The organism is Sphingobacteruim zhuxiongii, from assembly GCF_009557615.1.
GTDB lineage: Bacteria > Bacteroidota > Bacteroidia > Sphingobacteriales > Sphingobacteriaceae > Sphingobacterium > Sphingobacterium zhuxiongii.
The window spans coordinates 2,018,506-2,076,176 of the sequence record NZ_CP045652.1; the positions used below are offsets into that span (position 1 = coordinate 2,018,506).

Genomic DNA, 57,671 nt, shown 5'->3' on the forward strand with positions numbered 1-57,671 from the left:
ACAAGCAGATAAAAATACAGTAGAAACGGAGATTAAATTAGCCGAAATGATGAGAGATCATCTTCGTGCTGGTGAAAGTAGTAAGGAGTTAATCCCAAACAATACTGGCTTAGTCGATGGTAATGTTGAATCGCAAATCGCTGAGTACAATGCAGCATTATTGCGTAAGAACAGATTGGAAGAGGGTAGTAGTTCTGAAAACCCTGTTGTACAAGAGTTGAACCGTACCTTAGGTTCAATGCGTTCTAATATCAATAGAGCAATTGACAATACAGTACAGGGTTTATCTATCAAGCGTAATAATATTGATCGCGAATATAGAAAATTGACGGGTAAAGTGATGCAGACGCCAAGCAAAGAGCGCGTTATGTTATCCGTTGAACGCCAGCAAAAAGTAAAAGAGGAGTTATATCTCTTCTTGCTAAACAAACGCGAGGAGAACGCCTTGAATCAAGCGATGACAGAGAATAACATTAAGATTATTGATCCTGCAACTGGAGGAAATAGCCCAATTGCCCCTAGTAAAGTCCGTAAAGTCGGCGTAGGGATGGGAATTGGCCTTTTGTTGCCAACTGTTATCTTATTATTAATGCTGACTTTCGATAATAAGGTTAGAAGTCGTGGAGATATTGAAAATACCGTTTCTGTACCTTTCCTTGCTGAAATCCCATTGGCGGTGAATAAGAGATCAAGTTCTGATGTAAAGGTTCAAGAACACGGTCGTGATCCTATTACTGAATCATTCCGAATATTAAGGACAAACATCAGCTTTATGAACCCTGATGTTGCCGACTCCAAGGTGATTATGTTTTCTTCTGTTCGCATTGGCGCTGGTAAGACATTTTCGGCATTGAACTTAGCAGCTACTTTATCTTTCTTGAATAAACGTGTTGCTGTCGTTGACTTAGATATTCGTAAAGGGACTTTAAGTTCGAAGTTTGATCTTCCGGTAACGAAAGGGGTAACGCATTTCTTAGCGAACTCTACGCTACCTATCGACGATATCATTTACAAGACCACCTTGACAGATGGATTTGAAGTCGATTTGGTTCCAATTGGAGTACCCGCTCCGAATCCTGTGGAGCTATTGTTAACGAAACGACTAGATGAACTTATTGATACCCTAAAAGGGCGATATGATTACTTAGTAGTGGATAGTGTACCGGTAGAAATTATTGCGGATGCGTATATTTCTAACCGTGTAGCTGATATGACAATATTCGTTATTCGTGCAGGTACAATCGATCGTCGTCAGTTACCGGCGATTGAGAAGATCTATACCAATAATAAATTGAAGAATATGGCTATTGTCTTAAACGGTATCAAGCAAGATCCAAGAAGTTATGGTTACGGCTATGGTTATGGCTATGGATACGGATATGGTTATGATAACAAGAAAAATAAAGGCTTTTTTGATCGGTTTCGCAAAAAGTCATAAAACAAGATAATTCATTGCAAAAGGCAGCTTTTTAAGCTGCCTTTTTTTATTTGCGCTAAGTTCATCGGGAGGATGTGGTATTTTGTTTTGTTGGTTGTCAAATATATTCTACAAGTTAAAATCACTTCTCATTAATATTGTTTAGTCTAATGTTATATTGTTAATATTGCATGTGAAGAAATATAATTGACATTTAAATATATAATAGCAGTATCTTATAAGCTTTTGTTTTTAATTTGTTCGTAATAGTAAATATCCTGATGCTTCATTAATACGAAGATCATCAAGACAATTTGATACCCTGTAGTTAGCATAAGCTGCTACAATCAATAGAGCTATTCATATCGTATGAAATATTTATTCCTATTCTTACTCGCGTCGATTCCGTTTCAAAATGAACTGCTAGGGAAGGAGCCTGATGACAATCCGCCAAGAGTATTGCGGAAGTCCAGTTTAATCCAACGTGGATATATTGAACACCATTGGTTTTATGGTATCCATGTTGGTCCAGTGATCTATTTTGGTGATCACGATCGTCAATTAAGTTTAGGAAAGCGGTTTACACCTAAATTTGAAGTATTCGGAGGAAAGTGGTTCAACAACAGCTTCGGCGGACGTTTAAGTGTTGGAGGTGTCGAATTCAAAGGGGTTACACAGGATAGTAAACTTTCTAACGGATTAGTCTACGATCCTAGTCAATCCTTAAAACACCAAACATTTAATTACCTCAATATTAATGCTGACTTCCTTGTCAATTGGAGCAATGACTTAGTTGGTGATAATCCCAACCGGGTTTATAGCTTAGTTCCTTATGCTAGTGTTGGACTGATTATGGGATTAAATCATCAGAAAGCGGTACGTATAACTCCTGGACTAGGATTTCTTCATGTATTCCGTGTCAATAATACGGTTGATTTGCAATTTGATATTCGTGGGACGCTCCATGGCGACGGGTTCGACGGGGAAGATGGCGGAAGAAATCTCGATGGTACGCTCTCTACATTAGTGGGCATAAGTTTTAGAATAAAATAGTCAGTGCAATAACAATATAATTTCGTCAATGCTGTGTTAGTCTTGGTTCCTTTTGGGGCCAAGACTATTTTTATATATTTACAGTAGAATTAGTACAGAATTATATCAATTTAATTGCTCCTATATGAGAAAAACCATTGTAATTGTCATGGCAAACGCGCTTTGTTTAGCATTACTGTTTAGTGCTTGTAATCAAAAGAAGAAGCAAGCTAGCGATGCTGGTACTGTGAATACAACGGAAACGGTGTATACCGCACCAAAACCACCAGAAAAGTTGACAGCTAAGGAGGATCAATTGAATTATGTATTTGAGCATTATTGGGATAACTTTAATTTTAGTGATACAACGAAGATCTTGAATCCAGATTATGGAGAGCAAGCTTTGGTGAACTATGTGGCTATGTTCCCAGCGATGCCTGTTGAGAAAGTAAACGAAGGAATGGAAGATTTTCTTGATCAAGCGAAACAAGAGCAAAAAGGATTCGACTATTTTAAGCAGAAACTTGATAGTTATTTGTTTGATCCGAATTCCCCGATGCGTAGCGACTTATTCTATGAGCCTGTATTAGTTTACTATACGAGTAGCGATAAGGTCTCAGCGGACGAGAAAATGCGTTATAGAATACTCTTAGATTTAGTTCGTAAGAATAAGGTGAATAGTATAGCGACCAACTTTCAGTTTAAGACCAAAATTAAACCAGTTAACTCGCTTACAGATTTCCAGTCTCCGTTAACCTTGCTTTTCTTCTACGAGCCAGGTTGTTCGAATTGTGAAGAAGTCATTGGGCAGTTGAAACAGCAAGAGTCTATTAATAAGATGATTGCCGATAAGAAATTCCAAATTCTTGCTATATATCCGGAAGGAAGTCTAGAGATTTGGGAAGACTATGCTGCGCAAATTCCTTCTAATTGGATCAATGGCGTGGATGAGAATCAAGTCGTATTGAATACAGGGCTATATGATCTAAAAGCATCTCCGACAATTTATCTCTTAGACAAGGATAAGCGAGTGATTTTAAAAGACACTGATTTAGCAGGTCTTGGTCAATATTTAATGGATAACGGCTTATAAAATAACCTTTGCTATATATACATGATAGTTTGGGCAATCTCTCGGGTGCTCAAACTATCATGCTTTATGGATGCTGCGATTCTTTGCTATTCGACCACCAGTGCAGTTTCCTTGAATTCCTTCTCCTGACTAATCAGATGATGCAATACTTCTGTCGACAATCCATGTAAGACGAGTCGAAAACCGGCTCCATAAGTAGGTAGCGGAATCATCGGGTGTTTATTGTTCAACGCAACAAGCTTCTCGGGACAACGCATTATCGTAGCGGCGTAGACTCCGATAACTTCATCTAACTGTAAAGAGTTGGATGCTCGCCAGAAATCGTTATCCGTCAGAAAGAACTGATATACCGGAGTGAAGATCTCAATTGCAGACGATAAGTCTAAGACATTTGTCCATTTGTCTCTAAATTCTTCAAATGGGAGTGGACCAACCGTAATTGCGGAGAAGTTTGGATGCTCCACGGGCCGAATAGATAGTCCTTGCTCTTGAATTGCTTTATTTAAATTGATAATGAAATTATAGAGATTTAAGTCATGCTCTAAAAATAGGTTATCTTTAACAGCTTCAATTGACTCAGGTTTTAGAGGGTTCATGGGAATATCTTCCGCACCTTTGACATTATCCTTAATAAACCGAAGGACTTCTGAGCCCAAGTAAAAGTGGCGTAAAATCAAGAAGTTCGCCTCTGGTGAAACCCAATATTTCATACCCCAGTATAAGAAGCGATGTAGGGTTTTCGGTGCATTGATTAAGTTGGGCGCAACCGCCTTGAAGATCTGTAAGATAATAATCGTCAGACGCCCAATTACCCGTAAGAAGGGTAGTAAAAATTGTTTGCTTTTCCGTGTTGAATCAAATAAGAAAGCCGCTTTTGCATCCTTGTTAAACGGAACGCTATTATCTAAAAACAAGGCGTGCCAATGACTTGGATCACGAGGATTGTTCTCTAGTTTTTCAAAATATGAACTGTTATGTATCATAGCCAATTAATAATTTCCTAATTCAGCCAACTGCATTTGATAAAGTCTAGCGACCACTTTTGCGGTCTTTGCAACTCTATTCGCCATCTCTGCAGTTAACAAGTCTGAATTTAATGCATTCTCGAATCGTTCAAAATGGTTATCGTTACTATCGCTTGTCTCATGGTAAGTGAAAAATGAAACTTGATCTTCATTTAAATCAAGCTGCTCTTGTATTGCGCGTCCCCACTTTCCTGCCAATCGGTTTCCAAGGCCTTCTATGATAAACATACCTCCCAGTAAATCAAATGGATTTGGCTGGCTGGCTTTATGAAACATGTAGGCGCTTAAAGCCTCACTACCGATGTTCTTTTGCCCGCTATAGAGATCTTCTCGATTTCCACCGCAATTGATGTAATTTTTCTCTAGGATCTGATAATCCTTATGCTCATCCCTAGAGTGGGAAATAAAAGAAGAACGAATATCAAAATACTCCATGCTGACATTCGAAGCCGCACGTGCAATCCATTGAGAACCATCAATAACCTGTTGTCGCAGATTCAGTAGGAGCAAGCGATAATCTGCAAGGCTAATCGTACCATTGTAGATTCGATCGATAATATCGGTATTTCGTAGGGAAAGCTCAAAATCAACCCATGTATCTGTCAATGAACGAACAAGACGCTCTTGAATTGGTTTATGATCAATATTAACAGTAGGTGCTAATATCTCATCACTCTTGGCAATGCTAGGTTTCTTTCGATCGGATTGTGCGGCAACAACTTTCAATTTTACAAAACTTGTAATAAAGCGACCGCTTTCTGGAACCATACAAACGATATGATCACCAGCCTTTAATTGTTTTCCATTAAATAGTTCTTCGAGCATGATGTAAATTGATGCCGAACCTGTATTACCTTTCTGATGTAGGTTGGTAAACCATTTCTCCTCATCAATATGCACACCGCCTTTTGCTAGTAAATCGACAATCGGCTGTTTAAAATACTCGGATGAGTAATGGCATACCAACCAGTCAATATCTTTCACATCGAGCTTTCCATCCTCAATAAGATGGAAAAAATGCTGAACCCCAAGATTTACGGTTTCATTGACCAGCTTGATGTCTTGCTTTAAATTAATTGCCGAATCTTGATCTGCACGTGTAAACGAAGAATAATCCAGCCAGCTTTGAGTCATCTTGCCGTCGCGTGTTTTATTTGCTCCCGCAAACATACAGGGCTCGAATTTATTCGCATACGATTTAACGTCAATCCATTCAATCTGTAGCGATAGTCCCTTCGGATTAGGTGCATCGGAAAGCAACATTGCGCCGGCTCCATCAGAGAGCATCCAGCGTAAAAAATCCGTATCCAAAGGCAATCCTTTCTCCTGGATACTCGGCTGATTTTCAAATCGCGAAGCTTTAAACATTCGACTTGGCATATCCGCAGCACAAATAATAGCATGTTGGTGCTCATTCGCTTGAATATGTAAGAACGCACTTTTCAATGCCATTATGCCAGCTGAGCAAACGCTCTGATGCGATGTAATATCACATATTGGAAGCTTGGAGGCCCCATGAACCATACTTGCGAAGCCCGGAACAGGCAAATCAGACTGTGTGGTGCCTGCCGCAATAAACTGAACTGCAGATTTCTGAAAACTACCTTTCGCGAGACAGTCCTCAATTGCTTTCGCTGCCATCCCGGAAACCGAGTCTGTTGAGTTTTGCGCTTTATCCAAGGCGTAGTAACGCGTCTTAATACCATTTTGCTGAAGCATACGTGGCTTCGTTCGCGAGCTCTTGCCCGCAATAAGACCTAAGTAATCTTCAATCTCATCGTTGGAAACTGGAGAATTAGGTAAATGAGCGCCAATGGCGTTAATATATACTTGCTTAAATTCTTTCTTCATTGTTATTTATTTTAGGTAATTGGGTACCAAATAATCGGTCTATCCAAGGCAACATAAATCCGAAGTTGCCCTTCCCATATTTATGATGCATACTATGTCTAAATGTATATTTGGAGAAGGAACGAGGGTCTGTTTCTTCACTTAATTCATGGTTACAATGCCCAAGTAGATTCACGATTAAACTCATCAGTGGTAAGCTCAATAGCGAGTAAATCTGGAAATCATGTACTAAGAGCGGGAAGAAGATTACGCTTCCGAGCATAAAGGCTTCTAGCCAATGAAAGCTATAGATAGAGTATGCGGTAGGCTCGACGGACCAGTGATGTACTTTATGGACATGTCGAATCATCCAACGTCGATGCAAAAGCCAATGCATGATATAGAAGTGAATCTCATTCCAAAGAAACAATAACGGGATTTCCCAAAGACAGCGCAATGGATTATCGAACTCAACATGGAAAATACCCATTGCAAACAGCTGTTGGAATAAAATAGCTTGTATACTGAAAACAAAGATGGACACGAGTGAGTTCTTAATCTCCTGCGCGCGTTGTGCTTGCTTGGGCGCATTGACAATCTTCTTCAGGTCAGGTTCTTGAATTCGCACGAGGTAATCTGTGATGGCAGCCCCAACAAAATAGAGCAGCGAGAAGAACAAGAAAAAGAATAGACTTGTCCAATACCAGGCAGACAAAACAAACTGAAAACTCTCTTCTAATAATGCTGTCATTATTTAATGTAAGGGCTTAATTGTATGTGTTTTAGTTGGTGTTGTCATAAATATAAAACAAAATCAGAAGAATCCTAACATGCCTTTTAATTATCACTGGAATCAGGGAGAGCGCCATTAAGCTGTGTTTTACGCTTATTTGATTTAGATTAATCGTTGAATTTCAGCGTTATACACTTTATGCTTTACATGGCTATCTCGAAAAACAGCTCGAATTGTAAAATCTTCGTCTAAATCATTAAGCTTTGGGCAAAAGCCGACGAAGGGATTCGTTTAATAGAAATTAACTTCTACATTTGTTCGTATCGATTTAAATCTTGGAAATCTCCTTGGAGAAAATAAAATTCAAAGAAGAACATGTTTAAAACTACTGCCGCTTACGATCCAAATAAAACATCTTATCCTATTTTAATTGCCATCTGTTTGGCCCATCTATCGAACGATTTAATACAAGCAGTGATCCCTGCGTCATATCCTTTATTAAAAGATAATTTTCATTTGAATTTTGCACAGATTGGGATGATTACTTTTTGTTTTCAATTGGCTTCCTCTTTACTACAGCCAATTGTGGGTATGTATACAGATAAGCACCCTAAGCCTTATTCTCAAATTATTGCCATGATGTTTTCCTTTGTTGGAATCATCGCCTTATCGGTAGCCGATAGCTATTATGCGGTGTTATTTGCTGTAACGATGGTAGGCATAGGCTCTTCGATATTTCATCCAGAATCTTCGCGTGTAGCTTATTTATCCTCAGGGGGTAAACGTAGCTTAGCTCAATCGATATTTCAAATTGGTGGAAACACTGGGACGGCGCTAGCACCTTTACTACTAGCCTGGTTTGTGATACCAGCAGGCCAGAAGAATATCATGTGGTTTATTGTAGTGGTGTTAATTGCGCAGCTTATCCTGAGCTATATTGCAAGGTGGTATGTTAAAGTTTTAGAATATGCGCGAACACAGGCAAAAAAGCAAATAATGCTGCCTGATTTATCGCAAACTAGAATTGTTGTCGCTATTACGGTTTTGTTGATTTTGATCTTCTCAAAGTATGTTTACGTCGCTAGTATTACTAGTTATCTGCAATTCTATATGATGCATAAGTTTGGAATTACCGAGGTAGCCGCTCAAGTTTATCTATTCTATTTTCTAATAGCAATTGCTCTAGGGACGCTATTTGGAGGCTTCTTAGGAGATATTATGGGGAGAAAATATATAATTTGGTTATCCGTATTAGGTTGCGCACCATTTACCTTGGCATTACCTTATGCCAATGAAATGTGGACAGGAATTCTGGTATCCATTATCGGACTAATAATGGCTTCTGCATTCCCATCAATCCTAGTCTATGCCCAAGAACTATTACCAAAAAAGATAGGGATGGTATCCGGCTTATTCTATGGCTTTGCGTTTGGAATGGGGGGATTAGGAGCTGCAATATTAGGTTGGTTTGCAGATAAGACTTCCTTGGAAAGCATTTACATCGTATGTTCTTACCTTCCCTTATTGGGGGTGATTGCTTATTTTCTTCCCAATATGAAGAAAATCAAATACAAAGCCCTCTAAGGTATTTTGTATTGACAGAGCCATACAGTAGCACCGCCGCAATTTAAATCGTTCTGGCGATGTAATAGTACTTCGAAACCCTGTTCATCTAAGCGTTGTCTATATTCCTTTTCACCTAGGGAGGCATGGTAAAGATTCTCGCCATGGTACATGCCCCAGGCTTCACCTTCTTCTGGGCCACTGGTAAACAGCAGCACTCCAGCAGGTTTCAAATGCTCCTTAAAGCGCGGGAACATCGCGCGTTGCTCATCCATATTCAAGTGAAAAAAGCTATGCCATGCAATAATTGCATCAAATTGCTCTTCGAGATGAAGCTCGCGCATATCCTGCTCGAGGAAGTCGCCATCAGGGAAATTTCTCTGCGCAATAGCCAACATCGCCGTGCTCGCATCAACGCCCTTCAGCCGATAGCCTTTGTCGCGTAGATAAGCGTAAATTGGAATACCAGTACCGCAGCCTAGATCCAAAATAGAAGCAGGAAAGGGGATGTGCGCTGCAAGCAAATCCAAGTACGGTTTTTCGATAAGTGTCGTTCGCTGCTCAGCGAACCAGTCCGCTATCTTGTCATAACTCTTGAATACATCCCGCTTCATTGTGGATTAACTTTTATTGTTATAAATTATTGATATCCAATACTGTATTTCTTATACCCTAAACCTTCCATTAAAGGCTTGAAGATGTCCATTGCATTCTTTTTTGTCTGCTCTAGTATATCCGACTTCTTCACCTGCTTGGTGATTTCATTCTCCGCAGCTTTGAAAGCGTCGTCTACTAAATTCGCCTCTCGAAAGAACGCCATCTTTGTGTCGTAAACCTTCGAATCATTGTGATCAATCTTCACATAGCAGATCTCTGGATTAGGTAAAGTAATATGCACTGAATCGCCTAGCACCTCCACATCCTCCGATTTTAACTTACTTAAATCAACACATCCTACAGCATCCGCTTTAATAATCAGCAATACACTCGCATCCGGTAGAAATTGAGAAATAACCTTATGCTCAACTACATCGGACATCCTGTATTTTACTAATTCTAATTTACCCATGGACTCAATGCGTTCCAAGAGCACTTGATGGTTGCTAACAGTATTGGTCTTTGGCTTAGTAAATTGCCAGACAAACCAACCCAATCCTGCGATAACCATCAACAAGATTATAACTTTTAATAGTTTCGTCATCATGTTTTCTTTAATTCAAATAATAGACCATATTCGGCATTTCGTGTAATTAGACGGTAAACAATGGATTAAGATTATTTTAGTAACTAAGTATTTACAGTTTTGGTTTGCAAACTGACAGAATTGCAGATTTCCTTCGCAAATGTTAATTTCTTATCGCCTTTCTTCAATATTTGCGTAATTATCGTTAAGTTTAGTAAAGATATTTAATCCCTATATGACACGATCAAGGACCGTAAATCAATTTCTTTATCTGCTATTTTGCTTGTTTTTATCTGCTCCATCACTTGTTTTAGGGCAATTAGTCACCGATCCAGGGATTGCGATGCAGGAGTCTCCAACATATGCAGAACCTTATACGGTTGATAATTTGCCGAGTCCAAAGTCCAGAGGTCAAGATTACTTTGTGTCCAATCCAAACGGCATCCTGTCTGGTTCGACGGTAGCTGAACTCGATCGGCTCTCTGTGCAAATTGACTCGCTGACAGGTGCTGAATTTGCGATCGTTGTGGTCAACGACTATGTCGGCGATAGTGATTTTCAATTTGCGCTTGATCTGTTTAATAAATGGGGAATTGGAAAGAAGGAAGCGAATAACGGTTTACTGCTATTTGTAGCAGTAAATAGACATGAATACCGATTTATATCGGGCTATGGGATGGAGGCATCCATGCCGGACGCGTATTTGAAACGCATTGGCGAGAAATATCTAGTACCTAAATTCCAATCCGATGAATATGATCAAGGGATATTGGATGCTGCGAATTTTATATCGGAAGTGCTGTTATCGCCCGACATCCGTGCGGAGCTTGAAGCGCGATTACCTGAAGCGACCCCATTCTGGAGTCTACGGAATGTTTATTTAAAGAATTCCCTCTTGATCTTAGGGATGTTTGCCCTGTTTTATATCTATGTGCATTTTGTTGCTTCAAGTCTGATCCGCTCACCAAACAAAAAGAATCCATTTTTACCCATCTTTGCCGGCATGGGCTGTATGGGAATATTGATGTTTCTGACCGTATTCTTATTTGCCTTCTTACTTCATAACTTAGAGTATATCTACCAAGTAAAACATACACCATATTTTGCCTTTATACTCGCCGGTATTATTTTGGCCATGAAGGTGAATTACTCGCGTACCAACATCAATAAAAGCTATACCGACACCGAAGAACGCGCGAAAGCAGTTAATAAGTTCCTTGGCTTTACATTTATCCCCATGTTGCTATCGCCATTGGCTTGGTTTGATTTAATAGCGATCTTCAGAAGGAAAGTTAAAGATCGTAAACGATTTGTTCCACCTGATAATTCCGGTAATTGGAAGCGACTTAATCGCGATCAACTGACCCTAGGAATTGCATCTTACTTGAGTAAGGGGAATATCAAAGAGGAAAGTATCAAGGCTAGAAATTACGAGATTTGGGAAAATACCAGTAGCAAACAGATTCAGTTGATTCCTTGGGATATTGATAGGCACTTTAGTGAATGTCCAGAATGCCATTTCTATACTTTGGAGAAGAGTAAATCGCATACCATTACTGCGGCAACTTATAGTTCCAGTGGACAGGGGGAAAATGTCGATGATTGTAGAAATTGTAAATATCGTGTTGTAAACAGTACTTTTACGATTCCAAAACTAACACGAAGCTCGAGCAGCAGCAGTGGCTCTTCTGGAGGAGGTTCTTCTGGCGGGGGCTCTTCGAGTGGTAGTTTCGGCGGAGGTTCCTCTGGTGGTGGTGGTGCTGGAGGTAGATGGTAATAGGATTAGTGAACAATGAATTTTAAAATAAAGATACCCGTTGTTGTCTTAGGTTTATCTATCATAATTGCCTGCAACAACAATCAGACGAAACAGACGGTAGCAACTAGCAAAGACGCTGATACCCTGACCCTCGTATCGGAAGGGAAAATTGTTTATGAGAATGATACTTTGGTGATGTCAACAATCGACTCGCTGCCATTCTTTCAAGCAAAAGCTGAATCGACGCTACCGAATCCGAAGGATACGCTAGTTTATATTAGCGATTTTGCGAAGGCCAAGGAAATGCTGAAAGGTGAGGTGACCTTTGGAGGTTGGAACGATGCCTATAAGGTTGATTCCACCTTGGAAGGCGAATTTATTGCCTTTATACGTTTCCAAAACGGAGATACCATCAATCCGAACTATGCGAAATATACCTGGGATGCAGGCTTTGTGCGCTACTATCCAAGCGAACGCATCTTGCTGATGGAAGGCGGCCATACCTCTGATTTTTCAATCGATTTAAATCAAGGAATTGCACAGGTGGATCTAGTTGGCAATCCTGCCTATCTATTGAGCTCACCAAGTAAAAAATATCGATTGAATGGATATTTTCCAGGACAGGAATGCTCTGAATATTTCATTCAACAAAAGGGTACGACTGGCTATCAACTCTTAGGGCGTCTGCCGCTGAGTGTTACCGAAGAAGGTTTTGATCTCTGCACAATTACCGACATCTTTTGGAAGAATGATCATGAGTTCTATTTTAGAAACTTCTTCTATGGCGAAGTGCCAGATCAACGAAAGAAGTTCTTTAAAGTGCTGATAAAATAATAAAAAAAGGGCTTTCGTTTTATTCGAAAGCCCTTTTTTCTCGAGTTCATTACGCCTTGATTAATTGATTAAGTTCGGATTGTATAATTGATCATTAATCTGCTTCAATTCAGAAACTGGAATCTTGATCACCTTACGATCGTAGGTCATCAAACCATTGGTTTCTACTTCAACGTCGGTCGTTTGCGTGTAAACCGCAGCAGAAAGCCCCCATTGCGTTAATTTTACCAAGTCAGTAATAAGTTCTCTGTATCTTTTCTTAAGCTCATCAACGCTCTTAAACGATTGGTAGCCCCAATTGTCTTTCGCTTGCCATGTATGCCCTTCCACTGGAAGTCCTAATCCACCAAACTCGCCATTCGCTAAGATAAAGTCTTTACCGAAGCGTGCCGGATCTGGCATAGCTGGCTCTGGATAATTATGTAAATCTAAAATATCACCCGGCGCTTGATAATTACCACCACTTGCACCATTCACTAAGCGCGAAGGATCTTTCTGTTTCGTCCATTCTACAATTTCTTTCGTCTTAAATTGTCCCCAGGCCTCATTGAAAGGTACCCAAACAACGATACTAGGGAAGTTATGTAATTGCGTCATAATGCTATTCCACTCTTTCTTGTATATCGCTTCAGAGGCTGGACTACGGTCCTTATCCTGTTTACCAGCGCGGAACTTGCCCGGATGCATATCCCAAATATTACCTCCTAAATCGCCACTTGGCATATCTTGCCAAACTAAGATTCCAATGCTATCGCAGTGTCTATACCAGCGTGCTGGCTCAACTTTGATATGCTTACGAATCATATTGAAACCCATTTCTTTGGTTTTCTCAATATCAAACTTCAAGGCATCATCAGTAGGTGAGGTATGTAAACCATCGGGCCACCAACCTTGATCTAATGGGCCGTAATGAAATAAGAACTCATCATTTAAGTACATGCGCTCAATTCCCTTTTTATCAGCTTTTTTAGAAATCTTACGCATGGCAAAATAGCTCTTCGCCTGATCGACAACTTTCCCTTTGCGCATTAGCTTCACCTCGATGTCGTATAGCTTCGGATTCGTAGGACTCCAAAGGCTAATATTTTGTAATTTTAATTGCTGTGTTTCCGTCGCGGCGTTAGACGATTCCGCGATTTTCTTGCCATTGTCAAATGCTGTGATTTGAATTAAATCACCGTTTTGTGCATTCTCCACCTCTGCATGAAAAGCTAATGAAGAGTCATCTACATTCGGTGTTTGATGCGTGCTCTTGATAAATGTTTTAGGAACAGATTCTAACCATACTGTTTGCCAAATACCTGATACAGGCGTATACCAAATGGAATGCGGGTTATTGATTTGCTTTCCACGTGGTTGTGGGCCATCACTCGTCGGATCCCATACACGTAGCGCAATCTGTTGCTTCGCACCTTTTTTCAAAGCCGCTGTAATATCAAAACTGAAGGCATCAAATCCTCCTTCGTGCTGGCCTACAGATTGGCCATTGACAAAAACCTCACATTGCCAATCCACCGCGCCAAAATGAAGGATAGTTTTTTCATTTTTCAGTTTCTTAGATAAGACGATATCCGTTTGATACCATAAAACTTGATCTTTGCTAAGGCTCTTACCGACGCCTGACAGCGCAGATTCTATCGCAAAGGGAACGAGGATATCACCATCCCAATTGCTCGGTAATTGCGATACGGAACGCTCCGTTACGGCATACTTCCATAGTCCATTCAGGTTCTGCCAATTGTTTGTACGTGTTAATTGTGGTCTTGGATACTCCGGATGAGGTTGCTTTGGATCTACTTTGCTAGCCCATTCGGTTAGAATTTTGTCGCCAGCAGGTTTCCAATCTTGGGCTGAGCTATAGCTCGCTGCCATCGATAGCAAACAAGAGAGTATAATTGATCTTTTAATCATAGTTTTAGATTAGGTATAAGGTGATTAAAATCGGTTTCTAATTGCAATATAACTAAAAATAAGTAGATAATTTGATGCAGCTATCCTGTGCTGTAGGCTTTTCTTTTAGTATTTATTTGCTACAAAAGCCAATAAAAAAGGTTGAATCATTCCGATCCAACCTTTCTTATTTATGTGTGAAATTTAGTTTTTTAGTTCTTTCAGACGTGTTAAAGCTTCTAAATAGTAGTAGTCTGCGTAGGTGAGTGGTCCATCGACTTCCGAATTGTGAGGTAGGCTGCCGACGCTATGCTTTAATAGAAATCCTGCGTTTGTACCATAATCAGCAAAATAACTCGGTCTCGATAAAGTCTCCAGACTCTGTTTCGCAAAGTTTAAAAATAGTTCTTTATCTTTTCCTTTAGAAAATGTAGATAATTCGATTAAGGCAGAGGCAACTATAGCGGCCGCCGAAGCATCTCTAGGGACATAATTTAAGGCTCTTTTTGAGAAATCTACGTCCGATTTATAACCTGCTTGTCCCACATTGAAATCCCAATTCGGGATTCGATCTTCAGGTAGGTTTGCATGATTGATATAGAACTTTGCTGCTTGTTGTGCTGTTTTTAAATAGTCCGCTTTCTTGGTTTCTCGATACATCAGCGTAAACCCGTAGATTGCCCATGCTTGTCCTCTTGACCAAGTAGAATTATCCGAATATCCTTGATTGGTTTGCTTATGAATTGCTTTTCCCTTAGCATCGTAATCCACCACATGGTAAGTCGAGTAGTCTTTACGGAAATGGTTTTTCATCGTTTTATCGGCATGCGAAATCGCTACTTGCTTGTATTTCGGATCACCCGTTAAGTCTGAAACATAGCAAAGCATTTCCAAATTCATCATATTGTCAATGATAACCGGGTATTTCCAAAGCGTTGTGCCATCCCATGCTTTCTTCTCATTCCAAGATTTAATAAGGCCTACTTTCGGGTCAAAACGCTTTAAAGCGGTGTTGGACGAGTGGACGATGATATCTTGATATTCCTTAATTTTAGCGGGATCTTTTAAGTATTTAATCGCATTGCCATAGGAGCAATACATAACGAAACCAATATCATGATGTTGATCAAGATCCTTCGCTTTTTCCAATGCTTCAGTCCATTTGATCGCTTCGGCTTTGGTTTTTTCATTGCCGGATTGGTGATACAGGTACCATAGCGAGCCTGGGAAAAATCCACCCGTCCAATCCCATTCATCAGTGCCTTTCAGCTGACCATCCTTGGTTGAAGTGCGAGGGAATTTCTTTAATACATCAGCCTCTTTTGCTAAATAACCGTATTGCGTTTCCGCCTTTTTAAATGCAGTGTCGATAAAGTTCTCCTGCATCGGAGTCATGTTCATGAAAAGTACTGCCGCACCGCTTAATGCAATGGAAGACGCAAATACTTTGTTGAAGTTTAAGTTCATATAATGGTTCTTAATAAGTTACATAATAATCTCTTGGAAATTCTTTTCCGGAGAATGCTTTTTGTGATGTCCATGGCTCCGCTGGACTAGTCCAGAACACATCATCGGCCGGTAAACCTAACGCAATAAAGGATAGGGACGCTTCGTAAAGGGAGCCAACATTTGTATAGGAATCCGCTAGATTTCCTTGATCTGCGGAGGTAAACCCTAATACGAGCCAGCTATATTGATCATACAGGTCATGTTTATAAATGTTCTTCAATACGGCGGTTAATGCCGCGCGAACCTGACCGGGTTTTAAATCCTCCGGGAGTTTACGATCCAGTGCAACGGCCGCTAAAGGTTGAAACGCCGCATTGCGGTAAGTGGAACTGCGACCAACAACCGGAAAATAACCCTCCGGAGAAATCATCCGCTCTAAATGATGCGCATAGCGCTGCATGCGTTTGTAGGCACGGTCAAACAATTCTTGGTATTTCGAACCGGCGGAAAGCTGATGCCGAAGTGTTTCAACCAACATACATTGAATGACGTAGCCATTGTAATGGTCAAAACTGAATCGATCCCCATCACTATACCAACCATCGCCCACATACCAGTCTTTATCGAATTTTTCAATCGCATAATCGATGCGTTCTCGAAGTGGTACTTCACCAATTACATAGAGAAATGTTTCCGTCATCGATGCAAAAAGTAGCCAGTTGCTTTCATTAGGCTTAATCCAGCGAATGTATTTAAACTCTTCGATGACTTGCTTTTTAGTTTTATCAGGTAACGGTTCCCATAATGCTTTTGGCGCGCGCAGAAAGGCTAAAGCCAAATGTGCAGCATCTACTAATGTTTGCTTTGATTTATCGCGCCATGCAAAATAGTCGGCAGAAGATGGGTCAACAGCATGCTGTATACCGAGCTGAGCTTGCTTTAGGAATTTCGCCCGAATGCGGCCTTCCTCGCTATGATCTGCTGGTAGGGCAAGCATCGGTGCCATGCCGGCTAGAAGTCGTCCAAATGCTTCTAAATAGCCGACCTTAGGGTTGCGGCCATCGTTCGATTTGCTAACGATCATCGGCATGTTTTTCTGCAAGGTACCCCGGCTGATATTGTCCAAGATGGGCGCAGCCATTTTAGAGATAATGCTCACCCAATACTTGCGGTCGTCCATAGCGATTTTTGGCTTGAGGGAAGGGGAATCTGCCAGCATACTGCTAGCGGATTGGCTCGTACCTAAGCCGCTCAGTAGTAAGCCTGCCTGCTGGATCCATGTTCTTCTTTTCATTGCTTTTTATTTTATTGTAAAGCTGTATTTGCCCTTCGATGGCGTGGCTTTCGCAGTTAAACGTAGGCGGTAGATCTTTTCACCCCAAACGCTGCTCAATCGATTATCATCTTGATTCAATACTTCAACTGATGCGTCAAATGTCTTTGAATCATAAGTCATTGTATGTTTATTATTATTCAATAGAATCTTTCCGTTTTCTAAACGAGGTTCTTCTGCTAACATGAAGGTAATCACATTTGGTTTTGATGGATTATTGATCTCAAATTGATCTGTTATTTGCAGCGACCTATTTTTAGCGGTGTAAGTTCTTATCCAAGAATTAACCTGTGCTTCCTTCGGATAGGCGCCAGCAATATCAGTTTGAAACACGCCTTTCTTGGCGTCAAACTTTGTATTCTTAGTTCTGAATTGACCACCATCCTCTTGATCGATACCATTAATTTGCGGAACATTATGGTAGGCACTCTGCATTGTCCAAATATCATAGCGCTGAGGAGAAAACGTTTTCTTGTTATATGTTCCAACACCTGCGTCAATAAACACCGGTTGCTCATCTAGGTAAAGTATAAAATTACCCAAGTCGTTGTGATTGTGGCTTTCGTTGTTGAATCCTCCTTTAGCGCCTAAGAAGAAGCCTTTTTCTCGGATGTAAAGGAATTCCGTCTCCGGGTACCATTTGTAAGGGTTGCTCGGTAAGGCAGCAGTTGCGCCATCAATCTCATGTATCGTGCGCAGGTTCTCTAAGCTACGGAAAGCATCTCTGCTAAAAGATAACTTCGTCGACTTAGCATCCCAAAGGTATTTGGCAAAAGACTGCATTTCTGTACTCTTTACGGCCGTACCATAGCGGTAGATCAATAAGGGCTCGCCGCTATATTTTGCAGAGGCATCGGCGAAATTTACTACCCAATTATCTCCGCCAATGTAGGATTGAGAGATGTATTCGCCCATATCCTTAATCATAGGTTGGTCGAATAGATTGACCTTATTGCCCGTAGCAAGGGCTAGAATTTCCAAATAATCATAAAGTTTTGCTGCGGCATGTCCCCAATAGGAAGGTCCTTCATCACAGGCGCCATCCGCCTTCATATAATTGATGTATTTATCCACCGATCGCATCGTTTTGTAGATTCCTGCAATCTTTTGCTCAGGATTATCCTCGATAAGCAGTATGCTGGTTAACACGTTGAAATTACACCATGGATTCCAGTTGTTAACGATTTGCTTAGGTGTCAGTTCAAATGCTTGCCACCACATATCGGTACGTGTCATATAGGGGTCAATCACACGAGCCTGAATATTATCCTTTAAACGTGCTGCAATCTCGGGATTTACCTTGTCCATTTCCGCTTGAAAGAAATAGTGAATCCAAGAAAGAAAAGATCCCATATCACCCGCCATTAAATCAACGACGTGGGTGCCAGTTTGCGGCAAGCTCCGTTTTGTTGATTGATATGCAGGAACGTGTGCCGATAGAGACCAAGTGCTCATTTCGGAGAAATACCAAACGCCATTGATAATTTGATCGAGGAAGCGGCCTTTGCCTTCAGCTAGTTCAGCAAAGAATAAATTACTCAATGCCACCGCGTTTTCGTTCATCGGCTTTTCCATGATCACACGAGAACCATTGCGTTCATATGCTAGATAATCTGTTGCTTTGACCACTTGCCATTGGTAGTCCAGGTATTTTTCACCTTGCGCGATAATGTTGTCGTAAAAAGGTGCCGTGAGTTTTTGCCAACCCGCACGATCAGTATATGCAGGATAGGGAACCCATTGCTGATTGCTGAGTAAACTGGATTTAATGTCGGTTTCTTTAAATCTTCCGGTGATTATATCTTTCTCGCGAACAGTATTCGCACCTAGCAAGGTGGGAATACTGATGATTAATAAGGTGATTAAATTGATGATCTTTTTCATATTACCAGCCCTCATTTTGTGTTAAAGCCGCATTCATTTCAATCTCCTGTCCTGGTATTGGCCATATCTTATGGCGACTTTGATAGCCACGCGTAACTAAATTATCACCAACTATGCTTTTCTCAATAAAGGCATTAGATACTGATTCTAGCTGATTCCAACGTTTCAAATCAAAATAGCGATGTCCTTCAACAGAAAGCTCCACTTTTCGCTCATGCGATATGCGTTTCTGCATATCTACTTTATTACTAACTGCCAGAAATGCCGCACCAGAGTTTAGTCCAGGCATGCTAGAGCGTGTTCTTACTTTGTTTAATTCTGCAACAGCTTTTGCAAGTTCACCGTTTTCATTGTATGCTTCTGCCAGCATCAATAAGACATCTGCATAACGGATAATCGGAAAGTTAATCGGCGTGTGCGCGCGATCGGTTAGCGCTCCTTTTAAATTACCCTCCGGTACAAACTTGCGCCACATATACGTTAGCCAGCCTCTGTTGTTTCGAATCTGACCGAAGTTTTCGTTAACTCCAGTTGCTAATACCAGTTTCATATTGCGCTCCTGATTGGCATTCCATCCCAGATAATCCGAGTAGGGCACAATAAGACTTTGAGCGAGACGAGGATCACGATTGGCATATATAGAACGAATTTTACTGGTGTCTGGTACATGCGTAAAGGTGCCATTCGTATGGGTTGCCATCATTGCTGTTTTCTTAGCGTCGTTGCTATTGTTGTAGTTCGGGTAATAATCATCCCAATTAAATGGCGAACCATCTTTGTTTTCGAAGCTATCTGCAAAGCGTGTACTTGGCATCACACTATTCCAACAACTACCGAATGTAGATCTTGATCCTAAATAAAAGGCCATAGGCATACCATAAGGAAATCCTGTACCTCCTAAATTTTGAATTGAAAAAATCATCTCAGGACTCGCATCTCCTTCTTGCTTAAATAAGGAGGCATAATTACTGCTCAAACTATAAGCGTAATTGTTCGTTTTGTTATTTACAATTTCATCAAAATCCTTAATGGCATCCGTCCATTTTTTCATATACAGATTTACTTTTCCGCGTAATGCATAGGCTGCACCTTTTGTCGCGCGACCGTAATGCTTCGCATCATAGCTAACAGGAAGGTTTTGTACCGCAAAATTTAGATCTGCAATAATGAAATTCTGTACATCAGTTAAAGAGGAGCGTTCCTTCATCAAGGTAGCAAACTCCGTATTCAGATCAACGGATTCGTCATAAATTGGAAGTCCGCCAAATAAATTACTGAGTTGGAAATACATTAATGCGCGCAGGAACTTCGCTTCGCCGATCATGATGTTTTTCTTGGATTCATCGATATTCATTTTTTGAATCTGCGCGATCGCGTGATTCGCACGTTGAATCAGATCATAACCACTCTTCCAGCGGCCAGTAATAATTCCCGAGCGATCGGTAAAGGTTCCGGAAATAATCTCACCTAAGCCCGGAGGATCGTAGCCTAGTCCTACATCCGTCAATACGTCGTACGAAAATTGTAGTCCGAATGTGTTTTCTTTTTTCAAATCATTGTAGACACCAAGAACGCCAGCTAAAGCTTGATCTTCATTTTGCCAAAAAGTATTGGCGCTAACTTGGCTATAAGGCACTGTATCTAGCTTGTAGCAGGAGCTTAAACTAATACTTACAGCAATATATAATAGTGATAACTTTTTCATTTTTTTCAATTTAGAAGGTTAATCCAATACCGAATACAACTTGTTTCATGGTCGGATAATTAGTTCCGCTAACTTCGGGGTCGAAGCCTTTGTAACTGGTCGCCGTCCAGAAATTCTCTAAGGATCCGAATAATCTTAAATTTTGCACTGCAAAGCGCTGCGTAAGTTCATTTGGAAAGGTATATCCGAGTTGAATGTTTTTAACACGTAAATACGCTTTGTTTTGCAACCAAAAATCGCTTCCTCTCGTATTTCTTGTGTCGGTATATGGTAGCAATCTTGGGAAAGTCGCATCCGTTTTACCCTCAACCCAACGGCCATCAACGATTTCTTTATTTAACTGATATCCCCAACGCACCGTCGGTGTATAATGGATATCTGAATAAATAAGTTTGTTTCCAGCTGCTCCTTGTAAAAACACATTGAAATCAAAGCCTTTATAGTCAAAGCCTAAGTTAAAGCCGTAGGTAACGCGTGGAGCCGTTCCATGTCCTACAGCAACGCGGTCCTCATCATTTAAAATGCCATCGCCATTACTGTCTTTATATAATAAGTCGCCCTTTCCAGGTTTTCCGAATGCAGCAAATGGATTTACTGGATTACCAGTCGTTGGATCCGTAGGTGCATTCGCTATCATGGCATCAACAAGTGCTAAATCTTCGTCCGTTTGAATTAAACGATCTGTAAGTAGGATAAATTGCGTGTTGATAGCGTAGCCTTCTTGAAGTAAATTGTTGCCAGAAATTGAACGATCATCGCCTTTGAACTTGATAACTTTGTTATCGATGAATGTAAAGTTTCCGCTGACATTGAAGTTAAAGGAATCCCCAATCTTGTCGCGATAGGTAAGATTGGTCTCAATCCCTCTGTTTCTTACTTTCGCCGCATTCGTTCTGGGAATACCAGCATCCCCGACTACTAGGGGAGCAGGAAGATTGATTAAGATATTATTCGTCGTCTTGTCGAACACATCAACCGATCCAGAAAGCTTATAATCAAATAAGTCAAAATCAAGACCTAAGTTTAGTACATTAGTGCTCTCCCAGGTCATCAAGCTATTGCTCAAAGAGGTTTGTGCGAAACCGACAAACAATTGGTTCGACAATACATAGTTTGCGGAATTATAAAGTGTTTGATACTCGTAGTTATTGATTCCGCCGTTGTAGAAAAAGACATCATCTACGGTTCCATTATTACCCAGAGATCCATAAGAGGCTCTCAGTTTTAACGTTGGCATCCATGCAACATCATAAAACTCTTCTGACGAGATTTTCCAACCGAAGGATGCTGATGGGAAAGTTCCCCACCGTGTGCTTCCGCTCTTAAATCTAGAGGAACCATCCGTACGTAAGTTGGCTTCCAAAAGGTATTTGTCGTCAAAAGAGAGGTTGATACGTCCGAAAAATGAACGCATTGCCCAATCTGTTGTATTTCCCGATGCGGAAGCGTCCATCGTCGCGGCATTTAATACGCTTAAAGATGGATCTATTAAATCAAGCTTTGAAGCAGCGAACCATCCATCTTTCAATAATTCTTGACTCGCTCCAACCATCACCTCATATTTTAAGCGATCGTCAAACGTTTTATTTTCGTATTTAGCAATTCCGTCCATGTAATATCTGTACGTTTTCACAGATTGATTGGTCACCGAGCTCCGACCCGTGCCAGCTGTGGCAACGGAATTCGTTAGGAAGTTCCAACGATCGTTAAAGACAGGTTGACTGTAGATAAAATCATCATTATACGTGTATGAATATGAACCCTCGATCGACAGACCTTTTGTTGGTTTTAATTTTGCGAAGAAACGACTAACAAAGCGATTTTTGTTGATATCACCTTTCTGAGCATATAAACGATGTAGAATATTGTTCGATTGTGGGTCATCTTCTGGGTTATTTGGTGAACCAAATCTGCCGTCCGGAGCTCTTAGAACCATGCCTGGCGTGCTCGCAGCTGCGTATAAGAATACATCGTTAATTAGATTGGTGCCAATTTGTGTTTTGGAAACTACACCATTGATATTCGCACCTAATGATAACCAAGGCTTGATATCTGCTTCCAAATTAATCCGACCGGTGTGTCGTTTATAGTTTGCTTGCTCAATAATTCCAGGATTGTCCAATAAACCATAAGATCCAAAGAATTTTATCTTCTCGCTACCGCCAGTAAAAGATAAGTTATGGTTTTGTGATATTTTATTCTGAAATAAAGATTCAACCCAATCCACATTAGGATACATTAATGGATCGCCATTCTCATTGGCACGCCATAAGTCTATCTTTTCCTGTGAGAAAATTGGCTTCGCATTAGCGTCTCCGTTCTTGGAGCCCTCATTTACTAATTCCATGTAATCTGCATAATTGGAGATCATCGTCATGACATTGGAAGGCTGTTGAGAAGAGAAATAATTGTTGTAAATCACTTTAAACTGATCGGTTTTACCGCGCTTTGTAGTGATTAGGATTACGCCATTGGCTGCTCTTGATCCATAGATGGAGGCTGAAGCCGCATCTTTTAATACAGAGATACTTTCCACATCTTGCGGGTTAATCAAGTTCATATCGCCCACAACGCCATCAATAACCACTAATGGGTTAGCGTTGTTTAATGTACCTTGACCACGAACACGAAGCGTACCGCCATCAGCACCTGGACGTCCAGAACCTTGCGTTACTGACAAACCGGGCGCTTGTCCCGCAAGTCCTGCAGATAAAGAAGTGATGGGACGACTACCAACGACATCGTCCATTTTAACGGAAGATACCGCACCGGTTAAGTTTTCTTTTTTCTGTGTTCCGAAGCCGACTACCACAACTTCGTCGATATTCGTATCGCTAACTTCTAGGGTAATCGTCAGGGGGCTGTTGTTTTGAACAATAACCTCTTGACTTTGAAATCCTATAGAACTTACGATTAGCGTGGAGTTCGCTGGCACTGCAGGCATTTCAAAATTACCCTCGGAATCTGTTTTGACAGATACCGTACTGCCTTTGCGAGTAACTGTAGCAGCCGCAATAGGGGTTCCGTCGGCTGATGTTACCTTTCCGCGCAACACCTGTTGCCGATAGGATTCTGAAATACTTGGTGTGGTTAAATTGTTTGCTGATGCTTGAAGTTGCTGCGAACTGGTCAGGCAAAGCGCAAGAAGAATGGTCCAACCTACTGCGGGTTTGGGGGTCCAATCTCCTTTTCCAAGGGGAGGGAATTTATTAATCATTTTTACCGTTGTTAATTGGTTAGTATATTAGTCAATCCTAAAATAGGCGTTTATTCACCAAGGCGATGGAATAATCACGAAAACGATTTCTTAAATAGTAAACCGATTTGGCTTGTGATTTATTTCCATTCGATAAAAAGGAAGATAAATTCATTACAGAAGTTCGTATATTAGAAATACTTATGGCAGCAACCTTTCTAATCGATGAACAAACCTTAAAAGATATTCAGCTAAGAGACTTTAGGGGGCGAACAATTTTTGATTTTTTTGACCAAGCAATTACTGAAGGCGGACAGGATTACTTTCGTGATGTTTTTTATACTCCTTTATTAAATATTGAGGGAATCAAAGCACGCCAAACGAAAATCCGTAGGCTCGAACCTGTTGCTGATGTTGAATTTCCTTTTTATCGGGTTATCATTAAGGATTTAGAGAAGTATATCCATGCTTCGCACTCTGGAGCAAGTCAAGGCCTTAGTTTTTTAGACTTCTTAGGTGTACGGTCGCCAATTTATTATTACCGGAAGCGATCAATTCTAGAAGCGTCGGAATTCTTAATTTCCTCCATGAAATTCTATAAGGAAGTCAATAAACATCATCCATATGAAGATATGGCTGAAATGATTGATTTAACGCAAGATTGCCTGAGTCAGCTTTATAAGGGGAAAGTATTCAATACCGATAAATTAAAAGTCAACATCTTCAATATCGATTCGCTGGATCGACTAATACGCTATGAACTTGCGGCTAAACTCAAGAAATTAATCTGTTTCTTTTTTGAGGTTGATGCCTACCTTGCCGTGGCGAAGATCTCCAAAAGTCTAGGCTTCTGCTATCCAGAAGTATTTCCGAAGAATGAAACCGGTGAGATCAGAATGGAAGGCGTTTACCATATTTTTCATAAGGCGCCTGTCAAAAACGATGTGACCTTAAGTAATAATAAGAAGATTTGGTTTCTTACCGGTGCAAATATGGCTGGGAAGTCTTCGATTATTAAGACCATATCTTCCGCGTTGTATTTAACCCATATTGGCTTTCCTGTGCCTGCCGACGAGATTAAGACCGACCTAATCGATGGTGTATTTACCAGTATCAACTTACAAGATAATCTGGAGCTCGGCTATAGCCACTTTTACGTGGAGGCTATTCGATTAAAAGAAATCGTTGATCAACTGCCTGTAGATTCGAATGCCTTAATTATCCTCGACGAATTATTCAAAGGAACTAATCATAGCGATGCATCACATGCTATTCTCGATGTTATGCGTAATCTAGCACAAGTGGATGGACCTTATGTTATTGTTTCTTCTCATATTACTGAGCTGTCTCAACAATTAAAAGATATTCCTAACATCGATTTTATGCGCATGAAAATCGAAGCCGATGAAAATGGGTTGCCAGTTTTTACGTACAAGATTGCACAGGGAATTGCAGAAGAGAAGCTAGGTATGTGGTTACTAAAACAGAGTGGTGTTTTTACTTCGATCGATCGATTAAAGGGAGGTTCGGCAAAATAGGGGTGCTTTGAATTTGCAAGTATAGCTCTAGGGAATAAGCAAAAGCGGCAATGTGGACTAAGTTAAACCGACATGTGTGATTCTGTAATTCGAATCCAAACTAAACTTGCTTATAATTTTCCAACTTTATCAGGAGTAAATCTTAAAATTCTCATAAACTTAAGAAATTGATTATACATGCCCTCCTGTGTATAGTTATTAGATATTAAAATTATATAATAGATAAGTGACTTATATTTAATAATATAATAGTGCTTTTTCGATGAAATATGTTATATAGAATTATATAAATTTAATTTTTTGTGTCTTTTTCTGAAATCAATAAGCACTAATTTTATGCTATTAGCCTATCCATATGTGCAACGCATATGGCGTGAAAAAACCAAAAACAAATCTATGAAGAAGAACTTTATTATTCCGAAAATCGCCCTTGGTATGCTTGCTGTTTGTTTATCAGCATCGTCTTATGCGCAAAGCAGTTTACCGAAACAAGCGAAAATTAAACCAGAAGTATTAAAAGACAAACTTAAAGGAGGTTGGGCAGGCCAAGTAATCGGTGTGACGTTTGGTGGTCCTACAGAGTTTAAATATAATGGAACGTATATTCCGGATAATAAAGTAATTCCTTGGTTCGATGGCTATATTAAGAAAACAATGATTGAATGGCCTGGTCTTTACGATGATGTCTATATGGACTTGACCTTTGTTGATATTATCGAGAAGAAAGGCATTGACGCACCGGCATCTGATTTTGCCAACGCCTTCGCTAATGCTGAATATACCTTATGGCATGCGAATCAAGCAGCACGCTACAATATTTTAAATGGTGTGATGCCACCAGAGTCAGGACATTGGTTAAACAATCCACATGCGGATGATATTGATTATCAAATTGAAGCCGATTTCGCGGGTTTGATGAACCCGGGGATGCCAAATTCAGCATCTGATATCTCTGATAAGGTAGGGCATATCATGAACTATGGTGATGGATGGTATGGCGGTGTTTATGTAGGCGCGCTATATACGATCGCATATATTTCTGACGATGTGCACTTTGTCGTGAAAGAAGCTTTAAAAACTGTTCCTGAGCAGAGTGACTTCTATAAATGTATTGCCGATGTTATTAAGTGGCATGCACAATATCCGAACGACTGGAAACAAACCTGGTTTGAAATTCAGAAAAAATGGTCAGAAGCGCATGGTTGTCCGGATGGAGCATTCGGTCCGTTCAACATCGATGCGAAGATCAACGCAGCATATATTGTCTTAGGATTATTGTATGGCAATGGAGATTTCACGCAAACTTTAGAGATTTCGACACGTGCCGGACACGATTCAGATTGTAACCCTTCTAATGCGGGCGGTGTCTTAGGAACCATATTAGGTTACGATAAGATTCCAGCATATTGGAAAATGGGATTAAAAGAAGCCGAAGATATCAACTTTAAATACACGGATATTTCATTAAATAAAGTATATGATATCGGCTACAAGCATGCCTTGCAAATGATTAAGAAAAACGGCGGTAAGGTTGGTGCAAAGGAAATCGTTATCAATGTGCAACAACCGAAAGCTGTTCGCTATGAAAAAGCCTTTGAAGGAACTTATCCAATTGAACGTATGTCCTTAGGAAATAAATCGTTGGTTTCCGAACATGCCTTTGACTTCACGGGAACAGGTATCGTGATTAAAGGTAATGCGGCGAAAAATGCGAATATCAAAGAAGATTATACCTTAGAACTTACGGTTTATATCGATGGGAAAGAAGTAGAACGCACGAAAATGCCTACAGATTACCAAACGAGAAAACACGATATCTTCTGGAAATACCAGTTGCCGAAAGGAAAGCATAATGTGAAAGTTGTGGTTACCAATCCTAAGAAAGGATACTATATCCGTATGACCGACGCGATTATTTATTCTGATCAGCCAGTCGATGGAATCCATTTCCATGATCATAAGCATGATTAATAAAATGGAGAAAATGAATCTAAACGATTTTTAAAAAAGAGCATATTTAATTTATTAGTAATCAACCCAAAACCCCTAGGCTTTCAAGGTCATATCGATGACCTTCGAAAGCCTTTTTTCAGCGATGTAAGTTTGGCTTTGAAAAGCGATATAAAGAGTGGACAGAAAAGCTTTCTAGATGGATTGATTTTTTTTGCTGAATAGGAGTTTTGCGAGCACTGAAAGATTAGAAATACTTAAACCTTTTGTCTTATCAAAAGTTCAGAATAGTAGTGATTAATACAATTTTACATAGTTGTTGATAGACTAAGTATTAATGCTGATTTTGGGCTATTCTGGTGGGGAGTTTCTCCCCATCAGAATTTTATATTTTTAAACCATATGGATACTAGAAGAGAATTTTTGAAAAAAGCAGGGATGTTAGCTGGTGCGACGGCAGCATCTCCATTTATTCCGGAATCTATTCAGCGGGCATTAGCAATTCAAGCGGCTCCTGGTACGACTTTCCTAGACGCGGAACATATTGTTTTTCTAATGCAAGAGAATCGTTCTTTCGATCATAGTCTCGGTACACTAAAAGGCGTTCGTGGATTTAATGATCCGCGTATTCTCAAGTCGGAAGGTATTCCTATATGGTATCAAAAAAATAATGAGGGGCGATATTTTACACCCTTTCATCTGGATATAGAAAAGACGAAAGCCACCTGGATGGGATCCTTGCCGCATGGATGGGCGGATATGGTGGAAGCTCGTAATAACGGAAAGATGAACTATTGGCTGGAGGCTAAGAAGGCAGGAAATGCGAGTTACAAGCATATGCCCTTGACCTTAGGTTATTACAGCCGACAGGATTTGCCGTTTTATTATGCTTTTGCAGACGCCTTTACGGTATGTGATCAGCATTTTTGCTCCTCCCTTACGGGTACAAGTCCAAATAGATCGTACTTCTGGACAGGGACCGTTCGTGAAAACCCAAAAGATGGAAACTCTAAAGCACACTTAGAGAATCATCATATGGTGCATAAAGACTTAGGCTGGACGACTTTTCCTGAACGATTGCAGGCTGCAGGGATCCCTTGGAAAGTTTATCAGAATGAGATTGGTTTAAATGTGGGTATGACACAACAGGAAGTCGATTGGTTGGGGAATTTTAGAGATAACAATTTAGAATTCCATAAACAGTATCATATCAAGTGCCATCCTAACTATCAGCGTTATGCGAAAAGTAAAGTAGCAGAGTTAGAGAAAATTGTTGCTAACAATAAAGAGCAATCTAAAGATACTGATGCGAAGCTCTTAACTTATCTGCAGGAATTGAAGGGTGATCTTGTCAATTTTTCAGAAGATAAATTCCATGCTTTAAGTCAGCAGGAGCAAGAAATACATAGACGAGCCTTTACCACGAATGTCAATGATCCGGATTATCATCAATTGAAGACTATTGAGTTTATGGAAGATGGCGTGCAGCGTAAAGTTCAAGTGCCTAAAGGTGATCTATTTTACCAGTTTAGAAAAGACGTTGATAATAATGAACTGCCGATGGTTTCCTGGTTGGTTGCGCCGAGTCGCTTTTCCGACCATCCCGGTGCGCCATGGTTTGGCGCATGGTATGTTTCTGAGACACTCGATATTCTGACGAAAAACCCAGAGGTATGGAAGAAAACCATCTTTGTACTAACCTACGATGAGAATGATGGTTACTATGATCATATACCACCATTTGTGCCGGCATTGCATACTCGTCCAGAAACAGGGGCTGTTCCTTCTGGAATGCGAACCGATAATGAGTTTGTCACGCAACAGCAAGAGCAAATCCGTAGTGGAAAGCCGGAAAGCCGTATAGATTCACCTATTGGCCTAGGCTATCGTGTACCTTTAGTGGTTGCATCGCCATGGAGTAAAGGTGGGTTTGTTAATTCAGAGGTCTTCGATTTGACGTCCAGTATTCAGTTTGTTGAGTATTTTGTCGACAAGAAATTAGGGAAAGATGTCAAAGAAGCAAATATCAGTGATTGGCGTCGCTTAGTATGTGGCAATATGACTTCCATATTCCGCAAAGCTGAAGATAATACTCGCCCTGCAATTGATTTCGTATCTCGCGATCAACATGTGGAGCGAATCTATAAGGCGCGTGAACAAGCATTGCCGTCAGGATTTCAGGAAGCTTCCAATGAGACCCTGAATCGATTAAGAAAAGCGCCTTTATCGAGCTTAGGTTTTGAACTTGTCGAAAAGGGAACCAAGCCTGCTTGTGCCATTCCTTATGATATTGATGTGAACTTAAAGTTAGATCCTGAAAAAGCGCGCATTCAGTTAATCTTTGAAATTGCGGGAGACTTGGCGTCTACTAAGGAGATTGGTGTACCATTTATCGTAAAGTGTCCGATAGCTTATGGTGATAGTCGGGAGATTGATCGCGTTTGGAACTTCGCTGTTCGGCCGAAGGAAAAGATTATCTATAATTGGCCTATTAAAGACTTTGTAGGCGACTTGTTTTCGTTAGAGGTTCATGGTCCAAATGGATTCTTCCGCTTGTTCCAAGCTGCTAAAAACAGTGTAATTCCGGTTGTACGTTTTAATGCCCATAGTTTGCATCAGCGTGTGGAATTTGAATTCGGAAAGGAAGCCAAAGATTACCGTGTTAAGGATGCTTATCAAGAACTCGGCACGCGTTTAAAAACTAAGAAAGGGCGTTCCTTAACTTGGGATATTACAAAATCAAGTAATTGGTATGATCTTGAAATACATGATCTACAAGACCAGCATATCTTATTTAAATATGCGGGGCATCAAGAGAATGGACAATCCAGTATTTCCGACCCATTGATGGGCGGGCTAATACAGGTTTAACGTTTGGTCGGCTGCTTAGCGTTGAAGATTTGTTCGAGGGTCATTTTCAAGTTTTCAGCGCGTAGGTTTCTTGCAATGATTTTTCCATCAGGGTCAAGAAGGAAGTTGTCTGGAACACCGTTCAGATTAAATAATCTGTATAATTCGCTATTTAGATCTCCAGGAGAACAGGTGTTTGTCCATATCAAGGATTCTTCTTGGCTAGCTTTTTTCCACTCCTCGACAGATTCATCAATCGATACGCCGAGAATATCAAATGCCTGCATGTGATGAGTTTTGTAGAGTTCGCGAAGGAACGGAAATTCTTTGCGGCACGGAGCACACCAGCTTGCCCAGAAATCTACTAGAACATATTTTCCTCTAAAGTCGGATAGCTTAACCTGTTTTCCATTAATATCCGTGACTTCGAAGTCTGGAAGTGTTTTTCCAATTCCAAGGTTTGGAAGAATTTTTAATTGTTTATCGATGAATTTTCCGGTCGGACTTTGCTGAAGAGCAGGGGACAAGCTAGCATACTGTGCTGTGATTTTCGCTAGATTATCTTTGCCTTTTAATCTAGATTGAAGGAGATAAAGGCTAATAAAGTTGTTAGGATGCTCCTCAATAAATTTGTCATCTAAGCTATCCAAAATTCTTGAGCGTTCGCCAGCATTTATTATTCTTTGTGTTGCTTTTTCGTAGTCGTTTATTGCCTGCTCACGCTCTTCCTTTCGCAAGAATTCGGATTCATTGAGCTTTGCTCCCTGAGCACTATATTGATATGGATTTATATAAAGGTTATTTTTCGACCCTTCTAACCAGTTGCGATGTCCACGAAAATCAATAAGCTCTCCAGGTTGAACCCATAGCGTATAAACGAGTTGTGTCGGAACAATTTGTGGATTGAAATTGTTTAAAATGACAAAGTTGAGTCGGGTAGGCTCTTTAATCTTTGCAGTATATGTGAATTCGCTACGTTCATCGAGTTTGATACTATCCCAAACTTCAATCTTATTCTCCGAATAAAAGATAGGGTATTGGACATTAGGGATCGTATCAATTTTACCCTTAATGATAAATGATTTAGCTTCTTGTCCTTGGGTAACCTGAGTGCCAAAAATAAAAGATAAGGAGATTAGAAAAGGAAGGATAACAGTAATTTTCATCATACCAAGTTCAAATAGTTATTTAACTATGCAATCTGGAACGCAAAAGGAAATTGGCTCAATATCCTTATGCTGTGCAAAAGCAAACTCTCAGATAGGCATAAGTTCAGTTCATCTAATATAAACAATAATCTGCTAGCATACTGTCAACACGAGTATTATACCCTTGACTCTACCTATAGATTTTATTCCATAAAAAAAAGCCAAGGTTTACACCTCAGCTTTCGAACTCATATATCTACGCTTGATTAAAATGTCAATACCAATTTACCTTTATTATGTCCTTCTAATATTTTAGCATAGGCGTCGGCCGCTTTTTCAAAAGGATAAGTTGAATCAATTGCCCAGTTGAATTTGCCAGCAGCAATGCCATCCACTACAAACTGTAAGTTTTTCGGGTTTCTTTTTACCCAAAAAGGCTGTACGCGTTTGGATGAACTTGGTTTTCCAGCAATACTGCCGATAATACCGTTCGGTTTTACAAGGGCTAAAGATACTTCTGTTGCCTGATCGTTACCTGCCATATCGATAGATGCATCGAAAGCAGTTGGATGTACTTCCTGAAGACGTGCTTGTAATCCATCTCCGTATTGTACGGCTTTTGCACCTAGGGAGTTTAAATAATCTAAGTTTGTAGCTGATGCTGTTCCTACGACCTCAATACCGCGCTCAGCTGCCAATTGTACGAGAATAGAACCTACACCACCTGAAGCGCCGTGAATCAATAAAGACTTGATGTCGCCGATTTCATCTAAGATGGTCATCGCTGTCTGCGCAACGCCGGCAATAGATCCTGCAACTTCCCAAGTGATATTATCAGGACGACGTACCAAATTGCCAATTGGCACATCAATAACTGTCGCATGGGTAAAGGCTGCACCAGAACCCAAAACAGCATCACCCACTTTAAAACCATAAGGATTGTTTGCTATTTCAATAATTTCACCTGCGAATTCAGTACCGAATGTTTGCGGCAATCCGCCATGTTTAAATTCACCGGTCATGCGTCTCGCATCGATTGGGTTGATACCCGCAGCTTTTACTCGGATGCGCGCGGTATCTTGCGCTAGTTGATCAAATTTGAAATCTTGAAACTGTAAGACGTCAGATGTCCCGTAGCTATTTGCAAAAAGTATTGTCGAGGTATTGTTGTTATTTTCCATGTTCTCTTGTTTAAGTATACAAAGGTAAATGGACATTTTTTGTTTTAGGCATGACTTACTTTTGGGTAACTAGTTTCATGTAGGTAACTAGCGTGGAGTTGACTTTAGTTTGCTATTTCTCCTTATCGGCTTATCTGCACATTCAAAAATAATACGTAATATTGATGTCGAATAACCTAATGTAAATACGTTTAAGACCTAAATGATTCGATGGAAGCATCGCAGAACGATAAGCTACTGATTCAAGAAATACAAAACGGAAACTCTGAGGCATTTGCTGTTGTATATGAGCGATACGCCGATCGGGTCTATGCACTTGCATTGTCTTTTTTGAAAGATGAGGGATGGAGTGAAGACTTATTGCAGGAAGTATTTTGGAAACTATGGGAGCATCGTGAACGACTAGATACGCAGGAGAATCTTTGGACTTATTTATTCGTCTTGACGAAGCATCGCGCACTCAATAAGATTCGGGAGATCAAGAATGCCAGGATGAAGATGGACCATTTGCTTTTAAAATCGGAGAGCCTCGGCTTAACAGAGCAAGTATCAATTGGACAGAAGGAACTCGTAGCCTGCATTGAACGTGCCAAGGAGTTGATGAGCCAGCAGCAGCAATTGGTTTTTGAACTCTGCAAGACGGAAGGTTTAACCTACTCTCAAGCTGGAGAGCGCTTGAATATTGCCCCCAATACCGTGAAAAACCATATGGTACAATCGCTAAAAGTATTACGTACCTATCTTCATAAATGTGGATATATCACATTTCTTCTTCTATTTTTAAAATAATTTAAAATACCACTAGTCCGACTGTGTCTTTGCTGTGTTCTTAAAATAAGATAACACTTAAATTATGAACCATCAAAGTCTCAAGAATCAACTCTTGCGATATCTCCATAATGAATTGCAGGCGGATGAGATTACGCATTTGTTTCAAGAATTAGAACAGCTTACTGCTTCCGAGATCGCGGAACTAATCGACGAGGAGTCCGTACGTTCTATCTTTCTAGCAGATCATCTTCAAGTACATCGTAAAGAGGCTGTCAAAGCTGATTTATTACAACGTATGGCGCAGGAACAAACAGATAGTAGTCCTCTACTTTCGCGTTCTCGCTTCAAATGGTCATGGATTGCTGCTGCGGCTGTATTGATTGCGGCATCTTTTTCAGGCTACCTATGGTATACACAAGATAAATCGGAGGGAAGGGGCGTCGAACAAATGGCGTTACAACAAGATATCTCCTTAAATGAACAACCTCCAGAAGTACGCTTCGCCGATGGAAGGGTTCTCGCATTAGATACCAATAAGCAATATTCACAAGAGGCAATTACATTCTCAATGAATGCCGACGGCTTGGTTAATTACCATGGAAGTGATAAACAGCATCATGAAGAATTGCTGTTCTCCTCACCAAAAGGACGTATTTCTCAAATTGAGCTTTCCGATGGTACACGTGTTTGGTTAAATAGCGGCAGTTCTATTCGCTTTTCTCCATTCTTTGCAGGCAATCAGCGGGATGTAAAACTCGATGGTGAAGCCTATTTTGAAGTCAGTAAGAATCCTAAGAAGCCTTTTATAGTCCACTCGAGCTTATCGAAAGTTAAAGTTCTAGGAACCGCATTCAACGTGTCGAGTTATGCTTCTACGATACATAAAATCACCTTACTACATGGATCGATAGCTTTGGAGACCAAAGCAAAGTCAATGATTTTGAAACCGGAGACACAAGCAGAAGTTAATGCCAACGGTTCTTTTGCTGTTTCTGCGGCGAATATGGACGAAGTAATGGCTTGGAAAAATGGCGACTTTGTGTTTAATGAAATTGATTTGAATGGCTTAATGGCTCAATTGAAGAAGTGGTATGATATTGAGGAAGTAATCGTCGAAGGGAAATCAACAGATCGATTTACAGGATCATTAACTCGTAGTAAGCAACTTTCTCAGCTGTTGAAGGCTTTGGAAGTGATATCCAACTGCAAATTTAGCATTGTCGAAAGGAGGGTTTATGTTAAAGTGATCTAGCACAATGCAGGATAAATTCAAATTAAATGTGACCTAATTATATTGAAAAACTATCAGAACCTAAATGAAAAATACAAACTCAAACCATGTGAAATGGGAGGCGATTAAAGCAAGAATTCGTCGGTCCATTTTTATGACGGCCAGTATGGGGGGGCTTTTGCTATTTACCGCATTCTCCTACGGTCAGCGGCTTACTTTCTCCTATAAGAATGCAAGTCTAGATCAAGTGTTGAATCATATAAAGAAAAGTACAGGCTACGATTTTTTATATAACTCAAACTTGTTATACAATAAGCAGAAGATATCTGTCAATGTAAAAGATGCGGATTTAACGACGGCCTTGAAACGCTGTTTAGATCCCTATCAGTTGACATTCGAAATACAGGATAAGACGGTTTTGATTAAACCAGCGATTCAAGCTAATGCTTCAACTGCTCCAACGAGTACTGCGAGATCATCTGTTGGGGCGCAAAGTACAGTTCAAGGACGAATCGTCGATCCAGTGGGGAAGGCTATCGAAAACGTAACGGTGCGGGTAAAAGGCACGGATACACAGACGAAGACCGATGCACAAGGAAGATTTCAGATCAGCATACCGGCAGGAACAAGTCCCATATTAGAGATTTCATCCCTAGGTTTTAATACCGTCGAGCGCACAGTCAACTCGGGTACACTAAATTTAACATTAGAGCCTTCAACCGATTCGATTGATGAAGTTGTCGTTGTCGGCTATGGTTCACAGAAGAAGATTCATGTGACGGGCTCGGTTGCGCAGATTAGCCAAGAAGAATTAACGCGAGCTCCAATGACCAATCTTTCCAATATGCTTACGGGTAAGCTTCCGGGACTGGTATCGCGTCAAAGCTCAGGCTTACCAGGGAGTGACCAAGCGAATATGGTGATCCGTGGATATGGTACCTTTAACGATTCTTCACCTTTATTATTGGTGGATGGTGTCGAACGCTCATTTAATAATATTGATCCAAGTGATGTTGAATCGGTAACGATTTTAAAAGACGCTGCTGCCGCTGCGGTATATGGGGTGAAAGCAGCGCATGGGGTGATCCTCGTGAAAACAAAACGCGGATCAGCAAATGATGATGTCACTATACGCTATAATAATAACTTCGGATTCTCGAATAATACCCGCTTCCCAGAATTCCTCAATGGTGTAGATTATGCGAAATGGCATAATAGAGCCAGAGAATTAGATGGGTTAAACGGTTTATACTCTGATGCTGATATTCAGAAGATACAGAACGGCGACCCGGACGGAAAGTTAGCGAATACCGATTGGTTGGGCTTATTGTTTAAAGATTACGGTCTTAACAAGCAGCATAATATCTCGGCTTTTGGTGGGAATCAGAAAACGCAGTATTTCATCAGTGCTGGTTTAATGGATCAGAACGGTATTGTCCCTAATGCGACGTTTAAACGTTATAACCTTCGTTCCAATGTGGATGTAAACATTAAGGACCAAGTTAAGTTGGCCTTGAACGTCGCTGGTCGCAAAGAAGATATGGATCATCCGGGCTTTGCAATCGGTCCGAATGTAGGTTATAATCCGATTACGCAAGCGATCCGTGCATTACCTATTATTCCAGAAACCTATAATGGGCTTCCGGCAGCGACTGGATCGGGGGCAAGTACTTGGAATCCTATCCCTGCAGCAAATGCTTCTGGATTTAATAAAAACGATCGCTATGTTTTCGAGAGTTCCATGAATCTATCATATGCTATTCCTGCAGTTGATGGATTGCAAGTGTCTATATTCGGAAATTATGACCATAACTTCACTGAGAATAGAAACTTCTTACAGTCGTATTATGTGAACAAATACAATCCGGCCAATGGTACCTATGCACGCGTTCGTGCGGATGGAACCTCCGAATTATCATCCCTGTTTCAAGGTTCATCGAATGGATCACTAATGACTGTTCGCCCAACCTTGCAGTATGATAAAACAATCGACAAGCATAGCTTTGGGGCTTTATTTCTATATGAATACCGTGTTACCAATGGTTCTAGCTTTCAAGCAAGTCGCCGTGACTTCCTAATCAACGATATTCCAGAGTTAACCTTTGCGCAAGAAGATGTTGCAAATTCAATTCGCGGTAGTAGTAATAAGACGAAAATCGCTGGATATGTAGGTCGTTTCAACTATGCCTATACCGATAAATACCTAGCAGAATTTGCATTCCGTTACGATGGTTCTTATAAGTTCCATTCCGATAGCCGCTGGGGATTCTTCCCATCGCTATCCTTGGGTTGGGTTGTGTCCAAAGAAGACTTCTTTAAGTCGGATGTAGTAAATTCTTTAAAATTGAGAGCATCAGCTGGTGAGCTAGGTAAAGATAATTTAAGTGAATTCTTATACAAAAGCTTCTTTGCCTTCACTACAGAGCCAGTTTATGCCTTCGGAAACGATCCGCTTGGCACCTACGCACTTTATGCAACGAACTCAGTGCCTTCTTTTGATTTAACTTGGGAGAAGACCAGAGTGATTAACGCTGGGGCAGAGGCGAGTTTATTTCAAGGCAAGCTGAATGCAGAACTAGACGTATTCTATAAATACACCTATGACATCCTACAGGGTATTGCGGGCGTCTACCCGCCATCAATCTCCAATAACTACCGCACGCTCGAGAACTCAGGAGAGGTTTCCGCACGAGGCTTTGAATTGGCTCTAACGCATAATCATCAAATCAATGACTTCCGTTATTCCATTAAAGGAAATGTATCCTGGGCGCGAAACAAGGTATTGAAACGCACGCAGTCGGAAAACATACCTTCTTGGCAGAATATAATTGGCCAACCAATCGGCGGGATCTATGGATTTAATGCAACTGGACTTTACCAGACACAGGAGCAGATTGATAACAGACCAACTGGTCCAGGTGGTGTACAACGCTTAGGCGATTTGATGTATGAAGATTATAATGGAGACGGAAAGATAGATACTTACGATCAAGTACGCATCGCACGCTCGGCAACTCCTGAGTTGATGTTTGCGCTATCGCCGGATTTCTCTTGGAAGAATCTTCATTTTGGATTCCAATTACAAGGGGCAGCCCTGAACAGCGTAGTGATTTCAGGAATCTATCCAAACGGGGTGATGGATCAAACAGAGTTTGCCCGCGCTTTTTATGGCGAGGGGAATGCACCTTACTATTTGGTTGAGAATTCATGGACACCAGAAAATACCAATGCGCAATTCCCAAGACTTGGCGAGGCATGGAATGGTAATAATGGATGGACCAGTAGCTGGTGGGTTTATAACGGTGCGTTTTTACGTCTAAGACAAGCATATCTTGGCTATTCATTACCGAAGAATGTGATTGAGAAGCTGCGCTTTAAAGATGTACGTCTGACGGTGTCAGGTACCAATTTATTAACCTTTGATTATCTGAAATATATGGATCCGGAGATGCCGAATAATAACAATGGTTATTATCCGCAACAACGCACATTTAGTTTTGGAATTGACTTAAGTTTTTAACGATGAAAAAGAGAATATTATATATAGGTCTAATCGTAGCTGCGGTGTTTCAGTCTTGTTCGCTGGAGGTTGAGCCTTTGGATCGTTATTCGGAAGAAGTGGCTTGGCGAAATGAGAAGAATATGGACATGTATGTGAAAGGTTTCTATGCCGGTCTTCGCGATAAAGCGGATGTGTATACGAATACCTTTTCCGACGGATTGTCTGATCTTTTTAAGTATAGCGTAAACAATCTGAATGCTGTTACCTATCACAATAAAACCTTATTACAGGAAAATTATATCACAGCAAATAATGGTGTTTTAAGCGAATGGGGGAACTATGATCGCATCAAATCGCTGAATGAGTTTCTATTGAATATAGACGACAAGGGAGCCGATATCGATGAGCAATCTAGAGCAATCCGTAAGGCCGAGGTTCGCTTTTTACGCGCTTTCTTATACTACCGTATGATTCGAAATCACGGAGGCGTTATCCTGCGCTTGGAGCGTTCAGGTGACGATGGCGGGCTAGACAATGAGAAGGATATCAACAAGAAGCGGGAGTCGGAGGCAGATAGCTGGGCGTTTGTGATTAAGGAATTACAAGAAGCGGCAGCCGCATTGAAAGGACATGTTTGGACGGCAGCAGATTATGGTCGTATTACCGAAGGTGCTGCACAGGCGCTATTGTCGCGTGTTGCTTTATATGCAAAACAATATCCTGTTGTTATTCAGGCAGGTAAACGTGTTGAAGAATTGGGCTATGTTTTAGATAATAGCTATGAACAAGTATTCAAAAATGCACAAAGCAAAGAGATCATTCTTCCTGTAATGTTTGAAGCACCTGAGTATGTACACTATGCCGATCGTTATTTTGCACCTACTGGAGATGTTCCAAACCGTGGTGGATGGGGCGGCCCTACAGAAGAGCTTGTATCGCTTTACCAGATAAAAGAAGGCGACAAGTTCGTGGACTTTAACTGGAATAATGCCAACCATAAAGAGGCTCCTTATGCGAATCGCGAGGCGCGTTTCTATGCTTCCATTTTATACCATGGTGCCAATTGGAATAATCGTCAAATACAAGTGAATGCTGGTGGTAAAGATGCGTTCACAGCCTATGATCAAAACTCAAATACGATTGGTAATGTGACAGGCTACTTTATGCGTAAATTCTTAACTGAAGGTAATCCAGATGTGGATTTAGGATCAACGTCCTATTGGGTTGAATTGCGTATGGGAGAAGTTTTATTGAATATGTCGGAAGCCTACGCGCAGACCAATGATTTTACGAATGCCTATGCTTATTTAAATAAGATTAGAACACGTGCTGCGGTATCCCCGAGAGCGAGTGGCAGTACATTGGCGGTCTTCATGGATTATTTAGGAAAAGAAAGAATGGTGGAATTGGCATTTGAAGGGCATCGCTACTGGGATTTAAAACGCTGGAAGAAGGCAATTGAAGTGATTGACGGAAAACGCGCAACAGGAGTGCAAGTTTCTGGAAGCGCAGGGGCCTTTACTTTCAATCGCGTACAGATTGAATCCATCGATCGTTATTTCCCAGAGAAATACTATCTAATCCCTATTCCGCAAAGTGAATTGGCAAATAATTCAGAGGCTTTACAAAATGACAAATGGTAATGAAAAGATATAGATTCCTATTTTATGCAAGCATGCTGCTCTTCTTGTTTTTGCAAGCGTGCAAGGAGCAAGATGTGAAGTTTAGCGGCTCGAATGCTAAATTTCAGGCAATTCAAATTCAGAAATTTGACTACGAGAATAGTCGCGGTTTAGGAACCGTTTATAAGGGCGAATATAATGAAGCCGGTGATACGGTTTATTTCCATGTGACCTATTTTCCAGATGAGACTGCACCTTCAGCAACTGATTGGCAGATTCAAGGGAGCTTAGCACAGGGGGTATTGGTACGTCCTGCTTTGGGAGGCGTTAAAGATTTATCCCAACCTTTAAATCTAGAGATTACCGCTTCGGATGGAGTGGCTAAGTCTAATGTCGTACTCAAATTGTTAGTCTATCAGATTGAATATGGAGATCTCGATTATGGTTTTGGACGCTACAATAAGTTGTTTGAAAAGAACGCGGCAGCCTTAGGTTTAACAGCAGATAATCAACGAAATTTTGCTGTTGTAGATGATTATTTAGTGGTGGGGAACGGTGCGTCAGATTTATTGGTTTTCAATAAGCGTACAGGGGAAAAGAGCACCACGAAGATTCAGAAGCCTGCTGGCTTGAATGTTTGGTCTGTCTTCACCGATGAGGATGGTATTTTACATGCCAGTAATGGCGTTAACTTCTCGGGAACTTCTTCGGGTACTTTGACCATCTATCGCTGGAAAAACGGTATTAATGCGGCTCCTGAGTTGTTTCATCAGATGAGTACAGCAGGATTCGCGGTGTCTGGAGCGTCTTATATTTCGAATGCTGCTATCAAAGGCTCCTCGAGCAAGGATGCACAGATTATGTTTGATATCGATGGTCGCGGAAGAGGAGAGAATAAAGCATTACGCCTAGCTGTTGTTGCTGGAAAAGTAGAAGGAGCACCCGATTTATTTACGAAACCTGTAAACTCGGTTTGGAATGGTAAGGTAGTACCTATGTCAAGTACTAGTCGCGCACCTTTCGTTGGAGCCATGTTAGGTTTCCCACCAAGTATGGGGGTTCAAAGCAATTCGGGCGTTTCGATGTTTACAGTAAACGCAGCGAACAGCAATTTCTTGAATATGCTTATCGGTGGATTGCATTATTTCGAATTTAACCATGCGAAATATCTTGCTGTATCTACTGTGAACTGGGGGTCAGATTATCGCTTGCTCATCTTTAACATGGATGACTTAAGTCTAGTTGCTTCCTCAAAAGAGAATGCCAGTGAATACGAATCGTTTAATGTATTCTCAGAAGATTTATTGATGAAGAATGTAGCTTCTGCTGGTGACGTGACGGTCCAAGTACAGCCGGATGGGAAAACAGCATTAGTATATGTATTAGGGGTGCAATCGGGTATTGCAGCGTATGAATTAACAATCGTTGGAGGAAAATAGCATGAGTAAAATAATGAGACGCTTATATGCGTTACTTGCGATCTGCATAGGTTTGCAGAGTACGGCTTGTTCTACGGAGAGTAAATCCGTAGAAGAGCCTGGAGAGAATGAAGTCCATGTCAAACCAAAGTATCTATGGTTTGACGCGGAAGCAAATTTCGAACGCTTTTCCAATAAGGATAGCATAGACTATTATGTGAAAAAGGCGAAAGATGTCGGCTTTACAGATATTGTTGTCGATGTGAAACCTATTTACGGAAAAGCATTGTATAAATCGAGTTTTATTCCGGAATTGACTACTGTTGGCTCATATTCTAGAACCATTGATTGGGATTATTTGCAGTATTTTATTGATCAAGCAAAGAAGAACAAATTGCGTGTTACGGTTTCTACGACCTTTTTCCCTGCAGGTCATCCGGGCGATCAAAGTGGCTTAGTCTATGAAGATAAGAAGTGGGACGGCAAAACCGGGATCGCTTATACGAGCAATAATGAACTGATTGATATTCGTAATGATAAGACCAAAGTGGCCGCGTTTATGAATCCTTTAGATCCTGATGTACGCAAGTTTGTAATAGATATGGTTCGCGAGATTGTAACAAAATACGATGTGCAGGGCTATATCTTAGACTATTGTCGCTTTTCTGGGATTGAGACGGAATTCTCCGAAACAACTCGCAAAGCTTTTGAAGATTATATGGGCGAGAAGGTTCCTAATTTCCCACGCGATATCTTTTACTACCAAAATAACCAAAAGGTAGAAGGGCGTTTTGCGAAGAAATGGTATGAGTTTCGTGCAATGGTCATTCATGATTATGTGAAGGAAATTAAAGAAACTGCAAAAGGGATTAAACCAGATATTAAGATCGAATACTGGGCAGCTTCATGGTATAATGCCCTATATGCGAATGGTCAGAACTGGGCGAGCAAGAAGTATGATACCCATGCGGAGAATACATGGGCGACAGAGAACTATAAGAATGCTGGTTTTGCCGAGCACTTAGATGCTTTTCAAATCGGAACATATTTGAATACGATTTACGGTAAAAATGATCCAGAGAGTATCGAATATGGTTTGATTCGTGGTAAGCGTTTGTTGAAGGGCGACACGAAGTTATATGGCTCGATTTACGCCTTAAATCATAAAGATAATATTGAGCAAGCAATTGATCTGTGTTTAAAAGAATCGGAAGGATTAATGGTCTTTGATATTGTGCAGGTTATTGGGTTCAACCAATGGGACGCTATCAAAAGAGGTATTGCGAATTCTGGATTTTAACATTTTGACGTTAAGTTACCAATTGCCAAATAGCAATAATAAAGAAAGACCGGTGTGGAGATACCGGTCTTTTTTTTGTTGGAAAATTTGGATTTGTACCCATCCAAAGGGTTTTAAAGTTGTAGTGTGTATGAACGAAATTATTATTCTCTTTAGATGCCGATACCGGCATTATTTAAGTGATGTTACTTTAAAATAGTCCGCCTGCAGGATGGTCTTGTAACCTACGCTATATCCGACTTCATCTAAGTTTTTAGCACCTTTAGCACCCATAGTAAAAACTTCTTTGCCGTTGATGTAGAAGTAATAGTTGTCTTTACGCAATTCAACGCGAAAAACATTGGATTGGTTTTTTTTAATCGCAGGATGCTCAATCCAATCCTGATAGAGTTCGGGATCCTTTCCTTCGGAGGTGGCATCTACCTTAAACATACCTAAGCCGTTCAGAATGAAACGGACTTGCGAAGGATTCTTTCGGTTGCGATTAAAAATAATTCCCCCAGCGCCAGGATTGGAACCTCCGGTATTTTTAATTTGAATACTAGATTCTAACGCTCCCTCTTTTTGCACATTAGCGAATAGCGCATTGAGGGTTACATAAAAAGAGCCGCTTGTATTGTCGTTCAGAAAGTAATAGGAACCATCCTGTATACCGATGGTTATTTTTCCTTCAGTACCTACCCAAAACGAGCCATCATTATTACTAAAATCGGTTTCGTAGATAAGCTGATCTTCCACGCTTGCAACATCATCTTTGCTACAGCCTTGAATTAAAAGTACTAATCCGTACAGGAATATTAAACTTAGCTTTTTCATAGTATGTTTGATTGACGATTCAAATATCTTTAGCCTATGCTTGGTTTACAATACTCCGTTGGGAGTATTTTTAAGGGATATAGACAAAACAAAGGGACAGTATACTTCGCAATCTGTATCGCGAAAGCTGATCGACTTCTAAAGTCTTTCGTGAGTTTACGATAAAAGAGAAAGACCGGCGTGGAGATACCGGTCTTCGTTTTAAAAATTGTGGATTTTAACCCAATCCAAGGGTATAAACTATATTAGAGTGGAATTGAATATATTAATCTTTAGAATATGCTTTTACATAATCTACCGTCATTATGGACTTGTAGCCGACTGAGAAACCAAGTTTATCCAACTTTAAAGTTCCTACGGGATTCATGTTAAAGACTTCCGTACCATTGATATAGAAATAGTATTTACCATCGCGCATTTCCACGCGTACTGTATTTGCCTGTCCAATTTTCAATGCCTTATGGGGTTGCCAATCGCTGTAGTTTTCATGTTCTTCGCCATCCGGATAGCCGTCGACACGAAAATGCCCTTCTGTGTTCAATTGAATACGGATAAGAGATTTGTCATTCGAGTCGAAGTTAAAAAGAATACCGCCGGCAGCAGGATCATTACCTTCAGAGCTTTCCAGGGTATAGCGCGCTTCAAATGTGGCAGCGGTCGCGCTGTTTGTGAAAAATGGCGCAACGGTAACATAAAAGTGCCTATTTGGGTTTTTGTTTAAGAAATAATAGTTACCCTTTTCAATTGATATATCTACGTTTTCATTGGAACCTAACCAAAATTTACCATCATCGCTATCGAAGTTATTTTCATAAATAAGCGTTTGACCAGCAGGAATATCATCATCTTTACTACAAGACTGCACGAGAATAAATAAACTCGACAGGAATATTAAACTTAACTTTCTCATATTCGTATAATTTTCTTACTCAAAGGTCATCAGTACCTCGATGGCAAACAATACTCCGATGGGAGTATTTTAATAGTATTAGCTGCTAACTATCCGAATTTTCACTAATATTACAGTATGACACTGGCTAGGATCACACTAGTTTTTATTTTGACCTTGACTTTCTTTGTCTTATTCGGACAGGAGGATGGATTTCCAACGCTTAAATCGAAATTGGCTGGGACAAAGACTACGGAGGAAAAAGCACTTCTTTATTATGAGACTGCGGATACGCTAGCTTATGCGGATAGTGTAAGAGCCATTGCCCTAATTGAAAAAGGCATGCATTTAGCGAAGCGCTATCCCTATCAAGAGGGAATCGGCTATTTCTACTTAGGTCGACGATATATTGACTATTCGCTTCACCGTGCTGATCTTGCTTTTGATCAGGCGATATCGCGGATTGAAGCCTTCAAGACCAAAGAGGCTTACCTATATTTAAGCCGCGCTTGGGGCAACAAAGGCGTAATTGCGCAGGCCAATGACGATAATAATACGTTTATTAAACTGTTTCTAGAGAAAGCAATCCCCTTTGCTGGATTGGCGGGAGATAGTCTTCGTATGGCCGATTGTTATGCGAATGTGGCACTGCCTTTTATGAATCATGGAGACCAGGATAAAGCAATTTATTACCTCCAGAAATCGCTAGCCATTTTTAAACGATTAGCGCCTCAAGACTTACGACAGATTGATTTATATGCCCATTTAACGAGGGTGAATATTGAGAAGGAGAATTTGGAGGAGGCCTATAAGAATCTAAAGGCGGGTCATCGCTTGCTGACATTAGCAAAAGAATCCATCTATGCGCCGAATTTCCATGCAATGGAGGCCATGTATTACATACAGGTTCAGAATTGGTCAGCTGCGACAAAGGCCATTGATCAAGGTCTTGCGGTCGCGAAAAAATTGCAGAATAAAAATGAAATGCGAACCTTACTCTATCAACGAGCGGAGCAATTTAGACTGCAGCGGAAATGGGCAGAGGCAAGAGATGTCCTGCTTTCTTTAGAGCGGGATGGATATATCTTAATGGCGACCGATAAGAAGAAATTATATGGGGCTTTGGCCTCTTTAGAAAAAGAATCGGGTGATGACAAGGCCGCTAATCATTGGTTAGCGAAACAGGTAGAGATATCCGATCAGATTTTGGCGAGTGAAACCATCGCTAAGATTGCCGACTTAGAGGCTAAATACAATCTTGTTCAAAAAGAAAAGGAACTTCTATTGAGTCGTGAAAGAGCCGAGAAGCAGCAACGCTGGATTTGGGCGATTGTGATGTGTCTGCTCTTAGCGCTTGCGTTTTTCTACTATTGGTGGCGAAGCCGTCGCCTGAAGAATGCACGGGAGGTTCAAAATCTAAAGCAACAACAGCAGATTGAACTAGGCAAAGCCTTATTGGTTGGTGAAGAGAATGAACGTGTTCGCCTTGCGCGTGATCTTCATGATGGCTTAGGGGGCATGCTTGCCGGGATTAAGCTGAATCTATCGCAAATGCTGCATGTAAAGCAGACCTTTGAGGAACAAGATTTGCAGCAAACTATCGATCGTTTAGGGAATTCTGTGCAAGAGTTACGTCGTATTTCTAGAAATATGATGCCCGAGTCACTGGCACAATCTGGATTGGAGGTCGCCCTACGCGATTTATGTGTGGACTCCAAGCTTCCTGGTTTGCAGATATCCTGTTCTTTCTTTGATCTAAATAACGTGCGTTCTGCGCAAGTGAATGTTATGATTTATCGAATCGTTCAGGAGCTTATTGGTAATGCTTTAAAACATGCGAAGGCCAGTAAAATTATGCTACAATGTAGTCAGGCGGATGAGCATTTTTTTATTACCATTGAAGATAATGGTCAAGGCTTTGATACCAAGCAGAACACGCATGCGGGGCAAGGGCTCAAGAATATTAAAAATAGGGTAGACCTGCTATCAGGGAAGCTAGAAATTGATAGTACAAGAGAGGGAACCGTAATCAATATTGAATTATATGTCGGACAATAAGAGCGTATACAAGGTTGTTATCGTAGATGATCACCCTTTGGTGATTGAGGGGTTTAAGAATGTGCTGAAGGAGGATACTTCCTTGCGGATTGTTGGGCAATTTGGTCGAGTGGAAGATTTCGAGGCTTTTTTTTCTGCAGCAGCGGTCGACTTAGTATTATTGGATATTACCCTTCCGGACGGGAACGGGATACAACTTTGTGGACAAATTAAATCTGCTTATCCCGATATTATTGTCTTGGCAATATCAAATTTAAGCGAGCGCAGTATTGTCAAGCAAATGCTCCAACAAGGTGCTAATGGCTATCTTCTTAAAACTGCGGATGCGCACGATATACTTCATTGTATCGCGGAAGCAATAAATGGCGAGATTGTCTTGAGTCAAGAGGTTAAAGAACTTTTTGATATGGCAGATCTGCGTACAAAAGAAGATATTCCAGAATTAACTAAAAGGGAGAAACAAATACTCTCTTTGTTAGCTGAAGGAAAGAAGTCAGCCGAAATTGCTGATAGCCTTTTTATTAGTCCTTTAACCGTAAAAACCCATCGAGCGACCTTATTGCAGAAATTTCATACGGGTAATCTTGTTATTCTGATCAATAAGGCGAAAGAATACGGTATGCTTTAGCTATTCTTCGCGTAGACTGTCAACAGGCTTTGCTTTGGCCGCTTTGATGGTCTGCATGCTAATCGATATCAGCATAACTAACAAAACAATACTTGCGGCGAGGGCATACATCCATCCGGACAATGTGATGCGGAGGTGATAGTCTTCTAGCCATTTGTGCATCGATTTATTATTGAAGCTAGCAACTGTAGCGAATTAGAATGTGATGCCGTATTCTCAATATAAACAGAATTAAATTATGAAGACTAGATTAATTATCCCCGCGCTGTCGCTAGTTTCTACTACATTTTTTATGATGCTAAATTCTTCCTGCAAGAAAGAAGAGAAAATCAATGTGAACCAATTGACCGGCAAATGGTATCAAAAATCGAATGCTGCTCCCGGCGCAGTAGATGGTAGTGTTTCCTATACTTTTGATGGTGCTGGAAACTGCGTCCTTAAAATTACCGATTTTATCGGAAGCGGAAATGACACTACCATCAATAGGACTTATGTGCTGAGTAATGATCAAACCCTAATTACCTTATATAACGAGAAGAAAATTTATACAGAGCAATATCGTATCAAGAAACTCACGAAATCATATATGAAATGGGAGAATGAGTCGCCAAATGACGGAAATGTCAACGTAAAGGAATTTATGAAATAGTTGCTTTCAAACTATTCTGTTTGATTTGGCTAAACTTTGTGTCGCGAATATCACATTATAGGAATTATACTTTTAGTGATCCTGTAAAAAGTAGTTTTAATTGTATCGATAGAAAGTATAATTACGATAAAATCTTTATATTCATACAAAGAAGCAATTCGACGGCATACACCTATGGAGAGAAGACAATTTATTTCGCTAATTATCGTATTGAGCATTCTGTGGCTGAACATGTCCTGTCAGTCAACTGTATCTAAAGAAGAAAACTTTATTCAATTTGTTGTTCAGCCTAAGCTAGAGAAAGGCAAGGCTGCCAGCCTATCCATCTTTTTTAAAGAGAAGCCAGATGCGGGTAGTTTGCAAATTGCTAAACAAGGAGACGAACTTTTCGCAACCCTTGATGCTGCCGTTATTGCAGCCAATATCGAAAGTGATGGCCCTTACTATAAGTATCAGACAAGCATTCCTGAAGATGCAAATGGGAATTTCAATTTACCTATTCTTGAAGCTAAAATAAAAGGCAAGAAATATCATAGCCCTGCTTATTCTGTGGAGGTACTGGATACAGTTAGTGCGGGTCAGCACCCTATTAGAATGCTTCTTCAAACGGATAAAGAGGTTTATCAACTCAAGGACACCATCAATTTAACCCTAAGCGCATATAGTAAGTTCTTTGATGTGCATTATACAAGTGATGCTAAATTGGTAGCACAGGGAGCACCATCTAGCGTATTCGAAATCGCTGATGAAGGGCATGTCGATTATATGACCGGAATCCCTGGCTTTAAAGCCTATGTAGATCAACACTTCGACGTGGTACGATTCGTTTGGAATGCCTGAGATCATGGAAAGACGATGGAATAATTGGATCATGAACCTTATATCAAGACGCAAGTGTTTTCTATCATACTGCTGGCAAAGCAGTCTGGAGATTTCACTATTCCCGCAAGCCAATTCGTTTTTCATGCCAATAGCAATGCGGATGATTTCAAAGAGCGTCTGCTAACGAATCAATCTACTGCGCAGCAACCGAATAAATATAAATTTGATGTGCGCTCCAATACGTTGCAGTTTAAAGTGCAATAAATCCAATACGTGCATTTCGAAAAAAGCCCCATGGTCTATTTCTTCAGGATCTTCAATAGGGGCATAGCGTTGCTAAGGTATGTTTAAACATCTAGTTTTATTCGCTAGTTGTAAGCATAGGTTCACTCAATTCTAAGCTGAATTCACTCATTACGCATTAATTTCCCCTATTAAATCGCCTAGTTTTAATATCAATTTTCAATTGGAAGAAAAACAAAGGATTATGAAAACAAAGATTTTAATGATTTTGCTTGCCCTCATTATTTTTGCTGCTGAGGCATGTAAAAAAGGAGAAAATGGTGCTATGGGACCTAAAGGTGATAAAGGCGATGCGGGCGCAGCAGGTACTGCTGGCGCAACCGGAGCGAAAGGTGCCGACGGTTCCATGTTCTACAGCGGAACAACGGTACCCGCAGCAACATTAGGCAAAGTGGGCGATTTTTATTTTAGAACCAGCACTTCCGATCTATACGGTCCTAAGAAATCAACAGGCTGGGGAACAGCAACCAATATTAAGGGTGACGACGGTAAAAATGGGACCAATGGTAAGAATGGATCACAGTTTCTGTCTGGAACAAGTATTCCTGCTGCAACATTAGGTGTGGTGGGTGACTTTTACTTTAATACCACACAAATGGTGTTATACGGTCCTAAAGTAGCAACAGGATGGGGTGTTGGGACCAATTTGAAAGCCAACGCCTTAGCAATTTATTCAGGGTGGAGAACTGGCGTAAGAACAAAGGATACGATTATGGATGGCACATCCTATAGAATTCAACATATATATGCGCCACAGTTTACAGCATCTAGACTAGAAAACAGTGCTATTCTCGTGTACTTAAATTTTGGCGGAGGCGTTTTCCCATTGCCGTACACCAGCAATGCAGGGGGAAGGATGAGTACAATTTCCTTTCAACCAAAGCTGTCTGAACTGCTTCTTTCACGGATGGTATATGATGGAGGAGCATTACTTAATCTAAGTTCAAATATTTCCTATCGTTATGTCATTGTACCTGGAACAACACTTGTCGGTCTGAAGAAAAGAAATATTAATATTCAAGACGCAGACGCGGTTGAGCGAGCAATAAATGAAATGGAACAATAATTCAATTTTTTAGGTTATACTGTTATTGATTCTATCTATGAAGGCTTACAAAGGAAACTTTGTAAGCTTTTTTTGCACGGAAACGAAAGCGAAGGGTGACAGTCAACACTAATTTAATCTTGATCTCTCGCTAAATTATGGGAGTACGGGACTCTATATGAGAAATATACTAAGGACTATACATGTCAATTATATTCCGCTTTCCACTATCAATCTTAGTTTCCTATTTTGAACTGATTTTCTGCATCCATTCCACTGCTGTTTTCATTGGTGCAGGCGAATCCGAAAAAGCCGTATTATGTCCAAGTTCGGGATACAAAACATAAGAATATCCCTTATTTACTTCCTTTAGTTTTGCTAGATTTTCAATAGATAAGTTCGTCGGTACTTGGATATCCTTGCCGCCCCAAATCCAAAGTCCTGGGATTGTTAACTTCGCTAGGGTATGCAACGGATCGATGTCAATAAATTCATATTTATCTGGATCATGCTTGATATGTTGACGAGCCTCTTTCTCCGAATGTTTATCCCAAAATTGCGCATCCCCAGCGGTATAGAACTGGAAGCGTAATTGTTCTTTTGGGGTCACCAAAGCCCCACTAAAAATAACCATAAAGTCGATTTGCTTATTCTTTTGTGCTGCCAATGGGATAATCCAACCCGCCTGACTTCCTCCAATTAGTCCGATTTTGAGCTTTGATGGCCGAGCTTGTTTGGATAGATAAGCCACAGCTGCACTGGCATCCGCCGCAAGCAAGTTTAAATTTGCCGAATCGATGTTATTTGTGCCAACCTCCGGCCCGGCATACACGCCGCCTGATTCCCCAACGCCGCGTTTATCATAGGTTAAAACACAAAACCCTGCTTTTGAGAGATCTCCCGCGAAGCTATCCATCCTTTTTTCTTGACCGGATCCATGGACAATCAGCAATGCCGCTTTGGGCTTCTGCGGGGTGTAGATTGTTCCTGAAAGTTTGGTCGTGTCGCTATAGAAGGTTATTTCACGTTTGCTAATTGGGTTGGATTGTGCTGATAAATTTAGGGAAAGTATCAACAGGCCAATAATGAATAGTATTCTTTGAAAACTAAGCGCCTCGATTTCAGATCGTAAGTGAGCTGGACAGAAAGATATAGACATACAGTTTCTTTTCGTTAGGTGGCTGTAATCTAGGAATAGTAAGTGTGATGGAGAAGTGGAAATCGGTAAACACCTGTTGCTGAGCGGTAAAGGGTCAGATATATTCGGTGAGAAAAAGCAGATGTTGTAAGGTAATAGTAGTGTTTTATGGAAGGGCGAATTGTACGTTGAAAAAATAGGACATCCTTCGAGGCTGCTTCGAGATTTGGATAGATTTCATCCCTCGAATGTTAAAAGAAAAACGGAGCAATACTTTGCTCCGCTTTTAGAAATATTATCAAAGCAATAAATTCTAGATGACTTTAGAATTGAAGAAATTCGGGTTATCGATGATTGATATCATCTTACATTCGTACTTCTCTTATTATTTCCCTTCAACTTCCTTTTTCACTGCAACGACCCAGGCTTCAATTTCCTGTTTATCGGCATCGCTTAATTTAGCATCTTGATGAATTAATGTATAAGATGTTAAAGGCATTTCGCCATTCTTAATCGTTTCGACTACTTCATCCAACTTATGCAGTTTCTTCCCGATCGGTAATGTATTAAACTCGTCGAAATTAAGATGTCGTTTACCGTCGTTTACATGCTTGGCAAGCCACCAATTAATGGGCTGTAGCTTATTGTACCATGGGTATTTCGTATTGTTGGAATGGCAGTCGTAGCAGCTGGATTTCAGGATGCTTTGAATCTTGTTAGGTACCGTATAATGCTTTTCGATGGCATTCTCGGCTACTGCGGAGCTTATATTTTTTTGTGTTCCAAAGAATTGGATAACGATAAGTAGGGATAGCACAATATATAGCACTTTCCTTTTGAGTGATATGTTTTTCATGGAATTGTTCTTGTTTCATTAAACCTAATGTGAAGGCGGCAAGATGGCTTTACTTTATCAGAGGGCTAGGAATACTATAGCGTTATATATCTTCACGCTGAAGGCTCTAATTCTTCTCGATCAGAGACATACTACTATACTACACGTATTTCAATAGTATTGCAATAAAAACTTGATGAGTGGATGATTCTTTGTATTTCAGAAGCTCTGCTTTTTTAAGCGAAACAGGTGCGAGGCGGCTGCCAAATTAGACTGTGATAACTGAAGGAATAGACTGCACAGTTAAATAGAGTCGCTTGTTCTTTTTTGTAGAAGGATGGTACTGCTATTTGAAAGCGTATGGGTGCTGTTGGTACGCCGAGGACAATCAAAGAGCTTGGAGAAATGACTTTAAACGGCAATTGCATATCACGTGCATAGTCAGCATCTCTAGGAGAACTATACATATAATGTGCTTCCAAAAAGGTGAGGATGGAAATAGAGGGTACTTGTGCCTTATGTTCTAAATAGTGTTCAATGAGGATGGGGAACTTCCATACTTCACGTAGTGCCGTGATGGAAGTTATATACAAGGAGAGAAGTAATATGGCTATCAATTTCCTCATAAGATAAAGTTACACAAAAAGGATTTTAGATTAATTCTTTATTAGCAAGTTAATTCTTGAAAATGACGACTTGGATAAAAGGAATATGAAGGCTCGATATTGTAGTTTTCTAAACTTATTTATTAGTTTTACAAACAGGCATTATGAAAAGCACAGATTTTAATCCATCTTCTGAAAATGAGTTATTGACTGAATTATGCTCAGGAAATCAAAACAGCTTTGAAATAATATATTATCAATACAGTGCTCGCTTGTATGCGAACATTTTGAAAATGGTTAAAGTAGAAGACTTAGCACAAGAGTTACTACAGGAGATTTTTATCAAAGTTTGGGAGAAGCGACACCTAATTGACCCTGAACAACCATTTAAAGGTTATCTCTTTAAAATCGCGAAAAACACAGTCTACAATTTCTTTAGAAAGCATAATATTGAACAGCAAGTTCATCAATATTTGGTACAGCACAGCCCCCTTAGCAAAAATGATGTACAGGAAAAAATTGACTTTTTGGAAAGTGAACAACTATTGAATGATGCGATAGCAAAGTTATCACCCCAACGAAGACGCGTGTTCGTGCTTTGTAAATTAGAGGGTAAGTCTTACGCGGAGGTTAGTCAAGAATTGGGGATCTCTGTTTCTACCGTAAACGATCATATCGTAAAGGCTATGAAATTTATTAAGTCGCAGAATCAAGGTAATTCTATTCTATTAGTCTTGGCATTGTTCAATGCGATTACAGAATCACTTTAATTTTTTTATCAGGTAAATCGACTTGAAATCATCGCTAAACTCTCAGTTTTTAGACGATCAAATCCTCGTGTACTATGGTTTTAGAAATAAGCTTTCGGTATCTGCTTTTTCGATCTTGCGACTAAAATTACCTGTACTTTAAATCTATTCCCATCTCACTGAATTCGGGAATCTATTAATTCCTTGATTTTGTCTAGGTAGAGTTAGATCGCAGGAAAATATATTATTTTTTTTACCATGGAGCAGATGTACATCGGTTTTGAAGTGTATTATATATAAACCTAATCAATAATGGAAGACAAGGATAGGATTAAAAATGCTTTTTTTGACTACGTCGATGGGAAGCTTTCAGCAGACGATTTGCGCTCATTGCTTTCGGAAATACAGACAGCAGCAGATGAGCGTAAGGACTTGCTGGATGCGATAGGGGAGGTTTTAGACAATCCTGTTGCTGCGGAAGTACAAGCTGATGATGCTGTCCATGACTTGCTTCGGGTTTCTTTTGAAAGGATAAAAAGTCAAATCTCTTCGGAATCGGAGCCACGTAAGACGATCAGCATCGCGTGGAAGAAATGGCTATCCATTGCCGCTCTACTGATTGCGATGGTTGGACTGACTGTTTGGTGGATGAGTAACCAGCATTCGCAGCACAAGGAGTTATCATTAAAAGAAAAACCGCAAATTCAACCGGGTGCCTACGGGGCGACCCTCGTGCTATCAGACGGTCGAAAAATAGCATTGGAAAACAGTGATAATGGGGAGTTGGCAAAAGATGCGGGTGTTAAGATTAGTAAGGAAGCGGACGGTCAGTTGCTATATACCATTGAGAGCGGAGCGGAAAATGCTTTGAATACTCTTTTTACCAAACGAGGGGAAACTTACCGCGTCAAATTGCCAGACGGATCAATTGTTTGGCTGAATGCAGAATCAAAGATTCAGTACAATGCGAATTTCGGTATGGATAATACTAGGAGAATTAGCTTGGAAGGGGAAGCATATTTTGAAGTAGCTAAAGATGCGAATCGCCCATTTTATGTTCAACTTCAGAATCAAGAAATCAAAGTACTTGGCACACGCTTTAATGTCAATAGCTATACCAAAGAAAGTCCGATCAAAACCTCTCTCGTTGAAGGTAAGATTCGGTTAAATACGGCTAGCAAATCCGTAGAAATGACTTCAGGACAACAGGCAATTTTAGATCAGTCTGGACATTTAAATATTAAACAATTAGGGACTGATATTGATGCGAGCATCGCTTGGACAAGAAATAAGTTTGTTTTTGATAATGAAGATATAGAAAACGTCATGCGCATCGTCGCTCGATGGTATGATGTTGAAGTTGTATACGAAGGCAAAATTACAAACGAGAAGTTTTCTGGAGCACTATCGCGGTTCTCGAATATCGAGGATGTATTAGCCTTGTTTGAAGCAACAAAGATGGTGAAGTTTCAAGTTGTTGGTCGAAAGATATTTGTGAAATAAAATAACCAAATCTATTAACCTAAAGATGATGAATAAGATGTTGGACTACTATTAACATGCAGAAATAAAACCAAGCCTTTAGAAGACTTGGTTCTTATTGGAATTGATATTTAACAAATTCGTTATTACGATACGCTCCAGTTTTGGTCGACAACAGCGTATACGTTTACCAATCTTAACAAATGTATTTAAATTTTATGAAAAAAATGGGGCGGTATTCCTTACGGCTCCGTAATGTATGGTTAATTATGCGATTGACAACGCTGCTTTTACTGATTGGCATGTTGCAGTTAAGTGCAACATCATTGGCGCAAAAAGTAAATCTTCAACAGAAGAATGCACCCTTAAAACAAGTGCTTAATGAGTTGAATCGACAAACGGGATACAACTTTCTATACACCGAAAGCATGTTGAATCGAAGTAAAAATGTCAATGTTAATATAAGGAACACCCCCTTAAAAGATGCATTGAATGAGATCTTCGCTTTACAGCCACTAACCTATGTATTGGATAAAAATACAATTGTATTGGCCCTAAAGCCAAGTGCAGTAGCTGTTGTAAATACAAACGCAATAAGCAGCAATCAGCAAACTACCAAACAAATAGTTAAAGGTCAGGTTCTTGTTCCCGCTGGTGAATCTGCATTGGGCGTCACTTTAGTGGTTGCCGCTAGAAAAATTGGTTTATCAACAAAAGCAGATGGGACTTTTGAGCTCGAACTACAGCATGGAGATATCTTGGAGTTTAGTCGGATCGGTTTGTCGACGCTACGATTACTTTATGAAGATGGCAATTTTAAGCAGTTAGCAAACAAACAAAATAGAGTTGGTCAAGATGCAATAGAGGAAAGCTCGATGATTAGTGGCCGAAATAATTATTTAATGGTCAAGTTGTTGCCGAGTCCGTCTTCATTGGATGAGATACAGGTGATGGCCTATGGTACCACATCAAAGCGTATTTCAACAGGTAACATTACCAAGATATCCGGCGAAGAATTAAATCAATCTGCTGTTAATGATCCGCTGTTGGCACTGCAAGGTCGTGTTCCGGGGATGATAGTGACGCCAGACAATGGTAAGCCTGGTGCCATGAGCAAAGTGCAAATACGGGGAAGAACACAAGTAGATACGCAATTTGGAGCGAATGAAGAGCCACTATTTATTGTGGACGGGGTTCCGATGGCAGCGCAGAATAACAATTCGAATATTACGATGGGTAATCTAGCGAGAATTAGTGCATTCTCGATGATGGACATGGGAAATATTGAAAGTATTGAAGTGTTAAAGGACGCTGATGCTACTGCGATTTATGGAAGTCGTGGCGCCTCGGGTGTTGTCTTAATTACGACGAAAAAAGCGAAAGCTGGCAATACCAGCTATGATATCAACTATAGTGTCGGCGGTAGTTACTTAACATTGCCGAAGATGTTATCTACGGAAGAGTACGTGGCCTACCGAAAAGAGGCATTTAAGAATGACAGGATTCCAATGACGAATGCGAATGCCTATGATATCTTGCTTTGGGACACGACGAGAAATGACAATAACATGGAGGAGCTCTTGGGTAATATGGGGAAATACACGAGGTTGCAAGCTGCAGTTTCTGGCGGTAGTGCAGGAATGTCTTATCGCTTCTCTGGACATTACAATAGTGAGACTTCCTCCATCTATAAATCGCCAACGTCCACAAATGTTGGTACTTCAGTCAACATCGTATCGTCGTCAAAAGATAAAAAGTTTACGATAAACATGAATACATCCTTTACCCATACTTTAAATAGACAGAGTGGTGTAGAAATGGGTAACGTTATTTATCTGCCACCCAACGCAAAGTTGATTAATGAGGACGGTTCGCTTTTTTGGAATGAGAATGACTTCTATGTTTCGGGCATGTCAAATCCTTACGCGCAATTAAAGAATATTAATGAAAGTAGAATTCAAAATTATATAATCAATGCACACCTTAATTATAGCATCTTACCCAATTTAACGGTTAGAGCCAATCTAGGATATAATCAAAGTAAGTCAAAGGCGGTTCAGACAGTTTCTATCGCTTCTCAAAATCCGAAAGGTTCAAACCTTACAGGTACAACCTATTGGGGGAATAATGATTTGCAGTCGATTAATATCGAGCCGCAGATTGAGTATACGAATCCCTCGCTTTTTGGCGGTAAACTAAATGTGTTACTCGGAGGAACCTATAATGAAAATCGGATGGGTAATGATTATATCGGCGCCCTCGGGTACAAAGATGACGAGTATTTGGGAACCTATATTGGGCTCAACTCTAGTAATTTTACTTCCCCAAATATGGGAACAACTGAGTATAAATATGCCGCTGCGTTTGCTCGTTTAATTTATAACTATAAGAATAAATATAACTTAAGTATTTCTGGTAGAAGAGACGGATCTTCGCGATTCGGTCCTAATTATCAATATTCTAACTTCGGCTCTATAGGTGCATCATGGGCAATATCGGAAGAGGCATTCTTTCCAAAGGAAACCTTTGTAAGTTTTGCCAAATTGAGAGGAAGTTACGGTATCACAGGGAACGATAAGATTGGCGATTATAAGTTTTTGGATTTATATGAAAGCAATTTCTTCAATAGTCCTTACGACAGCGAGGTCGCAATGACTCCAGCGAGTTTCTTCAAACCTGATTTACATTGGGAGCTAACCAGCAAGCTCGAATTTGCAGCAGAAGGAACCTTATGGGAAGATCGAGTGAACTATTCGATGGCTTGGTATAAGCAGCGCACCTCGGATCCGCTGGTACAATACCCATTGCCGCTGATGACAGGCTTCGGTGCTGTTTCAGCAAACATAAAAGATGTATTGGTCGATAACTCCGGTTTTGAGATTATGTTGGGGGGGACTGTTATACGTACAAAGAGTTTTCAATGGTCTACAGATTTCAATTTAACGATTCCCAAGAATGTGCTAAGTCGATTCGATGGTCTGGAGAACACAACCTATAATCTTTATAAAGTAGGGCGATCGTTAAATTCTTTATATCGCTTGAAATACTTAGGTGTTGATCCAGAAACTGGCTTGAATAAACACCTGGATGCGAACAATGATGGTCGATTAGATTTAGTAGTAGGGGGAGCAGACATGCATTACATCGGAGACTCCGATCAAAAATATTTTGGAGGCTGGCAGAATAATTTTAGATACAAACAATTTAACCTCAGT

General features: G+C 40.4%; 43 protein-coding genes (2 of these 43 only partly in view). 24 read left to right on the top strand and 19 right to left on the bottom strand.

The features are described 5' to 3' along the window. From GFH32_RS08670 to GFH32_RS08680, 3 genes are all read left to right on the top strand, one after another. Positions 1–1,438: the 3' portion of a GumC family protein gene (locus GFH32_RS08670; RefSeq protein ID WP_153511205.1), read on the top strand. Its footprint begins 953 nt before the window's first position; only the last 1,438 of its 2,391 coding nucleotides appear in the window; its start codon lies beyond the left edge, outside the window; the stop codon is at positions 1,436–1,438. 348 nt (positions 1,439–1,786) lie between these two features. Further along, complete coding sequence (locus GFH32_RS08675; protein ID WP_153511207.1) at positions 1,787–2,470, top strand: hypothetical protein; 684 nt, start codon at positions 1,787–1,789, stop codon at positions 2,468–2,470. A gap of 124 nt (positions 2,471–2,594) precedes the next feature. Further along, positions 2,595–3,542, top strand: a complete 948-nt coding sequence (locus tag GFH32_RS08680) for a DUF5106 domain-containing protein (RefSeq protein WP_153511210.1) — start codon at positions 2,595–2,597, stop codon at positions 3,540–3,542. A gap of 86 nt (positions 3,543–3,628) precedes the next feature. Here GFH32_RS08680 and GFH32_RS08685 read toward each other — a convergent pair whose 3' ends face one another. The 3 genes from GFH32_RS08685 to GFH32_RS08695 are packed head-to-tail and all read right to left on the bottom strand — an operon-like array spanning position 3,629 to position 7,148. Further along, on the bottom strand, positions 3,629–4,525 hold the full coding sequence (locus tag GFH32_RS08685) for a DUF6999 family protein (protein ID WP_153511212.1): 897 nt from the start codon (positions 4,523–4,525) through the stop codon (positions 3,629–3,631). Between the two features lie 6 nt (positions 4,526–4,531). Then, positions 4,532–6,418 (bottom strand): 3-oxoacyl-[acyl-carrier-protein] synthase III C-terminal domain-containing protein, encoded by a 1,887-nt coding sequence (locus GFH32_RS08690; RefSeq protein ID WP_153511214.1) that lies wholly within the window; start codon positions 6,416–6,418, stop codon positions 4,532–4,534. After that, a complete protein-coding gene (locus tag GFH32_RS08695; protein WP_153511216.1) occupies positions 6,402–7,148 on the bottom strand; it encodes a sterol desaturase family protein in 747 nt (248 codons plus the stop codon). Before GFH32_RS08695 ends, GFH32_RS08690 begins: the two co-directional genes overlap by 17 nt. Before the next feature lie 357 nt (positions 7,149–7,505). On the opposite strand from GFH32_RS08695, the gene GFH32_RS08700 reads away from it, so the two are divergent. Next, complete coding sequence (locus GFH32_RS08700) at positions 7,506–8,714, top strand: MFS transporter (RefSeq protein ID WP_153511218.1); 1,209 nt, start codon at positions 7,506–7,508, stop codon at positions 8,712–8,714. Here the strand turns inward: GFH32_RS08700 and GFH32_RS08705 are convergent. Both GFH32_RS08705 and GFH32_RS08710 read right to left on the bottom strand, forming a co-directional pair. Beyond that, positions 8,711–9,307 (bottom strand): class I SAM-dependent methyltransferase, encoded by a 597-nt coding sequence (locus GFH32_RS08705; protein ID WP_153511220.1) that lies wholly within the window; start codon positions 9,305–9,307, stop codon positions 8,711–8,713. The genes GFH32_RS08700 and GFH32_RS08705 overlap by 4 nt on opposite strands. A 26-nt stretch (positions 9,308–9,333) precedes the next feature. Then, positions 9,334–9,897: a DUF4230 domain-containing protein gene (locus GFH32_RS08710; protein ID WP_228384245.1), complete on the bottom strand. Its 564-nt coding sequence runs from the start codon at positions 9,895–9,897 to the stop codon at positions 9,334–9,336. Between the two features lie 214 nt (positions 9,898–10,111). On the opposite strand from GFH32_RS08710, the gene GFH32_RS08715 reads away from it, so the two are divergent. Beyond that, positions 10,112–11,653 carry a TPM domain-containing protein gene (locus tag GFH32_RS08715; protein ID WP_153511221.1) on the top strand — a complete coding sequence of 514 codons (1,542 nt, stop codon included), beginning with the start codon at positions 10,112–10,114 and terminating at the stop codon, positions 11,651–11,653. Positions 11,654–11,668: 15 nt separating this feature from the next. Further along, the gene (locus tag GFH32_RS08720; protein ID WP_153511223.1) at positions 11,669–12,469 is read left to right on the top strand and encodes a hypothetical protein; all 801 of its coding nucleotides are present in this window, start codon (positions 11,669–11,671) and stop codon (positions 12,467–12,469) included. A gap of 60 nt (positions 12,470–12,529) precedes the next feature. Here the strand turns inward: GFH32_RS08720 and GFH32_RS08725 are convergent, their stop codons facing one another. From GFH32_RS08725 to GFH32_RS08750, 6 genes are all read right to left on the bottom strand, one after another. Next, positions 12,530–14,380, bottom strand: coding sequence for a glycoside hydrolase family 2 protein (locus GFH32_RS08725; protein WP_153511225.1), 1,851 nt, complete (start codon positions 14,378–14,380; stop codon positions 12,530–12,532). Between the two features lie 183 nt (positions 14,381–14,563). Further along, positions 14,564–15,826, bottom strand: a complete 1,263-nt coding sequence (locus GFH32_RS08730; RefSeq protein ID WP_228384246.1) for a glycoside hydrolase family 88 protein — start codon at positions 15,824–15,826, stop codon at positions 14,564–14,566. A 10-nt stretch (positions 15,827–15,836) separates the two neighbouring features. Then, the gene (locus tag GFH32_RS08735; RefSeq protein ID WP_153511227.1) at positions 15,837–17,102 is read right to left on the bottom strand and encodes a DUF2264 domain-containing protein; all 1,266 of its coding nucleotides are present in this window, start codon (positions 17,100–17,102) and stop codon (positions 15,837–15,839) included. Positions 17,103–17,108: 6 nt separating this feature from the next. Further along, on the bottom strand, positions 17,109–19,025 hold the full coding sequence (locus GFH32_RS08740; RefSeq protein WP_153511229.1) for a heparinase II/III family protein: 1,917 nt from the start codon (positions 19,023–19,025) through the stop codon (positions 17,109–17,111). A 1-nt stretch (position 19,026) separates the two neighbouring features. After that, positions 19,027–20,730 (bottom strand): RagB/SusD family nutrient uptake outer membrane protein, encoded by a 1,704-nt coding sequence (locus GFH32_RS08745; protein ID WP_153511231.1) that lies wholly within the window; start codon positions 20,728–20,730, stop codon positions 19,027–19,029. Positions 20,731–20,740: 10 nt separating this feature from the next. Continuing rightward, the gene (locus GFH32_RS08750; protein ID WP_153511233.1) at positions 20,741–23,947 is read right to left on the bottom strand and encodes a SusC/RagA family TonB-linked outer membrane protein; all 3,207 of its coding nucleotides are present in this window, start codon (positions 23,945–23,947) and stop codon (positions 20,741–20,743) included. Positions 23,948–24,129: 182 nt separating this feature from the next. Between GFH32_RS08750 and GFH32_RS08755 the strand changes: the two genes are divergently transcribed. From GFH32_RS08755 to GFH32_RS08765, 3 genes are all read left to right on the top strand, one after another. Next, complete coding sequence (locus tag GFH32_RS08755) at positions 24,130–25,464, top strand: MutS-related protein (protein ID WP_153511235.1); 1,335 nt, start codon at positions 24,130–24,132, stop codon at positions 25,462–25,464. Between the two features lie 396 nt (positions 25,465–25,860). Beyond that, positions 25,861–27,435 (top strand): ADP-ribosylglycohydrolase family protein, encoded by a 1,575-nt coding sequence (locus GFH32_RS08760; protein WP_153511237.1) that lies wholly within the window; start codon positions 25,861–25,863, stop codon positions 27,433–27,435. A gap of 381 nt (positions 27,436–27,816) precedes the next feature. After that, positions 27,817–30,285, top strand: coding sequence for a phosphocholine-specific phospholipase C (locus tag GFH32_RS08765; RefSeq protein ID WP_153511239.1), 2,469 nt, complete (start codon positions 27,817–27,819; stop codon positions 30,283–30,285). Here the strand turns inward: GFH32_RS08765 and GFH32_RS08770 are convergent. Next, positions 30,282–31,433 carry a TlpA family protein disulfide reductase gene (locus GFH32_RS08770; RefSeq protein ID WP_153511241.1) on the bottom strand — a complete coding sequence of 384 codons (1,152 nt, stop codon included), beginning with the start codon at positions 31,431–31,433 and terminating at the stop codon, positions 30,282–30,284. The two genes, GFH32_RS08765 and GFH32_RS08770, sit on opposite strands and share 4 nt — an antisense overlap. A 245-nt stretch (positions 31,434–31,678) precedes the next feature. Beyond that, positions 31,679–32,593, bottom strand: a complete 915-nt coding sequence (locus tag GFH32_RS08775) for an NADP-dependent oxidoreductase (RefSeq protein WP_160366826.1) — start codon at positions 32,591–32,593, stop codon at positions 31,679–31,681. A gap of 210 nt (positions 32,594–32,803) precedes the next feature. Here GFH32_RS08775 and GFH32_RS08780 point away from each other — a divergent pair, with 210 nt between their 5' ends. The 6 genes from GFH32_RS08780 (at position 32,804) to GFH32_RS08805 (ending at position 42,437) form a co-directional block, all read left to right on the top strand. Then, positions 32,804–33,382 (top strand): RNA polymerase sigma factor, encoded by a 579-nt coding sequence (locus GFH32_RS08780; protein ID WP_153511245.1) that lies wholly within the window; start codon positions 32,804–32,806, stop codon positions 33,380–33,382. 64 nt (positions 33,383–33,446) lie between these two features. Further along, the gene (locus GFH32_RS08785) at positions 33,447–34,616 is read left to right on the top strand and encodes a FecR family protein (RefSeq protein ID WP_153511247.1); all 1,170 of its coding nucleotides are present in this window, start codon (positions 33,447–33,449) and stop codon (positions 34,614–34,616) included. Between the two features lie 64 nt (positions 34,617–34,680). Continuing rightward, complete coding sequence (locus GFH32_RS08790; RefSeq protein WP_153511249.1) at positions 34,681–38,115, top strand: TonB-dependent receptor; 3,435 nt, start codon at positions 34,681–34,683, stop codon at positions 38,113–38,115. A gap of 2 nt (positions 38,116–38,117) precedes the next feature. Beyond that, the gene (locus GFH32_RS08795; protein ID WP_153511251.1) at positions 38,118–39,740 is read left to right on the top strand and encodes a RagB/SusD family nutrient uptake outer membrane protein; all 1,623 of its coding nucleotides are present in this window, start codon (positions 38,118–38,120) and stop codon (positions 39,738–39,740) included. Continuing rightward, complete coding sequence (locus GFH32_RS08800; RefSeq protein ID WP_160366827.1) at positions 39,740–41,158, top strand: DUF5018 domain-containing protein; 1,419 nt, start codon at positions 39,740–39,742, stop codon at positions 41,156–41,158. The genes GFH32_RS08795 and GFH32_RS08800 overlap by 1 nt, the downstream gene beginning before the upstream one ends. Position 41,159: 1 nt before the next feature. Next, positions 41,160–42,437 carry an alpha amylase family protein gene (locus GFH32_RS08805; RefSeq protein WP_153511255.1) on the top strand — a complete coding sequence of 426 codons (1,278 nt, stop codon included), beginning with the start codon at positions 41,160–41,162 and terminating at the stop codon, positions 42,435–42,437. A 171-nt stretch (positions 42,438–42,608) separates the two neighbouring features. Here the strand turns inward: GFH32_RS08805 and GFH32_RS08810 are convergent, their stop codons facing one another. Both GFH32_RS08810 and GFH32_RS08815 read right to left on the bottom strand, forming a co-directional pair. Continuing rightward, the gene (locus GFH32_RS08810; RefSeq protein WP_153511257.1) at positions 42,609–43,253 is read right to left on the bottom strand and encodes a hypothetical protein; all 645 of its coding nucleotides are present in this window, start codon (positions 43,251–43,253) and stop codon (positions 42,609–42,611) included. Positions 43,254–43,518: 265 nt separating this feature from the next. Beyond that, a complete protein-coding gene (locus tag GFH32_RS08815; protein ID WP_153511259.1) occupies positions 43,519–44,163 on the bottom strand; it encodes a hypothetical protein in 645 nt (214 codons plus the stop codon). Between the two features lie 117 nt (positions 44,164–44,280). Here GFH32_RS08815 and GFH32_RS08820 point away from each other — a divergent pair, with 117 nt between their 5' ends. Next, the gene (locus GFH32_RS08820; RefSeq protein WP_153511261.1) at positions 44,281–46,200 is read left to right on the top strand and encodes a tetratricopeptide repeat-containing sensor histidine kinase; all 1,920 of its coding nucleotides are present in this window, start codon (positions 44,281–44,283) and stop codon (positions 46,198–46,200) included. After that, the gene (locus tag GFH32_RS08825) at positions 46,187–46,828 is read left to right on the top strand and encodes a response regulator (RefSeq protein WP_153511263.1); all 642 of its coding nucleotides are present in this window, start codon (positions 46,187–46,189) and stop codon (positions 46,826–46,828) included. Before GFH32_RS08820 ends, GFH32_RS08825 begins: the two co-directional genes overlap by 14 nt. Here GFH32_RS08825 and GFH32_RS08830 read toward each other — a convergent pair whose 3' ends face one another. Beyond that, complete coding sequence (locus GFH32_RS08830; RefSeq protein WP_153511265.1) at positions 46,829–46,990, bottom strand: hypothetical protein; 162 nt, start codon at positions 46,988–46,990, stop codon at positions 46,829–46,831. It lies immediately after the preceding gene. A 76-nt stretch (positions 46,991–47,066) separates the two neighbouring features. Here GFH32_RS08830 and GFH32_RS08835 point away from each other — a divergent pair, with 76 nt between their 5' ends. The 4 genes from GFH32_RS08835 to GFH32_RS08850 all read left to right on the top strand — a co-directional run bounded on the left by GFH32_RS08835 (position 47,067) and on the right by GFH32_RS08850 (position 49,668). Continuing rightward, complete coding sequence (locus GFH32_RS08835) at positions 47,067–47,477, top strand: hypothetical protein (RefSeq protein ID WP_153511267.1); 411 nt, start codon at positions 47,067–47,069, stop codon at positions 47,475–47,477. Positions 47,478–47,651: 174 nt separating this feature from the next. Further along, complete coding sequence (locus GFH32_RS08840; RefSeq protein ID WP_153511269.1) at positions 47,652–48,317, top strand: hypothetical protein; 666 nt, start codon at positions 47,652–47,654, stop codon at positions 48,315–48,317. A 24-nt stretch (positions 48,318–48,341) separates the two neighbouring features. Then, a complete protein-coding gene (locus GFH32_RS08845) occupies positions 48,342–48,563 on the top strand; it encodes a hypothetical protein (protein WP_160366828.1) in 222 nt (73 codons plus the stop codon). A 223-nt stretch (positions 48,564–48,786) separates the two neighbouring features. Then, complete coding sequence (locus GFH32_RS08850; protein ID WP_153511273.1) at positions 48,787–49,668, top strand: hypothetical protein; 882 nt, start codon at positions 48,787–48,789, stop codon at positions 49,666–49,668. Between the two features lie 223 nt (positions 49,669–49,891). Here the strand turns inward: GFH32_RS08850 and GFH32_RS08855 are convergent, their stop codons facing one another. From GFH32_RS08855 to GFH32_RS08865, 3 genes are all read right to left on the bottom strand, one after another. Beyond that, positions 49,892–50,806, bottom strand: coding sequence for an alpha/beta hydrolase family protein (locus tag GFH32_RS08855; RefSeq protein ID WP_153511275.1), 915 nt, complete (start codon positions 50,804–50,806; stop codon positions 49,892–49,894). Between the two features lie 364 nt (positions 50,807–51,170). Then, positions 51,171–51,641 (bottom strand): heme-binding domain-containing protein, encoded by a 471-nt coding sequence (locus GFH32_RS08860; RefSeq protein ID WP_153511277.1) that lies wholly within the window; start codon positions 51,639–51,641, stop codon positions 51,171–51,173. Between the two features lie 215 nt (positions 51,642–51,856). After that, positions 51,857–52,246 carry a hypothetical protein gene (locus GFH32_RS08865; protein ID WP_153511279.1) on the bottom strand — a complete coding sequence of 130 codons (390 nt, stop codon included), beginning with the start codon at positions 52,244–52,246 and terminating at the stop codon, positions 51,857–51,859. 143 nt (positions 52,247–52,389) lie between these two features. Between GFH32_RS08865 and GFH32_RS08870 the strand changes: the two genes are divergently transcribed. The 3 genes from GFH32_RS08870 to GFH32_RS08880 all read left to right on the top strand — a co-directional run. Continuing rightward, positions 52,390–52,995: an RNA polymerase sigma factor gene (locus tag GFH32_RS08870; protein WP_153511280.1), complete on the top strand. Its 606-nt coding sequence runs from the start codon at positions 52,390–52,392 to the stop codon at positions 52,993–52,995. A gap of 291 nt (positions 52,996–53,286) precedes the next feature. After that, positions 53,287–54,477, top strand: a complete 1,191-nt coding sequence (locus GFH32_RS08875) for a FecR family protein (protein WP_153511282.1) — start codon at positions 53,287–53,289, stop codon at positions 54,475–54,477. Between the two features lie 182 nt (positions 54,478–54,659). Next, positions 54,660–57,671 carry the 5' portion of a SusC/RagA family TonB-linked outer membrane protein gene (locus GFH32_RS08880; RefSeq protein ID WP_153511284.1) on the top strand. 438 nt of this gene lie beyond the right edge of the window, so 3,012 of the gene's 3,450 nt are visible here — the first part of the coding sequence; it begins with the start codon at positions 54,660–54,662; the stop codon falls past the right edge of the window.

What these genes read in the sequence shown, in the direction of transcription:
- GFH32_RS08875 (WP_153511282.1), top strand. Translation starts at nt 53,287, where the DNA reads ATGGAAGACAAGGATAGGATTAAAAATGCTTTTTTTGACTACGTCGAT.
- GFH32_RS08800 (WP_160366827.1), top strand. Translation starts at nt 39,740, where the DNA reads ATGAAAAGATATAGATTCCTATTTTATGCAAGCATGCTGCTCTTCTTG.
- GFH32_RS08765 (WP_153511239.1), top strand. Translation starts at nt 27,817, where the DNA reads ATGGATACTAGAAGAGAATTTTTGAAAAAAGCAGGGATGTTAGCTGGT.
- GFH32_RS08850 (WP_153511273.1), top strand. Translation starts at nt 48,787, where the DNA reads ATGAAAACAAAGATTTTAATGATTTTGCTTGCCCTCATTATTTTTGCT.
- GFH32_RS08725 (WP_153511225.1), bottom strand. Translation starts at nt 14,380, where the DNA reads ATGATTAAAAGATCAATTATACTCTCTTGTTTGCTATCGATGGCAGCG.
- GFH32_RS08785 (WP_153511247.1), top strand. Translation starts at nt 33,447, where the DNA reads ATGAACCATCAAAGTCTCAAGAATCAACTCTTGCGATATCTCCATAAT.
- GFH32_RS08810 (WP_153511257.1), bottom strand. Translation starts at nt 43,253, where the DNA reads ATGAAAAAGCTAAGTTTAATATTCCTGTACGGATTAGTACTTTTAATT.
- GFH32_RS08815 (WP_153511259.1), bottom strand. Translation starts at nt 44,163, where the DNA reads ATGAGAAAGTTAAGTTTAATATTCCTGTCGAGTTTATTTATTCTCGTG.
- GFH32_RS08855 (WP_153511275.1), bottom strand. Translation starts at nt 50,806, where the DNA reads ATGTCTATATCTTTCTGTCCAGCTCACTTACGATCTGAAATCGAGGCG.
- GFH32_RS08690 (WP_153511214.1), bottom strand. Translation starts at nt 6,418, where the DNA reads ATGAAGAAAGAATTTAAGCAAGTATATATTAACGCCATTGGCGCTCAT.
- GFH32_RS08775 (WP_160366826.1), bottom strand. Translation starts at nt 32,593, where the DNA reads ATGGAAAATAACAACAATACCTCGACAATACTTTTTGCAAATAGCTAC.
- GFH32_RS08795 (WP_153511251.1), top strand. Translation starts at nt 38,118, where the DNA reads ATGAAAAAGAGAATATTATATATAGGTCTAATCGTAGCTGCGGTGTTT.
- GFH32_RS08685 (WP_153511212.1), bottom strand. Translation starts at nt 4,525, where the DNA reads ATGATACATAACAGTTCATATTTTGAAAAACTAGAGAACAATCCTCGT.
- GFH32_RS08780 (WP_153511245.1), top strand. Translation starts at nt 32,804, where the DNA reads ATGGAAGCATCGCAGAACGATAAGCTACTGATTCAAGAAATACAAAAC.
- GFH32_RS08720 (WP_153511223.1), top strand. Translation starts at nt 11,669, where the DNA reads ATGAATTTTAAAATAAAGATACCCGTTGTTGTCTTAGGTTTATCTATC.
- GFH32_RS08860 (WP_153511277.1), bottom strand. Translation starts at nt 51,641, where the DNA reads ATGAAAAACATATCACTCAAAAGGAAAGTGCTATATATTGTGCTATCC.
- GFH32_RS08770 (WP_153511241.1), bottom strand. Translation starts at nt 31,433, where the DNA reads ATGATGAAAATTACTGTTATCCTTCCTTTTCTAATCTCCTTATCTTTT.
- GFH32_RS08745 (WP_153511231.1), bottom strand. Translation starts at nt 20,730, where the DNA reads ATGAAAAAGTTATCACTATTATATATTGCTGTAAGTATTAGTTTAAGC.
- GFH32_RS08750 (WP_153511233.1), bottom strand. Translation starts at nt 23,947, where the DNA reads ATGATTAATAAATTCCCTCCCCTTGGAAAAGGAGATTGGACCCCCAAA.
- GFH32_RS08730 (WP_228384246.1), bottom strand. Translation starts at nt 15,826, where the DNA reads ATGAACTTAAACTTCAACAAAGTATTTGCGTCTTCCATTGCATTAAGC.
- GFH32_RS08705 (WP_153511220.1), bottom strand. Translation starts at nt 9,307, where the DNA reads ATGAAGCGGGATGTATTCAAGAGTTATGACAAGATAGCGGACTGGTTC.
- GFH32_RS08835 (WP_153511267.1), top strand. Translation starts at nt 47,067, where the DNA reads ATGAAGACTAGATTAATTATCCCCGCGCTGTCGCTAGTTTCTACTACA.
- GFH32_RS08700 (WP_153511218.1), top strand. Translation starts at nt 7,506, where the DNA reads ATGTTTAAAACTACTGCCGCTTACGATCCAAATAAAACATCTTATCCT.
- GFH32_RS08740 (WP_153511229.1), bottom strand. Translation starts at nt 19,025, where the DNA reads ATGAAAAAGATCATCAATTTAATCACCTTATTAATCATCAGTATTCCC.
- GFH32_RS08820 (WP_153511261.1), top strand. Translation starts at nt 44,281, where the DNA reads ATGACACTGGCTAGGATCACACTAGTTTTTATTTTGACCTTGACTTTC.
- GFH32_RS08760 (WP_153511237.1), top strand. Translation starts at nt 25,861, where the DNA reads ATGAAGAAGAACTTTATTATTCCGAAAATCGCCCTTGGTATGCTTGCT.
- GFH32_RS08790 (WP_153511249.1), top strand. Translation starts at nt 34,681, where the DNA reads ATGAAAAATACAAACTCAAACCATGTGAAATGGGAGGCGATTAAAGCA.
- GFH32_RS08830 (WP_153511265.1), bottom strand. Translation starts at nt 46,990, where the DNA reads ATGCACAAATGGCTAGAAGACTATCACCTCCGCATCACATTGTCCGGA.
- GFH32_RS08870 (WP_153511280.1), top strand. Translation starts at nt 52,390, where the DNA reads ATGAAAAGCACAGATTTTAATCCATCTTCTGAAAATGAGTTATTGACT.
- GFH32_RS08825 (WP_153511263.1), top strand. Translation starts at nt 46,187, where the DNA reads ATGTCGGACAATAAGAGCGTATACAAGGTTGTTATCGTAGATGATCAC.
- GFH32_RS08710 (WP_228384245.1), bottom strand. Translation starts at nt 9,897, where the DNA reads ATGATGACGAAACTATTAAAAGTTATAATCTTGTTGATGGTTATCGCA.
- GFH32_RS08840 (WP_153511269.1), top strand. Translation starts at nt 47,652, where the DNA reads ATGGAGAGAAGACAATTTATTTCGCTAATTATCGTATTGAGCATTCTG.
- GFH32_RS08755 (WP_153511235.1), top strand. Translation starts at nt 24,130, where the DNA reads ATGGCAGCAACCTTTCTAATCGATGAACAAACCTTAAAAGATATTCAG.
- GFH32_RS08715 (WP_153511221.1), top strand. Translation starts at nt 10,112, where the DNA reads ATGACACGATCAAGGACCGTAAATCAATTTCTTTATCTGCTATTTTGC.
- GFH32_RS08680 (WP_153511210.1), top strand. Translation starts at nt 2,595, where the DNA reads ATGAGAAAAACCATTGTAATTGTCATGGCAAACGCGCTTTGTTTAGCA.
- GFH32_RS08865 (WP_153511279.1), bottom strand. Translation starts at nt 52,246, where the DNA reads ATGAGGAAATTGATAGCCATATTACTTCTCTCCTTGTATATAACTTCC.
- GFH32_RS08675 (WP_153511207.1), top strand. Translation starts at nt 1,787, where the DNA reads ATGAAATATTTATTCCTATTCTTACTCGCGTCGATTCCGTTTCAAAAT.
- GFH32_RS08805 (WP_153511255.1), top strand. Translation starts at nt 41,160, where the DNA reads ATGAGTAAAATAATGAGACGCTTATATGCGTTACTTGCGATCTGCATA.
- GFH32_RS08735 (WP_153511227.1), bottom strand. Translation starts at nt 17,102, where the DNA reads ATGAAAAGAAGAACATGGATCCAGCAGGCAGGCTTACTACTGAGCGGC.
- GFH32_RS08695 (WP_153511216.1), bottom strand. Translation starts at nt 7,148, where the DNA reads ATGACAGCATTATTAGAAGAGAGTTTTCAGTTTGTTTTGTCTGCCTGG.